Consider the following 49,073-nt stretch of genomic DNA (forward strand, 5'->3'; position numbering starts at 1 on the left):
TATTTTGCTGATTGGAATACTTGGACTTGGTTTTGGGATGATTATCTCATCTTTAGTGACCAAATACAGAGATTTTAGTCATCTCATTGGTTTTGGAGTGCAATTGCTGATGTATGTATCGGCAGTAATTTATCCAATTACATTAATACAAACAAAAATACCTGATTACGCTTGGTTGGTACAGTACAATCCTTTGGCATATATAATTGAAACGTTTCGATATATGTTGCTAGATACAGGTACAATTTCGTTTTGGGGAATTGGTTATACGATTGTTTTTACTATTATTATTTTTATTATTGGCATTTTGTTGTTTAATAAGACCGAGAAGAATTTTATTGATACGGTTTAAAGGGATAAAAGTTTTTCAACGAAATAGTTTCTAAAATTAGAAAGCTAGATTACGCTACATTCATTATTCTTTGGTATGAAAGATATTATTTTAAAAGCCGAAAATATTTCCAAGCAATATCGTTTGGGAAAAGTAGGAACAGGAACTTTAAGCCATGATTTGAACAGATGGTGGCATACTATTCGTGGGAAAGAAGATCCGTATTTGAAAATTGGAGAAACCAATGACCGTTCTAAAAAAGGAAAATCTGATTATGTTTGGGCATTGAAGGATATTAATTTTGAAGTAGAAAGAGGAGAGGTTCTAGGAATAATCGGGAAAAATGGAGCTGGGAAATCTACACTTTTAAAGATTCTTTCAAAAGTAACAGCACCAAGCACCGGAAGTATCAAATCTAAAGGGCGTATAGCTTCGTTGTTGGAAGTAGGAACAGGTTTTAACCCTGAACTGACAGGTAGAGAAAATATTTTCTTGAACGGAGCCATTTTAGGAATGACCAAAAAGGAAATTACCGCCAAGCTAGATGAAATAATTGAATTCTCAGGATGTGAACGTTATATCGATACACCTACCAAGCGTTACAGTAGCGGAATGACTGTGCGATTGGCTTTTGCCGTAGCGGCTTTTTTGGAACCCGAAATTTTGGTCGTCGATGAGGTTTTGGCCGTAGGTGATGCCGAATTCCAGAAAAAAGCTATCGGTAAAATGCAAGATATTGCTAAAGGGCAAGGCAGAACGGTTTTGTTTGTGAGTCATGATATGAATGCTGTTTCAGCTCTTACTAATAATTGTATTATTATGAAGAATGGAAAAGTTTTTTTCGAAGGGAAAACAGATGACGCTATTAATATTTATTTAAGTGATGGTTCAAAAGACTTAAATTATAGAGCTAATGCTACAAACGATAGACCAATAATAACGGGAATTGACTTAATAACAAGTTTACCAAATGGCGTTCATGAATTTGGTAATGAGTTGATGATTGATTTTACAGTTGATTTACCTTTTGATATTGAAAATTTGGCTCTTTCTTTTCAAATAATCGATGAATTTCAAAAACCAATTTTACATGCATGGCAAATCGATTCAGAGTTTAATATTAAAAGAAAAAAAGGGAGATATACCTTTGTGTGTAATTTTCCGAAATTGAGACTTTACATAGGTAATTATTCAATTAGAGCATATTTGTCTAATTCTAAAACTAAGGTAAGATTTGATTATGTGGATTCTGCTTGTCAACTAAAAGTAGAAATGATGAAAAATGTCAGAGGAGGTTATAATTGGCAAACTGGTGCATGTAAGTATATTGATGATAATAATTGGGTTGTAAATAAATTATAAAGATGGATATTGTTTTAAAAATTAAAAAACGAATAAAACACTTTTTAAAAAAAGAAAATAGTTCAAGAATTGAAAAAAAAAGTGATCTGAGTAAAAGTGATTATTCTGAATTTGAAATAAAAGTAATAGATAGTGTAAGAGAATATACGATGACATCACCAGAAAGGATAGTTTCCTTGATACGATCGCTAGAATATATGAATCAAAATAGATTAGAAGGGGATATTGTTGAATGTGGTGTTTGGAAGGGAGGAAGCGTAATAGCTTGTATTTTAACATTGAAAAGACTTAAAAGTTTAGAAAAAAAAATATGGTTGTTTGATACATTTGAAGGAATGAATCAACCTACAGAGTTTGATTTAGACCTAAAAGGGAATATCGCTGCTGAAAAAATGAAAACTGAAGATGTTGAAAGTTCTTGGTTGTGGGCAAAGGCTGAAATTGAAATTGTTAAAAATAATATTTCACAATTTGAGTATCCTCAAGATAAAGTTACGTTTGTTAAAGGCCCAGTTGAAGAAACACTATTCTCAACTGAATTGCCAGAGAAAATAGCTCTATTGCGTTTGGATACAGATTGGTATGAATCTACAAAAGTAGAATTGGAAGTTTTATACGAAAGATTAGTACCTGGAGGGGTTTTGATTATAGACGATTATGGTCATTGGAATGGGTGTAAAAAAGCAGTAGATGAGTTCTTTGATAAAATGACTTTTAAACCTTATATCCATAGAATAGATTATACCGGAAGGATTATTATAAAGCCTTAAAATTATGAATGATTTTATAAACATATCTTTTTCAATTGAGACATTAGATAAGTATTATATTAGAACGTCTATATTCAAGGCTTTAGTTGATAGATTTTCTTTTTTTAATGGAAAATTGCTAGATATTGGTTGCGGAAAAATGCCTTATAAAGAGCATATATTACGGCACAGCGGGGTAAATGAATATATTGGTTTGGATATTGAAAATGCATTGATTTATGATCAATTAGTACAGCCAGATTTTACTTGGAATGGTAAGTTGATGCCGTTTGTGAATGAGAGTTTTGATTGTGCAATTGGTACAGAAGTTTTAGAACATTGCCCAAATCCTGAAGTTGTTTTAAAGGAAACTTTTAGAGTTTTAAAAAAGGATGGTTGTTTTTTCTTTACTGTACCTTTTTTATGGAATTTACATGAAGTACCTCATGATGAATATCGTTATACTCCTTTTTCATTACAACGGCATTTAGAAAACTCTGGTTTTAAAGATATTGAAATTAAAGCATTAGGAGGTTGGCACGCTTCAATGGCCCAAATGTTAGGTTTATGGGTAAGAAGAAGTCCAATGAAAAGTGGTAAAAGAAAATTGTTTTCTAATCTTTTAAAACCAATAATTAAGTATTTAATAAAATTAGACAAACCTGACAATGTTGTTTTTAAAGAAGGTCAAATGATAACTGGATTATATGGAATTGCAAGAAAATAGGATTGCTATAGTTTCGCCTTCTCAAAATGCGTATTCAGAAACCTTTATCCAAGAGCAGAAAAAAGGATTATCAGGAAAAGTATATTACTATTTTGATGGGGCAATACCTCGTAACTTGGAAGGCTATGGCAAATTGGAGCATCGATTTCTTAGGCTGGCTCTAAGGATACAGCGAAAAATTGGAATAAAAACGCTTTCTGCTGCAGAGACTGCTTTTATGCAGTCCTTGAAGAAAAACAAGGTACAAGTAGTTTTAGCTCAGTATGGTACAGTGGCATATCAAATTTTGAAGGTTTGTAAAAAATTAAATATTCCTTTAATAACTCATTTTCACGGTTACGACGCCTCTGTCGAAGCAGTAATAAAAAAGTGTAATAACTATAAAGAGGTTTTTGAATACAGTAGTTATGTTATTGCGGTTTCTAAAGTTATGGAAACTAAATTGTTAGATTTAGGGTGCTCAAGAGAGAAACTAGTTTGTAATCCATGCGCCCCAAGTGATGTGTTTTTAGCTATAGAACCACAATTTGGTTCAGAAACCTTTATTGGGATTGGTCGTTTTGTGAATAAAAAAGCACCTTATTATACTATTTTAGCATTCAAAAAGGTACACGAACAATTTCCCGAAGCCAAACTAATTATAGGTGGTACTGGCGAATTATATGAAACTTGTTTTAATTTGGTAAAAACATTAAAACTAGAAGGAGTAGTTTTTTTGCCAGGAGTTATTGATAGAACTCAATTTGTAGATTATTTATCTAAGGGATTGGCTTTTGTACAACATTCGGTTACTGCATTGAGTGGGGACCAAGAGGGAACTCCAGTTGCAATTTTAGAAGCCAGCGCAGCAGGTTTGCCTGTGATTGCTACAATTCATGCAGGAATTCCTGATGTGATTATTGATGGAGAAACTGGTTTTTTAGTAGCAGAACATGATATAGAGGCCATGGCTGAAAAAATGATTTTACTTTTGAAAGACAATGAATTGGCTAAGCAATTAGGTAAAAACGGAAAAGAAAGAATGAAGGATAATTTTACTTTGCAAAGACATTTAACTGTTATTGATGAGTTGATTGATAAGGCTATTAAAAGATAGTAATGAACATTGCGAATATATGATTGTAGATGATGGGAGAATAATTTAATAAACCAAAAAGCAATATAAAATGACGTTGTCCGTTCTCGTCAGTTCGAGTGAAATTTTAATAGATCCAATTAGCATTTATTAAAATTTTGTATTGAGAACTACTTTGAAAAATAAAAAATGTCATTGGTAGTGTTTTTTGAGTAGTGAAACGAAGCAAAACTTCTCGATACGCTCCGCACTCGAAGTGACGTGTATCGTGATTGTCAAAATTATTAAAAACATCAATTTGAGTGTTTTTTTGAGTATTGAAACGAAGCAAAACTTCTCGATACGCTCCGTACTCGAAGTGAGGTATATCGAGGTTGTCAGAATTATTAAAAACGTCAATTCGAGTGTTTTTTATGTAGTGTAGCGAAATAAAACTTCTCGATACGCTTCGCACTCGAAGTGGCGTGTGTCGAGGTTGTCAGAATTATTAAAAACATCAATTCGAGGCTTAATTTTTTCACAAAAAAAGCAATATAAAATGACGTAAATGTCTCTCGTCTGTTCGAGTGAATTATCAGAAAATGTGATTAGCATTTTCTGATAATTTGTATCGAAAACTACTTTGAAAATAAAAAACGTCAATTCGAGTGTTTTTTATGTAGCGTAGCGAAATAAAAAATGTATCGAGAATCGTTTTTAATTCTAATTTTTTTCCCGTCCCGAAGTTTCGGGATCGAAAGAAAATCACTCGAACTGGCGAAAATTAAAATCAAAAACTAATTACACCAAAAGGGTTAAATTAGATAATTTGTATAGGTATGTTTTTAGTATCTTTATTTTATAAATAAAGTTATAATTATAATTAAAACTTTTTGTAATTTTGTGTTTAGTTTTAAATACGATTAAAACATGAGTATTATTCCTTCCAAAATAGAGCCAAGAAATACCTACATCGATAGGGTGCAACCGTTTATTGGGAAAAACCTAATTAAAGTATTGACAGGACAACGTCGTGTAGGAAAAAGTTATTTGTTGTTTCAAATCATAGAATTGATTAAAAAACAATATCCAGAGGCAATCATTATATACATCAATAAAGAAGATTTACTATTTTCGGATATAAAAAACGCCAAAGATTTACATGATTATGTGATAGCCAATCAATCAAAAACAGCCAAGACTTTTGTTTTTATTGATGAAATTCAAGATATTGAAAATTTTGAAGCAGCACTTCGTTCTTTGCTGCTAAACGAAAATTTAGATTTATATTGCACAGGTAGCAATGCTAATTTATTGTCTGGCGATATAGCCGGTCATTTGAGTGGGCGTTTTGTAGAAATTACAGTATATAGTTTATCCTATATTGAGTTCTTACAATTCCACAATTTAAATGATAGCGAAACTAGTTTAGAACTATACATGAAATATGGCGGATTACCTTACTTAAAGCATTTGCCCTTAAATGATAGTGTTGTTTTTGAGTATTTAAAAAATATTTATAGTACCATTGTATATCGCGATATTATCAATAGGTATGCCGTCCGGAATGTTGCTTTTTTAGAACAATTAGTGCAATTTTTAGCGGCAAATACGGGGAGTATGTTTTCAGCCAAAAAAATTAGTGATTTTTTAAAGTCACAACGCATTCAAATTGCTCCCAATCAAGTACAAGTGTATGTACAGCATTTAGTAAGTGCTTTTTTGATACATAAAGTGGCTCGCTATGATTTGATAGGCAAACGTTTATTTGAAATTGGCGATAAATATTATTTTGAAAATTTAGGGATTCGAAATGGTATTTGGGGTTATCGTTTAGAAGATCGCGGAAAAATCATGGAGAATATCGTTTATAATCATTTAGTTTTTAGAGGATATTCGGTTAGAGTAGGTGCATTGGGGGATAAAGAAATTGATTTCATCGCCGAAAAAAATGCCGAAAAATTATATGTTCAGGTAGCTTTGTCTATACAAGAAGAAAAAACAATGGAAAGAGAATATGGCAATCTAATGCAAATTACCGACAATTATCCTAAAATGGTAGTTACTTTAGATGAATTTACAGGAGCCAGTTACCAAGGAATAATTTCAATAAGTTTGCGTAATTTTTTGATAACCATTTAAGAAATAGTGTTGAATAATTTACTAACATCCATAATTATATTTTATAACTATTTAAAAATAAATGAAATGGTGATTTTTTTTAAGTGATTTGGTAATAAAATTTACATCTAATGAATAGAGTTAATGATAGAGTAGTTTTTAATATCCTCACAAGAACTTCAAATAGGCCGAATGGTTTTAAAAGATGTTATGATTCTATTGTTAATCAAACTTATAAAAATATTAGACATATAGTTTCTTTTGATAGTTTTGATGATTTAAATTATTTATCAACTTATTCAGGAATAGAAACTTTAGCTGTAAGGAAAAATGAGAATGTTATTGAGAATATCGATGGGCTTCAATTTGCGCCTTATAATCTTTATTGTAATGTTTTACTTGATGCAGTACAAGAAGGATGGATTATTTTTTTAGATGATGACATTAATTTTTTACATGATAAAGTTTTAGAAGGATTATATAATGAAATTTTAAATGCCAATGAAGATACCATGTTTGTTTTTCAACTGAGGTATCCAAATGGAAAATTATTGCCTTCAAATGAAATCATAAAACAGAAAGTAATTCGAATGCAAAATATAGATACTTCTTGTTATTTATTTCATTCGAAATATAAAGATGTAGCAAGATGGGACGAATGGAAAGCGGCAGATTATCGTTTTGTTAAACAATTAGAAACAACTATTCCCCAAATAAAATGGATTCATAGTGTATATATTCAAAATAATAATTTTGAAGACTTGGGGAGACGAAACGATTTAGATAAAAGTGCCCTCCCAAAATTAATTTATTATAAAGGTTGGTGGTGGTATTTTTTACCTAAATATCATTATCAATTTTTAGGATGTTATATTTTTCAGATTGAAATTTATATGAAATTTATAAAAAAACAGTTTCGAAGAGTGAAAATGAAAATTAATAAATGGGTTGGTTTATGAAATAATATGTATAATGATATGAATATAGGTCCTTTAGTCTCAATTTGTATTCCCACTTATAATGGTGAATTGTATATTGAAGAAGCATTAAACTCAATACTAAATCAGACATATTCTAATTTTGAAATTATTATTTCGGATGATAATTCAACGGATGGGACTTTGATTAAAATAAATAATTTTATTCATCACTCATCTATACCAGTTACATTATATCACCATATTCCAAATGGGATTGGTGCAAACTGGAATAATTGCATAAATAATAGTAAGGGAAAATATATAAAGTTCTTGTTTCAAGATGATATTTTATTCCCAACATGTATTGAAAAAATGGTCTATTTGGCAGAACAGGATCAAAACATTGGTTTAGTATATTGTAAACGATCTATTTTATACGATCCCACGAACTCATTTCATTTGAAATGGTTGTCAGGTTATAAAAACGTTCATAATCATTGGTTTGATATTGAGTTGAAAGATAGTTTAATATTATCAGGAGTAAAATACCTGAAAGATAAAAATATTATGCAAACTCCAAGAAATAAAATAGGTGAACCTACAGCTGTATTGATAAGTGTTAAATGTTTTGATGAAGTTGGATATTTCAATACAGAATTGAAGCAAATTCTAGATTTTGAGTTTTGGTTGCGAATAATGAAAAAATATAATCTCGGTTTTATTGATGAAGAATTGGTATGCTTTAGGTTACATTCTTCACAAGCAAGTGCTGTAAATTATGAAAGATCTATTTCTGAAAAAAACTTTTTAATGAAAGAGTTTTATGTAAATTACTTTTGGAATTTGGATTTTAAAAATAAATTCAGATTGTTAAATAAGTATGTATTTGTTTTCTCAGTTCTAAAAAGATTTTTTAAAGAGTAAAAAGATTAATGGATCCATTAGTAACTATTATTTTACCAAATTATAATCATTCAAAGTATTTAATTGAACGGTTGGATAGCGTTTTCAATCAAAGCTTTCAAGATTTTGAAGTTATAATTCTTGATGATGCTTCAACAGATAATAGCCTTGAAATATTAAATTCGTATCGAGCAAATAATAAGGTAAAACATTTTATTGTAAATGAAATTAATTCTGGATCTCCATTCAGACAATGGTTAAAAGGGTTAATGTTAGCCAAAGGAGAATATGTTTGGATAGCAGAAACAGATGATTTTTCTGAATATAATTTTCTTGAAACCCAAATTGAATTCCTTGAAAAGGCCGATTTAGTTGTAGCAAAGACAAAAATTGTTGATGAGCAAACCAAAACTAACGAGATAGTTCAGCATCCTATATTTTCAAAAATGGATAGTCAAAAATTATTTCCTTCTTTTTTTTTGACTAGTCCTATAAAAAATGTTAGCGCTATATTATTTAAAAGGCCGAAAAATTTGTTAAAAGATAAGATTGAATTTATTAATTACTCGATAATGGGAGATCAAGTTTTTTATTACGAGTTTTTTATGAATAGTGTTGTCTCGTATAATGCGAAAACTATAAGTTATTTTAGGAGAGTGTCATCGAGTGTTTCAAATTCAAATTCGTCAAAATCGATGAGATATTTTTTGACTCATTACGATGAACATCTTCGCTTTTCTAAATTATTGGAAGGTCATTTATCATATGATGATTTGAAACGATATAAAAAACGTCATTTTAATAAAATGAAAAATAATACTAGCAAATACGATAAAATCAATCTACGATATTTTTATTTTTTCATAAAAAGTTGGTTATTGTGATGATGAAATTTTTAATCAATTTATTGCTAAAAATTACGTATCGGTTTTCTTTTGGATCTAGCATTAAGTATCGTTTAAAGAAGACAGAATTTAATTTTGAAACTAAAGGATGGTCAATTGGTCTGTTTGAGTTTAAGGAGGATTGTATTAAAAAAAAATGGAAACCAAAATCAGAACTTTCAAAAGTCACCTATAAATTAAGTTTTACTAATGGTTTTGCAGATCCTTTTCTGATAAAAGAAGGAAAAAGAACATATCTTTTTATGGAATCAATAGTTGATGGTAAGGGAGAAATTTGGGTTTCCGAAATTAAAAATAAAAAAATACTCAATCCTAAGTTAGTTCTCAAGTCAAACTTTCATTTCTCATATCCTAATGTTTTTAGAGAGAAAGATGAATTTTATTTGATTCCAGAAACTAGTCAAAATAAAATGGTGACATTGTATAAGGCTGAAAAATTTCCTTATAAATGGTTGATAAAAAAAAACTTGAATGAAGGTAATAGTTTTGTAGATACCAATTTACTTGTTCTTGATGGTGTTTATTATTGGTTTACTTTCGATTTAGAACTAAAAAAAACGAGATTATTTTTTTCTGAAAGTCTTGAGGCCAATTGGAATGAACATCCTAAAAGTAAGTTTGATTGTAACCGAAACGCTGGCAATTTTATTAGAACAAAAGATAGGATTCTAAGACCTGTTCAGGTATCTGAAAAAAAATATGGTGAAGGTGTCGCTTTAATGATAGTTACTAAAATATCAAAAGATGTATTTGAAGAGAAAGTTTATGATGCTTCTTTTTTGGTGAAAAAAAGAGGGTTTAGATTAGATGGGGTGCATCATATAAGTAGTATTGAGGATGACCGTTTGGTGGTAATTGATGGGAAAAATAATAATTTTTATTCAATTAATTCGAGGTTTAAAAATGAATAATTTTTGGTTATGAAAAAATATTTGAAACTAGTTTTCTATTTATTGAATGAAAATTATAAAACTATTTACTTCAACTTTAAATATTTTACTTTTAAAGAAGCAATTTTATTTCCTATTATTATATCTAGGAATGTATATTTGAAAGAGTTAAAAGGGACAGTTGTTATTGAAGGAAAGTTGAAGTATGGTATGATACGAATTGGTTTTGGAGAGGTTGGTATTTTTGATGAGAAAAAATCAAGGGCTATTTTACAGTTATGCGGAAGTTTAATATTTAAAGGGAGTGCCCAAATAGGTCATGGTTCCAAGTTATCTATTGGTAAGAATGGTTGTTTGATTATAGGAAATAATTTTAAAATTACTGCTGAAACAGCTATTGTATCTCACGAGAAAATAGAGTTTGGTTCAAATTGCTTATTATCTTGGGATATTCTTCTAATGGATACTGATTTTCATATTATACGTGATTCAGATGATAGACAAGTGAATGTTTCTCGGGAAATTATTGTTGGCGATAATGTATGGATTGGTTGTAGATCTACAATATTAAAAGGTTCAAGAATACCAAATCATTGTGTTATTGGAGCAAATAGTGTTTTAAATTCTAATTTCAAAATTGAAAAAGCTATTTATGCAGGTATTCCTGCTCATTTGGTAAGAGACAATATAAGATGGACAAATAAATAGAAAATGAAGATACTTTATATTTACGATAAATATCCCGCAACCTATCAAAAGTATTTGTTGAATTTGTTAGTGATGCTAAGGAAGAAGTTAACTGTCTCTACAATGACTTACTCAAAAACCGATGCTTCGGATTATAGCGTTGTTTCGTATGGTTTTAGAGATAAGTTGCAAAGGATGCTTTATAAATTTAAGTTGTCCAAATATCCATCTTTAGATATACAAATAATGTCAAAGTTTGATATTGTACATCTACAACATAGTTTTCTTTGGCGTAAGCTTTCGGCTTTGGAAACGATTACGAAACTACCAAAAGTTGTGGTCACTCTTAGGGGAGGAGATACGTATATAAAACCTTGGTTAGGCTCGGATTGGCAATATTTTTATAAAGAAAAGCATTCACTTGTAGATGCCTTTATAGTTATGAGTCAACATCAAAAATACTATTTAAAAAGATGGCAGGTACCCGAAGAAAAAATTCATGTAATCCCTATTTCATTTGGTAGTCATTCGAACGCTTTGCCTAAATATCCAAATACAGAAAAATTAATATTAGTTTCCGCTTTTCGAATGACTTGGGAAAAAAATATAGAAGGGACAATAGAATTTGCTAGGTCATTAAAAGAGCAAAATATAGATTTTGAATTTGATATTTATGGAGATGGTAATGATTTGGGACAATTGTATTATTTAATTGATCGTTTTGGTTTACATGAATATGTTTTTCCAAAAGGGAAAGTAGATAATGATATATTAAAACAAAAATTACCAACCTACGATTTTTTTGTACAGTTAAGTGTGTCAGAGGCATTTCCTACTAGTGTTTTAGAAGCCCAATCTGTGGGGTTGCCATGTGTGGTTTCAGATTCAGGAGGCTTGCCTGAGGCAGTTATTAAAGATAGGACGGCTTTGGTAGCATCATATTCGGATTTTCAAAAGTTAACAAATCAAATAATTGCACTTTGGAAAGATAAAGATTTGTATTTTCAATTTTCTCAAGATTCCATCAAGTATGTAAATGAAAATTTCACGATTGAAAAAGAAGTTGATAAATTAGAAAACTTATATAAATCACTTTAATATTTAATTCAAAACATGGAAAAAGGAGAAGGAATAAATATAGAGAAAGGATTTTTGTATGTGGCTAATAGGCAAAAATTTATTGACGAAGCATTTATCTCTGCTAAATCAATCAAACAGTTTTCTAATCTACCTATTGCTATTGTCTGCACAAGTCAATTAGCAAATGAACAAGTAAAATCTTTTTTTGATATTGTTGTCATAAATGAAGAAATAAACAATCATATTTATTTATCAAAAATCATAGGGCTTCAAAACTTACCTTTTGAAAAAGCTATTTTTTTAGATTCAGATACTTTTGTTTGTGCAGATATTTCCCCTCTTTTTGAACTTTTGGATATGGTTGATATCGCTACTACTTAAGAAAATTCTTACCACACAGGAAATATTGCAGATAAATTTAAAAATATTATTCCTGAATTTAATAGCGGAGTAATTGTCATCAAAAAAAATGAATATACCGACAAGGTCCTTTCTGATTGGCTTAGTATATGTATCAAACATAATATCAAAAATGACATGCCTGGATTAAGAGAAGCTATATTTCAGAACTTCGATGATATAAAATACTTTATTCTTCCTCAGGAATATAACTCTCATGGTTATAAAAGTATGCTAATATTAAACGGAGAAGTAAAAATAATCCACGAAAGGTTAGGTACAAGATGGAATACAACTACTCCTTATTTTTTACCTTTCGAAAAAGCTAAAAAATTTGCAACTAAAATAAACAAAAAAAAATACAAGCGCTTATATGTTCCATATATTGGTGTAATCCCTTATAGTTGGAATTTTAATTCGATAGTCTATAAAACAAAAAAAATATTTGGAATAAAAAGAGTATCCAAAAATAAATGAAAAAACTCAAAATCCTTTATACTATTCCCAACTTCGATACTGCAGGAAGCGGAAAAGTACTCTATGATTTGGCTCAAAACTTAGATAAAGATAAGTTTGAAGTTCATATCGCTTTTTCTCAGATTACCGAAACTACAACTTTATGAAGCATTTATTTTTCAAAATAAGATAGTTGAAGTTGGAAGAAACATATACAAAATTGCGGAAAACAAGAATATGTTATTCTTCTAAATTTGTTTTTCTTACTTTTATAAAAAATAGAGGAAATGAATTTTATTGAAACTTATAGAAAAGATATTCTGAACTTATGTAAATCGCATAAAGTAAAATCACTCTATGCTTTTGGTTCTGTTTTGACTGATCAATTTACACCCGAAAGTGATATTGATTTAATTGTTGATTTTCAGCCATTAGATGTTCTCGATTATGGTGATAATTATTATGATTTAAAATTTTCATTAGAAAATATTTTTAAAAGAAGTGTTGATTTACTAGAAGAAAAAGCAATAAAAAATCCTTTTTTCAAAAAAACGATAAATCAAAATAAACAACTGATTTATGGATAATAACATCAAAACATGGTTGTATGATATTTTGAGTTCTATTCATGAAATAGAAAGTTATTATGTTGATATTCCAAAAATATTTGAGGTATATCAAAATGATTTAAAAACTAAAAGGGCAGTTGAACGTAATATTGAAATAATCGGTGAAGCTATGAACCGCATTTTGAAACTTGACAGTGAAATTGTAATTTCTAACTCTAGGAAAATTGTTGATGTTAGGAATAGGATTATTCACGGATATGATTCGGTCTCTGATGATGTAATTTGGGGAATTGTAATACGAAATTTACCTGTTTTACAAAAAGAAGTAGAAGAATTACTAGGTGAGGAATAAGGTATTTCTGCAAATAGATTTTGTCTAACATTCATAAATTAGGTGAAATTAGTTTTTGATTTTAATTTTCGTCAGTTCGAGTAATTTTCGTCAGAAAATTGTATCGAGAACAAGAAAATTAGAATTAAAAACGATTCTCGATACATTTTTTATTTCGCTACGCTACATAAAAAATACTCGAATTGACGTTTTTAATAATTCTGAGACTCGATACAAGTCATTTCGAGTACAGAACGTATCGAGAAGTTTTATTTCGTAAAACATTCGGATTAATGTTTTTAATAAGTTTACTCAATGGATTCAATTTATTTTTTATTTTGTTCTGTTTTTTATTCAAAAACCAAATGATAAGAGATGGTCTTCCTATTTTAAAAGAAAAATATTTAAAAAATAAATGAGTAAAAAACTAAAAATCCTTTATACCATTCCCAATTTTGATACTGCCGGAAGTGGAAAAGTACTCTATGATTTAGCTCAAAACTTAGATAAAGATAAGTTTGAAGTTCATATCGCTTGTTCGCACAATAAAGGAGCATTTTTTGCAGCAGTCGAAAATTTAGGGTTGCCTATTCATTTAATAGAAACAACAACTAAATTAAAACCGTATTGGTCTTTGTACAAAAGGTTACAACCCTATGTAGCATTTATAAAAAAGCATCAGTTCGATATTATTCACTCTTGGCATTGGAGCAGTGATTGGTCTGAAGTATTGGCCACTAAGTTAGGCGGAGCTAAATTTATTTACACCAAAAAAGCCATGAGCTGGGGCAATGTACATTGGAAGATAAGAAGTTTTCTTGCCGATTTTATTATAACTATAAACGAAGAAATGCGGGAGTATTTTCCGTACAAGAAAAATCAAAAGTTAATTCCTTTGGGTTTAGATACAGATTATTACAACTCTAGTTTGTTTCAGAATAAACAAGAAACAACTGTGTTTAAAGTTATAACTGTTGCTAATTTGGTTCCAGTGAAAGGCATTGAGGTCTTGATAAAAGCAATTCAGTTATTGAATAATCCACTTATTCAGTTAGATATTTTGGGTGACGACCGTGGCGATTATGCTACGAAATTAAAACAATTTGTAGTTGATTTGAATTTACAAAATCAAATTACTTTTTTAGGAAAGCATACCGATGTACGTCCATTTCTTGCAGGTGCCGATTTGTATGTGATTCCTAGTTTGAAAGAAGGAATGCCAATGGCTCTAGTGGAAGCAATGACAATGGGAGTGCCTGTATTAGGGTCGAATATTAGTGGGATTAATTTTGTGTTGAAAGATTTTCCGGAATTACTATTTGAAGTTTCTAATGCCAAAGATTTAAGCAGAAAGATAGATTCCTTTTATCATAAATCGGAAAATGAAAGAAGACAGATAGGGAAAAAACTTAGGGGTTTTTGTGTAGAACACTTTTCAGTACAGAAATTTATAAAAGAACATGAAGATTTGTATGTTAGTATTATGTGAGTTTGTGTTCATTTGACGATAGATTTAAAAATGACAAATATTCAAATATAAATTTTAGATTCACATTTGGTTTAGCTGTCAAAATTTTAATTGCTGATGATTTTACTTTGAATAGAAAATCCACAAACTTTACATCCATTGTAAAATCTTCGAAAATAATACGTTGCCCCTTATCATAAATACCATATTCTTCATCGGTATATCCCAATACAAAAGCTTTATTTGCGGTTAGAACTGGAATTAAGGAAATATCAGATGAATAATCTGTATTTGTCATCAAATATTTAGTTGGCTATTCATAGTTTAAAGTATCCTTAACTTGAACCAATTCATTTTCTTGATTAAGAATTTGTTCATAGAGTTGATAGCGAATCGTATTTACATAGGAAATTAAATCCTTAATCATGCCGTTATCGGCAAAAATAAATTAATATATAGTTGTTATTTGTTGTATTTTTGCCGATAACGGCATCTATAATCAAAAGCTATGAATTATATTTCAGTAAGTGAGTTTGCAAAAAAGTGGAATGTTCCAGAACGAACTGTCCGGAATTATTGTGCTACAGGAAGAATTAAGGGAGCTTTTTTAACCGGTAAAACATGGAATGTTCCCGATGATGCAATATTACCTGAGAAAGCAAATAAGAAGAAATTTAGTGATAATCCATTACTCAATCATCTCAAAGAACAAAAAGAAATGAAGCTCAAAGGTGGTATTTATCACCGTACGCAAATCGATCTGACTTATAATTCAAACCGCATAGAAGGAAGCAAGTTGACTCATGATCAAACCCGATATATTTTTGAAACGAATACTATCGGAGCTTCTAAAGAAAGTATTAATGTAGATGACATCATAGAAACAACCAACCACTTTCGATGTATTGATTTAATCATTGATAAGGCAAAATCTAAATTATCAGAATCATTTATAAAGGAATTACATTATCTACTGAAATCAGGAACATCTGATAGTCGAAAAGACTGGTTTAATGTTGGCGAATACAAAAGACTTCCTAACGAAGTAGGTGGTAATAAAACTTGTCCACCTGCAGCCGTGACGTCAAAAATGAAAGATTTACTTTCTGGTTATCACAGTATTGAACAGAAAACTTTTGAAGATATTATAGACTTTCACTACCAGTTTGAAATCATTCACCCTTTTCAGGACGGAAACGGACGTGTTGGTCGGCTAATCATGTTTAAAGAATGTCTTGACAATAATATTGTGCCCTTCATTATCGATGAAGATATTAAACTGTTTTACTATAGAGGTTTACAGGAGTGGATTAATATAAGAGAATATTTGTTAGATACCTGTCTTACAGCTCAGGATAATTACAAAGCTATTCTTCAATATTTTGAAATAGAGTTTGATTAGATTTGAGATATTATTTCACACAGTAAAGGGCTAAGGGAAAGGCTATTTTCTCAAGAGACCAGATTCAGGGAATTTAAGGATGAATGGAAACTGAAGGGCTTAAGAGAGATAAGAGAAACTTTTAATGGGCTTTCAGAAAAACTAAAGACAATTTTGGAATAGGTAAACCATCTATTCAGTACAAGCAAGCTGTCGCATTTTTGTAAAAATCTACTCGAACTGACGGTAGGGATAAGTTTTATTAGAACGTCTCTTCGAGTGTTTTGACGTAGAGAAACGAAGTCAAAACGTATCGAGAATCGAGTGTTTTTAGTCAAGGGGAACGGTTTTGGGTTAGTAGAATTTTGTTAGCTAAAAAACGTATCGTATCGTCACTTCGAGTGTTTTTAGCCCAAACGAATGGTTTTGATTTAGTTGAGATTTTATTGGCTAAAAACGTATCGAGAAGTGGTTCTCGATACATTAAATAAAAAGCTATCGCATTTTATTTAATTACTCGAACTGACTGACGGTAGGGACAAGTTTTATTAGAGCGTCACTTCGAGTATTTTGACGTAGAGAAACGAAGTCAAAATGACCCGAGGCTTTAGCCGAACGGAGCGAAGCTAATCGAGAAGTGAGTGTTTTTTAGCTAAAACGGGTTTGGTTTTAGAAAAATTTTATTAGCTAAAAAACGTATCTAGAAGTGTTGTTCTCGATACAATTTCAAAAAAAAGCTGTCGCATTTTTATAAAAATCACTCGAACTGACCCTTCGGTAAAACTCAGTACGTCACTTCGAGTATTTTGACGTAGAGAAACGAAGTCAAAATGTATCGAGAAGTGAGTGTTTTTAGCCAAGTAGAATGGTTTTGATTTAACAGAATTTTATTGGCTAAAAAACGTATCGAGAAGGATTATTTTTTAAAATTTAAGTTTATAAATTAACTCGTTTTAATTTTAAAAAGAGCATTTTTGCATTCAAAGAATAGGTAATGAAAAAAATAAAGACCCAAATAATTCCAAGTAAATCTTTTTTTATTGGCACATCAACCGATTTAGATTACAAGGCGATTTGCGTTTTTGCAGCTACGGGTTTTTTTCTGGATGATGATACTTATTATGAAAAGCAAAAGGTGCTCAAACCAGCTCATGACTATCAAATAGAAAAAGGCAAAATAATTTCTGAAAAACCCTATTTCCAATGGCATTATTCGCCAGTAGAGCGACCCTTGGAACAAATTGTTCAAGAATTTGCCCAATTGTTCGAAACCATTATTACCGAACAAGTAGGCGACAAAAAAGTGATACTACCACTTTCGGGCGGTTTAGACAGCCGTACACAGGCGGCGGCTTTATTTCATTTAGGGAAAAAAGTAAACAGCTACAGTTATTCTTTTGAAGGCGGACACGATGAAACGTATTATGGTAAAAAAATAGCCAAAGCCTGTAATTTTTCCTTTCAAGAGTGGAAAGTTCAAAAAGGTTATTTATGGTCAAAAATAGAACGATTAGCAGCAATTAATGGTTGCTATTCCGAGTTTACCCATCCCAGACAAATGGCATTTGTAGAAAAATTTGCTGAGTTAGGCGATGTTTTTTCACTAGGACATTGGGGCGATGTGCTGTTTGATGATATGGGAGTACCTGAAAATTTTCCCGAAAATCAAATGGTGGATTTACTGATGAAAAAGATTGCCAAAAAAGGCGGTATGGAACTAGCCAATGCATTATGGAAATCGTGGCAGTTAGAAAATGATTTTGAAGACTATCTTCGAGACAGAATTCAAAAATTATTAGATAGGATTCCGATAAACAATAGTGCCAATGCCAAAATCCGTGCTTTCAAAAGTTTGTATTGGGCACCACGTTGGACGAGTGTAAATTTGTCTGTTTTTGAGTCGGTTTGCCCAATAAGTGTTCCGTATTACGACAATCGTATGTGCGAATTCATTTGCACTGTTCCCGAGAAATATTTGGCTGGAAGACAAATCCAAATAGAATATTTAAAGATGCGTATGCCTGCTTTGGCCAAAATCACTTGGCAAGATCATCGTCCCTTTAATTTGTACCATTATCATTGGGATAAACGACCATGGAATTTGCCGTATAAAATAGTGGATAAAATTCGAAGAACCTTGCAACCAAAAACTTTAATTCAACGCAACTGGGAATTACAGTTTGTAGGAGACTCCAATGAAAAGGAACTCCAAAAATGGCTGTTTGAAAATCCTGATTTTTCGGAACTTTTAAACAAAGATCTTGTTTCGGAATTTTTCACTAAGTTTGTTAACCAAAATCAGGTATGTTATTCGCATCCGATAAGTATATTACTCACCCTTTCTTTATTTACTAAAATGAATAGATTGTTGGTTAGTAAATTAATATAAATAAAAAAATAAATGAAAATTCTAATTACGGGAGTGGCTGGGTTTATTGGCTCACACACAGCAGAGAGACTACATTCACAAGGGCACACAATTGTTGGTATAGACAATTACTCACCTTATTATGATGTTAATCTCAAAAAGCATACTGCTGCTGTATTAGATAGTAAAGGAATTACAATTTTCTCTTTCGACTTGAGATCCAAAGAAAACTATGCTGCATTACCAACGGATTTTGAATATATTTTTCATTTTGCTGCTCAACCTGGTATTGCCGATACTTGCAGTTTTGAAGATTATCTAACTAATAATTTTATTGGGACAAATCATTTATTGGAGTTCGCATTACAAAATTCCAAACTTCAGCAATTTGTTAACATTGCCACATCGTCCGTTTATGGTATCGATGCTTCATATGACGAGACGACGGTTCCTAAGCCTGTTTCTAATTATGGTGTAACAAAGTTAGCGGCAGAGCAATTGGTTTTGTCTTTTGCTAGAGATAATAAACTGAAAGCTTGTTCTCTCCGATTGTATTCGGTTTATGGACCAAGAGAGAGACCAGATAAATTGTATCCTAAATTGATTATTTCGGCACTCTCGGGAAATGCTTTTACCTTGTATGAAGGTAGCGAAAAACATTTGCGTAGTTTTACTTTTATCGATGATATTGTAGATGGAATTGTAAGTGTAATTGGAAAAGAATCTGTAACAAATGGTGAGATATTTAATTTAGGAACGGATGCAGAAAATTCGACCCAAGACGGGATTAGTATCGTTGAAGAATTGCTAGATACTAAAATTAAAGTTAGTGTCATTGCCAAAAGGGCTGGAGATCAATTGCGAACTAGTGCTGTAATCGGAAAAGCTAGAGCTTTATTAAATTATAACCCTTCAACCTCGTTGAAAGAGGGGATTTCAAAACATATTGAGTGGTATAAAAGTAATCCTGAGCTTCTGAAATAATTGTTAGCAAATGGGCACTCAAAAAATTGCCATCTATTCGGGAGAAATTCCTTCGACTACTTTTATCGAGCGATTAGTAGAAGGTCTGGCTGATTCTGGAAAAAAGGTTTTTCTTTTTGGGACTTTAAAAAAAAGAAAGAAATACAGTAAGAATGTGATTGTGGTGGCTTATGAAAATCGTCTTCAAAAGGCATTTCAGTTGTTGTATTATGGCTTGTTGTTGATGCTTTTTAAAAATAATGACAAGAAAAAATTAGATAATTTATTACTGCAACAAGGTAGATTTTCTTATCAGTCAAAAGCAAAATACTACCCTGTTTTGTACCATCAACCTGATATTTTTCATTTGCAATGGGCTAAAGGAGTTGAAGATTGGATGTGGGTTCAGGAATTTGGAATCAAGTTCGTTTTGAGTCTTCGAGGGACACATATTACGATTTCCCCCGTTGCAGATAAACAACTCTCGGCGGAATATCTTTCTTATTTTCCTAAATTAGATGGGTTTCATGCGGTTTCGCAATCTATTGCTCAAGAAGCAGTTTCTTATGGAGCTGATGCATCAAAAATAAAAGTGGTTTACAGCGGATTAGATTTGACTAAGTTTCCATTTTCAGGTGAAAAGAAAACGGGAAATAAGTTAAAAATTATTTCTGTTGGCAGAGATCATTGGGTAAAAGGATATTCGTATGCGCTTGATGCAATGGCATTATTACAACAAGAAAATTTCGACTTTCATTATACCATTATTGGCGTTCAAAATGATGAAGAGTTATTGTTTCAAAGAGCTCAACTAGAATTGCAGGGAAAAGTTTTTTTTAGAGATAATCTTCCATTTGAAACTGTTGTAAGCGAAATCAAATCGGCCGATATTTTGCTGTTGCCAAGTGTAGAGGAAGGAATTGCAAATGTGGTTTTGGAGGCCATGGCTTTGGGAACTTTGGTTGTTTCTACCGATTGTGGGGGTATGTCTGAAGTGATCAGTGATGGAGAGAACGGGTTTTTGGTTCCGATTCGCAATCCTGAAGCTATGGCAGCAACTATTAAAAGAGCAGCTCTGCTATCGGATGAATCTCGCTTGGCGATTACTCAAAGAGCAAGACAAACTATCGAAAAACAACATAACGAATCTTTGATGGTTGCTGATATGATGACATTGTACGAATCGGTTTTAAACGGAAAGCGATGAAAATAGGAATAGTGTTACCAGCAGCTCCAGGATATTCGGAAACTTTTTTCACTAACAAAATAAAAGGGTTACAAGCGAATGGTCATGAAGTAGTTTTGTTTGTAAATACTTCAAAAGGACAAAGTGATTTTATTTGTGAAATAAAAAAAGCGCCTAGTTTGTCTGGGAATGCTCTGAACGTTTTTTGGGTTAGTTTATTCTGTTTAATAAAAACGTGGTTGTTGCATTTTGGGGCGACTTATAGATTATTTAAAAACAATAAAAAGGATGGCCTTTCTTTTGGTTCTTGCTTGAAAAACAGTATAACAAATAGTCATATTCTCTCGGAATCCTTGGATTGGCTTCATTTTGGCTTTGGAACGATGGCAATCGGCCGCGAAAATGTGGCTAAATCAATTGGAGCTAAAATGGCAGTGAGTTTCAGAGGTTTTGATATTGGGATTTATCCCGTTAAAAATCCAAATTGTTACCGATTACTTTGGCAAAAAGTAGATAAAATTCATGTCATTTCCGATGATATTAAAGAATTAGTATATAAACATGGTTTTTCAGGTGAAGCTCCAATTGTTAAGATTACGCCAGCAATAAATACTGATTATTTTAAATCGGATACTATAGATTCTAATAATGATAGTCTTCAATTGATGACTGTAGCTCGACTCAATTGGAAGAAAGGTTTGGAATATACTTTTGAAGCTTTGGCTATTTTGAAGCAACAAAAAATAGCATTCCATTACACCATCATCGGGGACGGAAATGAAAAAGAAAGATTAGTCTTTGCAGTTCATCAATTGGGATTGAAAGAAAATGTTACTTTCGCTGGAAAGTTGTCTCCAGAAGAAGTTAAAGCACAACTACAATCTGCCGATTTGTATTTGCAATACAGTATTCAGGAAGGTTTTTGCAATGCGGTACTCGAAGCTCAGGCTATGGGGAAAATTTGTGTTGTGAGCGATGCCGAAGGATTGAGAGAAAATGTTGTCGATGGAATTACCGGTTTTGTAGTACCCAAACGAAAACCATTATCTTTAGCCAATAAGATTGTCGAAGTTGTTCGTTTGTCTGAAACAGAAAAAAATAAACTGAGGCAAAAAGCTATTGAACGGATGAAAACACATTTCACAATTGAAAAACAAATAGAAGAGTTTAATGATTTTTATGAAATTATTTAATAAGATTAGTTTAAGATATAATCAGTTGAAAAAACATCCAGTTACAAATGGAGATGAATTGTCTGGTATTTTAAGATATATAATTTTTAATATTAAAAATAGAATTGTTTTAGAGCAAACATTTGATTGGATAGAGGGAATGAAATTCTATGCTAAAAAAGGAGATGCTGGGATTGTAGGCAATATTTATTATGGTTTATATGAATTTGTTGAATCAATTTTTTTGATTCATCTACTTGAAAAAGATGATGTTTTTCTTGATGTTGGAGCTAACGTTGGTCATTATTCATTATTAATGTCTGGTATTAAGAAGTGTAGGTCTATTGCATTAGAGCCTGTTCCAAAAACATTTCAACAGTTAGTTCGACAAATCGAGTTAAATAAGTTAAGTGGAAAAGTATACCTTATAAATAAGGGTGTGTCTAATAAAGAATCAGAATTGTTTTTTTCGACTGATAGAGGAACTATGGATGGTGTTGTAAATAAAGAATATAAAAATGCTGTCCGAATTCCTGTTTCAACAATAGATAATATGCTAAATGCGAGTGTTCCATTGGCAATTAAAATTGATGTAGAAGGTTATGAAAAATATGCTTTATTAGGAGCACAAAAGACTTTAGAAAATCAAAATCTAAAAGTGATTATTGTTGAATTAAATGATTCAGGTAGAAAGTATGGAGTTGAAGATAATGAGGTGTATTCGGAGTTATTAAAATTTGGATTTAAACCTTTTGATTATGATTTTATAAATAGGAAATTAGTTTCGTTGAATCATTATAATAAACATAAGTTTAATACAATTTTTGTTAGAGATTCTAATTTTGTTAGTGCTAGATTGGTATCGTCGAAGAAAATAAAAATTAGAAATAAGTTTTTTTAAAAGAAACAATTGAAAATCCATATTCCCCATACCGATATTGTAGTAAATAACAAAAAGAAGTTATTCGTTTTGACGCGTCCATTTTTTATTGATGGGAAATGGTCAGAAACGATTTGTTCTATTTCGGAAGCTGAAGTTGTTTTATTGCCATTTTCAATCAATTATTATTTTGACAATAAAAAAGAGAAGCTTCTAAAAATAATTAATGCCCAGTGTTTGCAATACCGAATTAAAGTCTATGGTTATATTGCTGGTGATTTTGGACAGGCTTATCCCGAGTTTTCAAACATCATCTATTTTCGAATGGGTGGTTTTAAAAAACAATTGTCAGATAAGAATAAAGGATTTCCAGTGTCACTTTCAGATCATTTTCAGCGATTGTATCAAATAGAAAATCCTATTCCTAAAGAGAAATCGCAATTGCCTATTGTTGGGTTTTGTGGACATGCTACTTTGGGACAAGCAAAAAGAGCGAAAGAGACTGTGAAGTTTGTTATAGAAAATGCCAAGCGTTTTTTTAAAAATCCCTTTCGTAACGATTGGGAACCCTTATTTGCTTCGGCTTATGAAAGAGCCAAATTGCTTTCTTCTTTAGAAAAAAGTTCCCTGATAGCAACCAACTTTATTTACAGAAAAAACTATCGAGCAGGAGCGCAAACCGAAGTAGAACGTGAAAAAACAACCTTGGAATATTATGATAATATTGCCAATTCGGATTATGTGGTTTGTGTTCGCGGTGCAGGAAATTTTTCGGTTCGATTGTATGAAACCTTAATGATGGGGAAAATCCCCGTTTTTGTAGATACCGATTGTTTGTTGCCTTTTGAAGATGAAATTGATTGGAAGAAACATTTAGTTTGGATAGAATGGAAAAACCGAAAACAAATAGCCCAAAAGATTATCGATTTCCATAATTCGATTTCTAATCAAGAATTTATAGATTTACAAATTTCTAACCGAAAATTATGGAAAGAAACACTTTCTGTAAACGGAATGTTATCGATGATAAAATGTAAATTGTAAGTTGAATAACTTGAATTTGAGAAAGATGCGGACTCTAGTGATAATAAACAGGTAAAGCAAACAAGCTTAACTAATTGTCATGCCGAATTTATTTCGGCATCTAAATAATTTGCGTATCTATGGTTTATAGAACATACCATAATTATTGGGTTTATATTCTAACTAATAAACCAAATGGGACTCTATATATTGGGGTTACAGGAGGTATTGATAACCGTATGGAACACCATATTGCTGGTAATGGAAGTGTGTTTACTGCAAAGTATAAATTGAAGATGTTGGTTTATTTTGAAGAATTTCAGTACGTAGCGGATGCAATATCCAGAGAAAAGCAATTAAAAAATTGGCATAGACAATGGAAAATTAATTTAATTGAAGCAGATAATCCCAATTGGGAAGATTTGTGGTCGAAACAGAAGCTGAAATGACCTTCTGTCATTCCGACTTCCTCTGTCATTCTGAACTTGTTTCAGAATCTTAATGAGGCAGGATTATAGAAGCTGAAACGAGTTCAGCTTGACAAAATAGAACTTGATGAAATGGAATTCGATAGAGTTTGGTTATTCCAATTTCTTTTGTCATTCCGAACTTGCTTTGTCATTCCGAACTCGTTTCGGAATCTTAAAGAAGTTAGGATTATCCGAACACGTTTGGGTTAACAGCGCCTTTGTCATTCCGACTACCTCTGTCATTCCGAACTTGTTTCGGAATCTTAATGAAATAGGATTGTAGAAGCTGAAATAAATTCAGCTTGACAGTAAAAAATAATAATAAACAATAGTACTATTTACTAAATGATATTTAACTATTTAAAATATTTAAAACCAATTTGGTATTTCAATCTAAAGCCAAGTCAGGATTATGGTTATTTCCCAACCGAAGCTCAGTTGATGGAATCTGGATATGCTGTATCGAAAGATGAAAGATACTGTAGTGATGAAGCGCGAAGTAGAGACTTGTCGTGGACTGCTTTTCAACAAGGATTTATTAGTAAAAAGAAGCAAGAGGGAATGAATGTTTGGCAAAAAGTAAATTTGCCAGTTCACGATGAATATTTTTTCTTGCGGAAAAATTTTCATTGGACTTGGGTAACTTATGTTCTCGTTATACGTCTTTTTACTTTTCATAATCCGTTTAAAGAAATACGAGGCTTTATAAAAACCAGAAAAGTAGATCGTTACGATTTTGCTCAAAATCATTTTGTCTATTCGAATTATGATACATTTGAAAGTCATTTGATTCAAAAAAATCCGTTGGTATCAGTGGTGATTCCTACCCTTAATAGGTACCAGTATTTACAGGATGTTTTAAGAGATTTGGAAAAGCAAACCTATCAAAATTTTGAGGTGATTGTGGTGGATCAAACCGATGATTTCAAGGAAGATTTTTATAAAGGTTGGAATTTAGATTTAAAATATTGGTATCAGGAAGAAAAAGCATTATGGAGAGCCAGAAACGAAGCTATTCAATCTGCAAAAGGGAATTATATTTTGTTGTATGATGATGATTCTCTCGTAGAGGAGAATTGGATTGAGGAACATTTAAAAACACTTGATTTTTTTGATGCCGATTTGTCCTCTGGAGTTTCGATAAGTAAAGTAGGGGATAAAGTTCCACCTCATTACAGCTATTTTAGATGGAGCGATCAGTTGGATACTGGAAATGTACTTTTGAAGAAATCCATATTTGATGCAATTGGATTGTTTGACCGCCAGTTCGAAAAACAACGAATGGGCGATGGGGAATTTGGTTTAAGAGCGTATTTAAATGGGTATAAAAACATATCCAATCCAAGGGCTAAACGAATTCACTTAAAAGTGAGTGAAGGTGGGCTAAGGCAAATGGGCAGTTGGGATGGTTGGCGCCCTAAAAAGTTATTGGGTCCTCGTCCTGTTCCAAGTGTGTTGTATTTGAGCAGAAAGTATTTTGGGAATTCGCTGAGTCGTTATATGATTTTGCATTCCATTTTACCCTCTTTGGTTCCGTATCAGTTTAAAGGGAATAAAGTTTTAAAAGTAATGTCCTTTTTATTGATTCCGTTTGTATTACCATTGGTTTGTTTTCAAGTTGGAAAATCATGGAATTTAGCTACTGAAAAATTAAAAAAAGGGAGTAAAATAGAAAGTTTATGAAACAAAATATTCTTCTTATTACTTCCGAATTCCCTCCACTTCCAGGAGGTATAGGAAACCATGCTTTTTTTCTTGCAAAATATTTACAAAAAAATAGTTTTGATGTTTTGGTTGTTTCGGATTTTAGAGATGAAAAAGCAGATGCAAAGTTTGATGAACAGCAAAATTTCAGAATTTTTAGAGTTAAAAGGAATTCTTTTACCCAAATTAACAGAATAAAAAACTGTTTTTCTCTTGCTAAAGAAAATGAAATTATAATTTGTTCCGGAAAGTTTTCGTTATGGACTGGAGCTTTTTTAAAATCATTTTTTAAATCCAAAAAAATAATAGCAGTGCTTCATGGTTCGGAACTCAAAGCAGGAAATTCCGTTTTGCAAAAGCTAACCAAATATAGTTTGAGTAAATTTGATAAACTGATAGCGGTTTCTAATTTTACTAAAAATTACGCTTTGCAAATCAATCCAGATTTAAAAATTGATGTCATCAATAACGGAATTGAAATCAACCCTAAAATCGAAAAACCAGAAAAACCAGAGCAACTGAATTTAGTGACAGTCGGAAATTTAACTTTTAGAAAAGGACAACAGAATATGATAAAGGCACTTCCTTTGCTTAAAGAAACTTTTCCCAATATTCATTATAATAGTATCGGAATTCCAACCGAAAAAGAAAAATTTTCTAAGTTAGCAAAGTCCTTAAACGTATTAGAAAATGTTACTTTTTATGGCGCTTTATCTGAAAATGAAAAAAATGAAATTTTACGAAAAAGCACTGTTTTTGTAATGCTAAGTGATATTGTAAAAAATGATTTTGAAGGCTTTGGAATTGCTATTTTAGAAGCTAATGTATTAGGTATTCCTGCAATTGGTTCTCAAAATAGTGGAATTGCTGATGCTATTCAAGACGGGTATTCTGGTAAGTTAGTAAATCCTCATAGCCCAGAGGAAATAAAGTTGGCTTTGGAAGATATCATAACGAATTATGAGCAATACAAACTACAGGCAAAAGAGTGGAGTAGTCAATTTGATTGGTCAAAAGTGATTCAGAAATATATAGCGGTATTAGAATCATGAAAAGGAAAAAGTTAGTCATCATTTCGCATACCGAACATTATCGCAATGCTGATGGAATTATAAAAGGTTGGGGAGCCACAGTAAACGAGATTGATTATTTGTCCCAATATTGGGATGAGGTTTGTCACGTGGCTTGTCTTTACGATACCTCACCTCCGGCTAGTTCTTTACCATATTTGAGTAATAATATTGAGTTTGTTCCCATTCCATCATACGGTGGTAAGAGAATTATCGATAAGATATTTATTCTATTCAAAATTCCTAAAATTATCTATCAGACGATAAAAACAATTAAAGGCGCTACAGAAGTGCAACTACGATTGCCGACCAGTATGGGATTATTTTTGTTGCCTTTGTTTTCATTTTTTATTCCCAGAAAGTTTACTTTTTGGGTGAAGTATGCTGGAAATTGGAAACAGGAAAAAGCACCTTTGTCCTACCGATTGCAGCGTTGGTGGTTGCAAAAAAATATTGCTAAATGTGCAGTTACTATCAATGGATTTTGGGAAGATCAACCCAAACATTGCCATTCATTTGAAAATCCTTGTTTGGCCGATTTGGATATTCAAAACGGGAAAGAAGTGGCATTATCTAAAACATTTCAAGTACCCTTTGTTTTCTCGTTTGTGGGGCGTTTGGAAAAAGCAAAAGGAATGGATCGAATTGTAGAGGCTCTAAAAGAAATGGAGATAGATACAATTGCCAAAGTACATTTTGTAGGTAATGGGCCTCTTGAAAAAGAATACAAAGAAATGATGTCTTTTCTAGGAGATAAGGCTGTTTTTCATGGCTTTCTTGGAAAAGAAAAGGTTCATGAAATTTTAAAAACATCTCATTTTTTTCTTTTGCCTTCTGATTCTGAGGGATTTCCTAAAGTTGTTGCCGAAGCGGCTTGTTATGGCGTAATTCCAATTGTTTCTAATGTAGGCAGTATTCCTCATTATGTCAATGAATCAAATGGGTTTTTATGGGATATTAAAAATGAAATCTCGTATAGTAGTGTACTACAAAATACTATTGCTGTTTCCAGTGAGAGCTTAAATATGAAATCGAACAATATTCTTAAATTGGCCGAAAAGTTTACTTTTGCTAATTATAAAAATAAATTACTGCAAATTTTACCTTATCAGAATTAAGGTTTAAAATTTTAAAATTGTTTAAATGAAAAAGGACGAGTTATCCTATATCTATTTGATTTTATTCCATGCATTTATTGGTGGGATTATTTATTTAGTTCCTTTTTTTTCAAAAATATATGCATTATTAATAGTAGCTTTTGGTATTTACTATATTGTAAAAAACAAGAACAAGGATAATGAAGTCCTTATAATGGCAGCATACGTAGTAAGTGTTGAGGTTTTTCTTAGGATGACACACGGAACATTGTTGCATGAATTTGGGAAATATTCCGTTCTAATCTTTATGTTTTTAGGAATGTTTTATTCGGGATTTTCCAAAAATGGGTTAATTTACTGGGTATTTCTATTGTTGTTGATTCCTGGAATTGTAATAACAACCAACACTTTAGATTTGGATGTTGATATTAGAAAAGCCATTGCTTTTAATATTAGTGGGCCTATTTGTTTGGCTATAAGTGCTATATATTGTTATCAAAGGCAAATAAGTTTCGATAGATTTTTGGGAGTGATTACTGCCTTTTCATTGCCCCTAATAACTATAGCAGTTTATCTGTTTTTATACACCCCAAGTGTAAAAGATGTAGTGACGGGAACGGCTTCAAATTTTGCTACTTCTGGAGGATTTGGTCCTAATCAGGTTTCGACAATTTTGGGTTTAGCTGTTTTTATTTTTTTTGTTCAGTTGTTATTTAATTCTAAAAGTAAATTATTACAAATGATTAACGCTTTTTTTGTAATGTTTTTTGCTTTTAGAGGAATTGTGACTTTTTCCAGAGGAGGAACTTATACGGCAATTATGATGGTTTTTGTTTTGATAATGATAATGTATTTTAAAGCGAAAGGAAACATAAAGCCTAAACTGGGATTAATTGTTTTAATGTCGTTTATCATCGGTTTAGGGGTTTGGGGTTATAGTTCTTTGCAAACCAACGGACTTATTAATAAACGTTATGCGAATCAGGATGCCTTAGGGCGAGAAAAACAGAGTCAGTTGTCAGGAAGGGAAGTGCTAATGGCTTCAGAAATTCAAATGTTTTTAGATAACCCAATCTCAGGAGTAGGCGTTGGGATGAATAAAAGTATTAGAGAAAAAGAAACTGGAATAGAATCAGCATCGCACAATGAAATTACCAGAATGCTTGCTGAGCATGGTCTGATTGGAATAATTGCATTGATGATTTTACTTTGCACTCCTTTGATTCTATTTGCATTGGACAGAGGAAACATATTGGCGCTTTCCTTTTTTATATTTTGGCTTTTAACAATCAATCATGCCGCTATGCGATTAGCAGCTCCTGCTTTTGTGTATGCTCTATCATTATTAAAAGTCAATTTAGCGAGTCAAGTAGATAGCAAAGGCATAGATAAAGCATGGATAAGGCATGGATAGTGTATGAAAAGGGCATGCGAAAAAACAGTTCTTAGAAACAATTAATAACCGTATAGTTGTACTACCATTGAAAAATTTGTTATACATCGGGAATAAGTTATCCAGGCATGGAGTAACCCCAACAACTATAGAAACTCTTGGGCCATTATTAGAGTTTGAGGGCTTTAATGTGGTATATAGTTCTAGTCAAAAGAATCAAATACTAAGATTAGTAGCGATGTTGTTTTGTGTATTGAAAAATAGTAAAGTTGATGCGGTGTTAATTGATACCTATAGCACTACAAATTTTTGGTATGCCTTTCTGGTTTCTCAATTATGTCGGCTATTAAGACTTAAATATATCCCTATTTTGCATGGGGGAAATTTATCTTCAAGATTGAGAACTAATCCAAAATTATGTGGTATGGTTTTTAATAATTCTTATCAAAATGTAGCTCCATCTTTATTTTTGATGGAAAAGTTTACAGACATGGGATATCAAAATCTGATTCATATTTCTAATTCAATTGAATTACAGAATTATCCTTTTTTAGAGCGGAATGAAGCAAAATGCAATTTATTGTGGGTTCGGTCTTTTGCTCAAATTTACAATCCTATAATGGCAGTTGAGGTTTTTTCATTATTAAAAAAGAAATATCCTAATGCAACACTATGTATGGTTGGACCTGATAAAGACGGAAGTTTATATGAAGCTAAAACTAGGGCAAAAGAATTAAATGTTGAGGTTGAATTTCCTGGAAAATTATCCAAAAAAGACTGGATTACTATGTCTAAGGAGTATTCTATTTTTATAAACACCACTCATTTTGATAACATGCCCGTTAGTGTTATGGAAGCTATGTCTTTAGGTTTAGCAATTGTTTCTACTAATGTTGGAGGTGTCCCTTTTTTATTAAAAGATGAAAAAAATGCATTGCTCGTCCCTGATGGGAATGTTAATGAAATGGCATATGCAATTTTTCGACTAATTGAAGATCCTGATTTTTTTAAGAGTATTGTTAAAAATGCAAGAGATAAAGCAAAAGAGTTTGAATGGGATGAGGTTAAATTAAAATGGATTGCTATTTTAAAATAGGATAAGATTTGTCTAATAACTATAACTAACTAACTTTGTAACAAATTGTAATCCCAAATCATACAATGAACAGCTCCAAAAAAATGCATTTCGAAATATCCGAACGCAAATTGCTTTTGCGTTTATTTGATGTGCTTTTTGTATTATTTGGATTGTATTGTTTGAGTTTTGTTTCTGGATTTGATTACTTTAAATTTTCACTAAACAATAGTTATTGGATTATTCTTTTGGCTATTTATATCAATGCCTTTGGAGCCATTTTCGAAATGTATAATCTTCAGGTAGCCAGTAATCATTTTCAAGTGTTGCGAAGTACCATACTTACGACTACCTCTACAGTTGTTTGTTATTTATTGACACCAATATTATCTCCTCAATTGCCCGAAAATCGTTTACAGATTTTACTTTTTTATGTGGTTTTTTTTATTGCACTCTATCTTTGGCGAATGATTTATGTGCGTTTTTTGGCATCGAATAGGTTTGTTCAAAATGTACTTTTGGTATGTGATAAAGGACAAGTAGAGGAACTTGTTTTAGGGTTAGAAAGCGTGGATCCACATTATAAAATAGTTGGATATATCAGTTTGAATGATGATTCTTTATCTGATTTTGGAAATCAATATGTGCAAAATGTAAAAGCAAACGACTTGACAGCCTTTGTTACCAAAAATGGAATTTTTGAAATCGTTGTGGCTACACAACATACAGAAGGAATTACAGCCGATTTATATCATCAACTGCTAGTATTATTAGAGTCTGGTAAAAGTATAAGAGAATATACTCAAGTATTTGAGAGTAAAGCGCAACGTATTCCAGTTCAGTTTATTTCTAGAGACTTTTATCGTTTTTTTCCGTTTAGTCGCAGTAATCAAAATAAATTGTATTTGACTATTGTACGATTAGCTGAAATTGTTTTGTCATTAGTAGGAATAAGCATCGGGCTTTTATTAATTCCAATTTTACTGATTGGGAATGTTTTTTGGAATAAAGGAAGTCTGTTTTATACTCAAGAAAGAGTAGGTAAGGATGGTGTTGTTTTCAAAATATACAAATTTAGAACCATGGTGAAAAGTTCCGAAAAGACAACTGAAGCTGTTTTTGAAAAATTTGATAGTGCTCGTGTAACTAAATTTGGTAAGTTTTTGAGGAAAACCAGAATAGATGAATTTCCCCAGTTTATCAATGTTTTAAAAGGCGATATGGCTGTGATTGGCCCGAGACCAGAACAACCTGCATTTGTAAAAGAAATTGCTCAAGTAATGCCTTTTTATGAAACCAGACACGTCATAAAACCTGGACTTACTGGATGGGCTCAAGTCAATTATTCTTATGGTGAAAGTGTCGAAGAAAGTTTGATAAAGTTGCAGTACGACTTATACTACATCAAACACAGAAGTATTTATCTTGATTTAAGTATCGCCTTCAAAACTATTTCTACTGTTTTGTTCTATAGAGGACAATAAGACAAGTTGAGTTTTTTTAATTTTTTCTATTAAATAATTATTGGAATTGGTTTTTTGTGTCTGTTTGCCATTCTAAACAGAACAAACAAGTTGGTTATAATTACTGGTAGAACGATAAAAAAATGAACTTTAGTAATTATAAAACAAGAATACATTATCGTTAAAACTATACAAAAAGAGGATAGTTTGTAAGTCCATTTTGAATTTTTTGTCAGCACAAAATACATTAAAACCAAAAGAATAGGATTGAATAAAAGAATATTATAATTGTATCCTAATTCGAGATGTAAAGAATAAAACCCTAAAAAAACAAATGCAAAACCCAACGTTCCAATGATAGCCAAATATATTGAATCAATACTTTTCTTATTAGCTAATGTCACTAATACTAAAACGAATAGGTAAGTATAATAGTTGTTCCACCATGAAGTTGGTGCTTGCTCTTCAAAATTTAAAATAGTTTGGTTTGGTTTGGTTAATGGTTGGTTTTGATATTGAATCAGTTCTAGACTTTTTTGTAATTCAAATGGCAAAAATATTTTAGTTCCCATCTGGTCCACTTTGGTTCCAAACAAAATGCTAGTTCCTAGTTTTTCATAAAAGTGATTGTTAAAATAAGGAAATAAAATAGATCTGTAGCTTTGATTAGTATCTACCTTTTTCGCAATTACATTCGTTTTTAAAGTTTTATTGATGATATCTACAACTTTTGTAGTACAATTGTTGTCAATGAATTTGTATTGATACAAACGTTCGTCAGATACCATTGATTTTGCTAAATTTTCAAACAATTCTTGTTTTTGAGCCAATGGGATATTCAATTCTTGCTCATAAACATCCCTTTTTTCATAATTGTATTGATTGATAAAATCGACGTAACGATTATTTGTAATAAAATAATCCAAATCACCTTTGCTAAATCGCAAGGCAAAATTGGGAGTGTCAAAGTCAAAAGCACCATAGTTATACACAACATCGAGATTGTTCTCTGTGTCCGAAACCCTTATGGCTGTATGCCCAAACAGAGAATAAAGTTCGTTTCCAGTACCACAAGTCATCACACTTACAGTTGCTTTATCGGATAATTTAACATCTTGGGCAAATGAATTAAAAATAGAACTTAATAAAAGAATACAAGTCAATGTTTTTTTAAGAAGAGTTGTTTTCATTTTGCTGCTTTTTGATGATATTTTTTTTTTTTTAAATGTCAAAGTTAGTTCCTAAAAAGGGATAAATCAACTTTAAGTGAAAACACATTAGAATACATAGCTGTACTTTGGTTTCCTAATGCAGTCAAAGAATAATCAATCGCAATTCCTTTGTATTTGAAACCAAGACCAATATTGGGCTGAAATCCTATTGTTTCCGAATTGTCTATTTGAGTGATATGCTGAAAATTACCAATTCCTGCTCTTAGGAAAGCTAGATTGATATAGCCAAATTCTAAACCAACTGCAGGATCAATACTGATGAATTTGCTCGAAATTAAATCATTGGTTTGAGTAAACTGCATATTCAAATTTGTGGTAGCCAAAAGACTGTAGTCCTCATGGAAAATAAATTTTTTAGCGATACCTAGTTGTGCTTTTGGGAGTGTGATTTCGGTACTTTCAGGTGGTTCTTGGTTTTCTCCAGGGATAGCATCGGCAATTTTTTGGTATTCTTCTTCGTTGATGTTCCAAATGTTATAAGTCGTTGTTATATCCCGAAGCATTAATCCATACTGCCAATCATTTTTTTCAAATTGAAATCCAACATCAAATCCAAATCCCCATGAAGTGGCAAAATCACCAATGATTCGCCTGATTATTTTTGCATTTACACCAAATTGAAAACCTTGCACAGGTAATTCTTGCGCATACGAAAAAGTAAAACCATAATCAGCAGTAGAAAAAAGACTAATTCTGTTGTAATCTATATTTCCTTCACTGTCTATTAAATCAGTGGTATTCATAATATCATCGACCCCAAAGCGTATCATCGAAATTCCCCACGCGCTTCTCTCGTCTATAACACTCGCATAGGCTATATAATCGTATTTGGCAATATTGGCGAAATAGTTAGAATGCATTAAGGAGATTTGATTGTCCTCTAGATGCATTAATCCAGCTGGATTCCAATACCCAGCATTTACATCCGAAGTAGAGGCCGTAACAGCATTTGACATACCTAAAGCAGCTGCATCTACACCAATATTCATAAACTCATTTGAGTATTTTCGAACAGTTTGAGAGTAAATATTGTTTACAATGAAAAGAAGTAAAATGAGCTGTGTTTTTTTCAAAAGATATAATTTCTAAAATGAGAAATAGTTTAATTTTCATCAAAAATAAAGTTTTTTAATGATGTAAATGCTTCAATTCAATTAAATACTATTTTTTGTTGGCGACTAATCAAAATCTCTCTTCAAAAAAAGTATCGCTTTCACATATTGTATTAAATTTGCTGAGCTTATTTTTCAAATAAAAACACCATGAATATAAAAAAACACATTCCAAATACAATTACGTTGCTTAACCTATTTTGCGGTTGTATCGCCCTAGTATTTGTAAGTAAGGATGATTTCGAATTGGCTTTCTATTTTGTTTGTTTTGGAATTTTTCTGGATTTTTTTGATGGTTTTTTTGCTCGTTTGTTCAAGGTTTGTGGCCCATTGGGATTGCAATTGGACTCGTTGGCCGATATGGTTACCAGTGGTGTTGTGCCAGGATTTGTAATGTACAAAATGATGCTTTCGAGTAGTGTTGCTATGAATGAAGGTCTTTTGCAATATTTTCCTTATTTAGGTTTTATAATAGCATTGGGATCTTGCATGCGTTTGGCAAAATTTAATATCGATACTCGCCAAACCGATTCGTTTATAGGGTTGCCAACTCCAGCGAACTCACTTTTTGTAATGAGTCTTCCGTTGGTGCTAAAATATTCAGATTCATTACTGATTTTTGAAGTTTTGACCGAAAAATGGGTGTTGTTGCTGATAACATTGTTTAGTGCTTATATTCTAAATGCCGAAATCCCTTTGTTTTCTCTGAAAATAAAAAAGTTTAATTTTAAGGATAATGCATTGCAAATTATCTTTTTAGCTATTTCAGTTTTGTTGTTGCTAACTCTGAATTATTTAGCAGTCCCTTTAGTGATTCTTTTGTATGTTTTGCTTTCAGTACTAAACAATACATTTTTTAAGCGCTAATTTTTGAATGAAAAAAAATAATAGGACGGTTCCAAGACGCAAGCCCAGAAAGAAAAAAAGCTTCTTTTCAGGGAAGTTAATTGATTTCTTTTTTATCGGAATCGGATTCTTGGCACTCTTTTTAGTTGCTTATCACTATCGTTCTGGTTTAGCACGTTATTTTGGGTTTAAATCGCATTATGCAACCACCAAAACGGATGTTTTTTCGGAAGCTCGAAATTTAAAAGTACTAGAAAAGAACGAAGGGAAAGTCGTGGGTATTGACGTTTCGGAATACCAAGGAAAAATCCGTTGGTCTTATGTGGATACCATTGAAGAAAAATATCCTTTACGGTATGTTTTTATCCGAGCTACAGTTGGGAAAGATAGACCTGATCGTCAGTTTAAAAGAAATTGGATTGGTGCAAAAGACAATAAAATGATTCGAGGGGCTTATCATTATTATCGTCCAAACGAAAATTCATTAGAGCAAGCAGATCTTTTTATAAAAACCGTTAAGCTAGAAAAAGGGGATTTTCCGCCTGTTTTGGATATTGAAAAACTCCCTAAAAATCAATCTATAGAACGTTTGAAATTAGGTTTAAGACGTTGGTTAAATGCTGTCGAAAAACATTATGGAGTGCGACCTATTATTTACACAGGGGAGAAGTATTATGATGATTTCCTGAAAGATGAATTTAGTGATTACCTTTTTTGGATTGCTAATTATAATTTTTACCGAGAAGAAATCCAAGAAGGTTGGCTCTTTTGGCAATTTACAGAAAAAGCAAGTGTGCCAGGAATCGATACCAATGTTGACGTCAATATTTACAACGGCGATTTACAACAGTTGGAGTTTATTACGGTAGAATAACTTTTTAAATATTTTTGTTTAAAATCATAAAGATTACAGTCCCAAAAAAAGCAAATGCTATAAGCAAGGCTAATTTTGATTTTGGATTGGCAAAATTGAGAGTTATTCCCATCCATTCCACTCTTTTTGGGACAAAAAGACGTTTGTCTTCTTTGTTGTAATAAAAAAGCCCCCTACATTTCCAGTTATTGGAATCGTTTTTCCATTTTTCGGCAGTTTCTTTGTCGGGGTCGTTGTCTTTCCAGTCTTTGACTGCGCTTTTGTTTTGACTCATTTTGAACCGTTTTTATTGTGTATTAAATGAGTATTTTGTGAAAAATTAGAATTCCAATTTCTTTTTTCTCAATTCGAAATTCTGACCAAGGTAAACACGACGTACCATTTCGTCTTCTACTAATTCTTCTGGGACACCCGCTTTTAAAATCCCACCCTCAAACATAAGGTAAGTTTTGTCGGTGATAGCAAGGGTTTCCTGTACATTGTGGTCGGTTATCAAGATTCCGATATTTTTGTTTTTCAATTGCGCTACAATTCTCTGAATGTCTTCTACAGCAACTGGGTCAACTCCAGCAAATGGTTCGTCAAGCAAAATAAATTTTGGATCGGTAGCCAAGCAACGAGCAATTTCGGTACGACGACGTTCTCCTCCAGAAAGTAAGTCCCCTCTGTTGGTGCGGATGTGTTCTAAACTGAATTCGGCAATCAAACTTTCCATCTTTGCGATTTGTTCTTCCTTAGATAATTTTGTTAGTTGTAAAACGCTCAAAATATTATCTTCAATACTCAGTTTTCTAAAAACAGAGGCTTCCTGAGCTAGATACCCAATACCTTGTTGTGCTCTTTTGTACATAGGATAATCGGTAATATTCAAATCGTCTAGATAAATATTCCCAGCATTTGGTTTTACCAATCCTACAATCATATAGAAAGAAGTCGTTTTTCCAGCACCATTTGGTCCCAAAAGACCTACAATTTCTCCTTGGTTAACTTCTACCGAAATACCTTTTACAACACTTCGTCCTTTGTATGTTTTTATTAAATTATCTGCTCTTAATTTCATTTTTTTAAAGTTGCTAAGTACTAAAGTTGCTGAGTAACTAAGTTCTTAATTGTTGCAAAGAAACAAATTTTGTCTATTTGATTTATAGGTTTTAACTTCAAATTTAGCTTTTCTTTTGTCAGCCTGATTTTGAATTGTGATCTTATTTTTGATAACTGATTTCTATTTTTTCTCTTCCAATGCTTCCCAAAATTCGTAGGCTCTACGCAAATGCGGAATTACAATTGTTCCTCCAACCAGAGTTGCAATTCCCATTGCTTCCATCATTTCTTCTTTGGTAACACCTTCCTTGTAGCTGGTTTCGAGATGGTATTTTACACAATCATCACATCTTAAAACCGTTGAGGCTACTAAGCCAAGAAGTTCTTTGGTTTTTACATCCAATGCACCTTCTGCATAAGCATTGGTGTCTAGATTAAAAATACGTTTGACTATTTTATTATTGTCTGCCAATAATTTTTCGTTCATTTTAGAACGATAGCCGTTAAATTCTTCTACAATATCAGACATTTTCTTTCTGTTTATTAATCATTACAATTTTTGAAATAAATATACTTACTTCGTAAATAAGTAACATTGGGATAGCAACAATTGTTTGGCTTACTACATCTGGAGGGGTTACAATTGCTGCAACAATCAAGATGATAATAACGGCATATTTCCAGTATTTTCTTAAGAATGTTGGTGTTACCAAATCTAATTTTGTTAGGAAATAAATAATTACTGGCAGTTCAAAAAACAATCCGCTGGCCAAAATACTGGTTTTTACCATTCCCATATAAGAGTCTAGTGTAAATTGATTTTTTACGACATCACTAATAGTAAAAGTCGCTACGAAATTTACTGACATTGGAATTACAACAAAATAACCAAAAATGACTCCTAAAAAGAATAATAATGACGAAAAAAAGATGAATGTTTTAGCTCCTTTCTTTTCGTTGTCGTACAAAGCGGGACTTATAAATTTCCAAATTTCCCATAAGATGTATGGAAAACTCAAAATGAATCCCGCCAAAATACACATCCAAATAAAAACATTAACCTGTCCTTCCATTTGTGTATTTTGAATGATAAAAGGCATTTCGGTTATACAGATACTATCTGCAAATCCGAGTTGATGAGATAGTTGACAAAAGTATTGGTAGGTAAAAAAAGTTGGTCTTGTCGGGCCAAATATAACTGTGTCAAATAGCCAATCACTAATAAAATACGTAACGCAAGCCATTACAAGCACGGCTGTTGTACTTCTAACTAAAAGCCATCTTAATTCTTCAAGATGGTCCAAAAATGACATTTCGCCTAGATTCTTCTTTGCCATTATACAATTCCTTCTTTTAAAATATCATGTAAATGAAGCACACCTTTGTATTCTCCATTGTCAACCACTATTAATTGTGTAATCGAAAAATCTTCCATAATGTTAAAGGCATCTACCACCATCGCATTCGATTGAATGGTTTTAGGGCTTTTGGTCATAATGTCTTTTGCTGTTAAATCGGCAAAAGTATCTCGGTCGTTCAGCATTCTTCTAATATCCCCATCAGTAATGATGCCTACGACTTTGTCATTCTCTACAACAGCTGTCACTCCTAAACGTTTTTCTGAAATTTCGAAAATTGCTTTTTTAACTGAAGTATCGGGAGTTACCGCTGGTTTTAAGGTGTGTTCTAGCATGTCTTTTACGCGGAGTAATAGTTTTTTGCCTAAAGCACCTCCTGGATGATAAACGGCAAAATCTTCCGCTTTAAAATCTCTCATTTGCATCAAGCAAACCACTATGGCATCTCCCATTACCAATTGGGCAGTTGTACTATTGGTAGGAGCCAGATTGAGCGGACAAGCCTCTGCTTCAACAGTCGTATTCAAAACATAATGAGAACCTTTGGCTAGAAAGGAAGTCATATTACCTGTCATTCCAATAAGGGTATTACCAAAACGGGTTAATAGCGGAACTAATGCTTTTATTTCTGGACTATTGCCGCTTTTTGAAATGCAAATCACTACATCCTCTTTTTGTAACATTCCTAGATCTCCATGTATGGCTTCGGAAGCATGTAGGAATAAAGAAGGTGTTCCAGTAGAGTTAAATGAAGCGACCATTTTTTGAGCGATAATGGCACTTTTTCCAATTCCAGTAACCACTAATCTTCCTTTGGAATTATAGATGCATTGTACCGCTTCTGCGAACGTATCATCAATAAAATCAAGTAGTTTGGCTATAGATTGGCTTTCGGATTCAATTGTTTTTTTAGCGGTAGCTAATATGTTTTTTGTAGTAATCAAATCGGATAATTTAAAATTTGTAAGTGTAAAAGAAAGTTGTATCTTTATGTGCCACAAATTTATATAAAATACCACATATTAAAGAATGAATTCAAACGAAATTGAAATAGACAAAGAATTAAAAAAGTATTTTGGCTTTAGCAAGTTCAAGGGATTGCAAGAAAATGTAATAAAAAGCCTACTAAACAAACAGAATACTTTTGTAATTATGCCTACAGGTGGGGGGAAATCATTGTGTTACCAATTACCCGCTTTGGTTCAAGAAGGAACCGCCATTGTTGTCTCTCCCTTGATAGCGCTGATGAAAAATCAAGTAGATGCTATCCGAAGTCTCTCTTCCGAAAATGGAATTGCTCACGTTTTAAACTCTTCACTTACTAAAACAGAAATCGCTCAGGTTAAATCCGATATTTCTGAAGGAATCACTAAATTATTGTATGTTGCTCCAGAATCTTTAACCAAAGAGGAGTACGTTGCCTTTCTTCAAACAGTACCCATTTCATTTGTTGCTATTGATGAAGCGCATTGTATCTCGGAGTGGGGTCATGATTTTAGACCCGAATATCGAAATCTAAAAAATATAATTAAACAATTAGGAAAAGTACCAATCATTGGTCTTACCGCTACCGCTACTCCAAAAGTGCAAGAAGATATCTTGAAAAATCTTGATATGGCCGATGCTGTTACTTTTAAAGCTTCATTTAATAGAGCCAATTTATTTTATGAAGTTCGTACCAAAACAAAAAATGTCGAATCGGATATTATTCGATACATAAAGCAACACAAAGGAAAATCAGGAATTATTTATTGTTTGAGCCGTAAAAAGGTGGAATCAATTGCCGAAGTGTTGCAAGTAAACGGGATAAGTGCTGTTCCGTATCATGCAGGTTTAGATGCCAAAACAAGAGCCAAACATCAAGATATGTTTTTGATGGAAGATGTTGAAGTCGTTGTAGCGACCATCGCATTTGGTATGGGAATAGATAAACCCGATGTGCGTTTTGTGATTCATCATGATATTCCAAAATCGTTAGAAAGTTATTATCAAGAAACGGGTAGAGCTGGTCGCGATGGAGGAGAAGGTCATTGCTTAGCCTATTATTCTTATAAAGACGTAGAAAAATTAGAAAAGTTCCTTTCAGGAAAGCCAGTAGCCGAACAAGAAATTGGATTTGCTTTATTGCAAGAAGTAGTTGCTTATGCAGAAACTTCGATGTCAAGACGAAAATTTTTATTGCATTATTTTGGTGAAGAATTTGATAGTGAAAATGGAGAAGGAGCCGACATGGATGACAATGTACGCAATCCAAAAACAAAAGTAGAGGCTAAAGACGAAGTACTGAAACTATTAGAAGTCGTTAAGAAAACCAAACATATTTATAAGTCCAAAGAGATCGTTTTTACTTTAATTGGTCGTGTAAATGCGGTTATCAATGCTCATAAAACAGATTCTCAGTCGTTTTTCGGCTCAGGAAAGGACCACGATGAAAAGTTTTGGATGGCTTTATTGAGACAAGTTTTAGTAGCTGGATTGTTAAAAAAAGATATAGAGACTTACGGTATTATTGAGATTACCCAAGAAGGATCTGCATTTTTAAAAAATCCTCAGTCTTTTATGATGTCTGAAGATCATGAGTACAGTGAGGCAGATGATGAAGCTATAGTAACAGCAGGAAAATCTTCTGGTACTGCCGACGAGTTATTGATGTCGATGTTGCGTGAATTGCGTAAAAAAGTTGCTAAGAAGTTAGGTGTTCCTCCATTTGTGGTTTTTCAAGATCCTTCGTTAGAAGATATGGCTTTGAAATATCCTATAACACAAACTGAATTGACAAATATTCACGGTGTTGGTGAAGGTAAAGCAAAGAAATACGGTAAAGAGTTTGTAGAATTAATTAGCCGTTACGTTGAGGATAATGATATTGTCCGTCCAGATGATTTGGTTGTAAAATCTACAGGAGTAAACTCTGTTAATAAATTATACATTATCCAAAATATAGATAGAAAATTAGCTTTGACAGATATTGCTTCTGCAAAAGGATTAAAGATGGACGATTTGATTAAAGAAATGGAACAAATCGTTTATTCTGGAACTAAACTAAATATCAAATATTGGTTGGATGAGATGTTAGATGAAGATCAACAGGAAGAAATCCATGATTATTTTATGGAGTCAGAATCCGATAGTATCGAAAAAGCGCTCAAAGAATTTGATGGCGATTATGATATTGATGAATTGCGGTTGATGCGTATTAAATTCATCAGCGAAGTAGCAAATTAAAAGAATAGTAATCAGTGTTCAGTTATTTAGTGTTCAGATTTTCATATGGACACAAAACTGAACACTGATTTACTTTTTACTGATCACTATAAACTTCACCCCGATGTGGTTTCAAGGCATCTCTTACTTGGATCATATTTTCTTCCATTACTACCATATATGCAATGGCGTACATTTCATCCAGAATTTGAAATCCTGTAATATTTATTGGTAATTTTTCAATTGCGATGTATTCCTTTAGATGAATTTCGTGATGTTCTGCTGTTTTTGCAGAAGCAGGCCCACGGAAATCCCAGATTAATTTTATTTTTCTAGACATTATATATTAGGTGTAAAGTTTCTCACTAGCAAAGTTACAAAGTCTATCTTGAAAATGGATTTTATAATAAATAACTAATTTCACATCAAAATACTACCTTTGCAACTTCTTTTCATAGAAAGAAAAGCTAATTTATTATAATATGCCACAAGAACTCCTATTACAAGTTACTCCCGAAATTGCTGCAAACGATTCGCTACTTAAGGACCATTTGTCTAAACAAATTAAAGTTTCGATAAATGAGATTCAGCATGTCATTATTTTAAAAAGATCAATTGACGCACGTCAAAAAGCTATCAAAATCAATTTGAAGGTTTCGATTTATTTAAAAGGAGAACCTTTTCAAGAACAAAAAATAGAACTCCCTGATTATAAAAATGTTTCAACAGCCCAAGAAGTTATTGTTGTTGGAGCTGGACCTGCTGGGCTTTTTGCAGCTTTACAATTGATAGAGTTGGGATTGAAACCTATAGTTGTCGAGAGAGGTAAAGACGTTCGTGGTCGTCGTCGTGATTTGAAAGCAATTAATAGAGACCATATTGTTGATGAGGATTCCAATTATTGTTTTGGCGAAGGCGGAGCAGGAACCTATTCGGATGGGAAATTATATACCCGCTCCAAAAAGCGTGGCGATGTTACCCGAATATTGGAATTGTTGGTTGCTTTTGGTGCTACTGGAGATATTTTAGTTGATGCTCATCCGCATATCGGAACAAATAAATTACCTCAAATTATTCAAGATATTCGAGAGAGAATTATAGAATGTGGCGGTCAAGTTTTATTCGAAACTCGTTTGATAGATATTTTGATAAAAAGTAGCGAAGTACAAGGCATTGTAACGCAAAATGGAGAAACAATTTTAGCCAATAGAATAATTCTGGCAACAGGACATTCGGCTCGAGATATCTTTGAATTATTGGATAAAAAGAAGATTTTGATAGAAGCAAAACCGTTTGCTTTAGGTGTTAGAGCCGAGCATCCGCAATCGTTAATAGACAGCATTCAGTACAGCTGTGATTTTCGTGGCGAACATTTGCCACCTGCACCATATTCAATCGTAAAACAGGTTAACGGTCGCGGAATGTACTCTTTTTGTATGTGCCCAGGAGGGGTAATTGCCCCTTGTGCGACAAGTCCAGGCGAAGTAGTAACCAATGGTTGGTCGCCTTCGAAACGAGATCAAGTTACGGCTAATTCTGGAATTGTAGTCGAATTGAAGTTGGAAGATTTTAAGCCTTTTGCCAAATTTGGGGCTTTGGCTGGAATGGAATTTCAAAAGAGTATCGAGCAAAAAGCTTGGCATTTGGCAGGTGGCTCGAGCGTAAGCGAACAGGCGAAGCAAACACAAAAAGTTCCTGCGCAGCGTATGATTGATTTTACTCAAAATAAAGTGTCGTCCGAGATTCCAAAAACGTCTTATGTCCCTGGAACCACTTCTGTAGAAATGGGACAAGTTTTTCCAGGTTTTTTATCGCAAATTATGCGCGAGGGCTTTAAGGAATTTGGCAAATCGATGAGGGGTTATTTGACAAATGAAGCGATTTTGCACGCTCCTGAAAGTAGGACTTCATCTCCAGTTCGTATTCCACGTGATCCATTGACTTTGGAGCATTTACAAATAAAAGGATTGTATCCTTGCGGAGAAGGAGCTGGTTATGCTGGTGGAATTATTTCTGCGGCTATCGATGGCGAAAAATGTGCCCTTATGATTGCAGAATCTTTAAAGTAAATTGTTCTTAAATTTAATTAGTATTTAGTAAAGAAAATAATTTGGTTTGATCAAATTCTAAATTGGCATTAAAAAAATAATCTAATTGCCACTTTTGAGTTTTTTGAGCTTGTTTGCTACTTGTTGTATCCCAAGGAGGATAAACACGAATACCTCGTTTTCCTTCTTTTTTGTCGGATATTATTTCCTTGGAAATTAAAATGTTTTTTGGAAAAATAAATAGCCCAAATTGATTGTCTTTTCTAACACTGATGAAAAAGAAATCAATAACATCTGAACTGTCAAATGGTTGTATTGTTCCTTGATTTATCCTTTTCCAGAGTGTCACAAATTGACCAGTTTTGGTTGGTGTGATTTTAGCGCTTCGAAACAAAATGTTTAAATCATTTAAAACAAATGAACAAGCCCCATATTCGGAACTTTCCGATTCAATTATTGGTTCACTGATTTTGAAAGAATTAATTTTAGAAAATATTTCTTTTAAATGAATGAATTCTTTTGGAATTGAAATGTTCATGTTATGTAAAAAGCGAATTTAAATCGGTTTTATTAATGATTTTTTGTTTTTAATTTATCTTTAAAAACCTTTTCGAATTTTTCCAACTTTGGTTGAATGACCATTTGACAATACGGCTGATTTTTGTTATTCGCATAATAATTTTGGTGGTAATCTTCGGCTTTGTAAAATTTTGTAAAAGGTTCTAAAGTCGTAACAATTGGATTATCATAAACTTTGGCTTTTTGCAAAGCTGCAATAATAGATTGGGCTTCTTTTTTTTGTTTTTCATTAGCATACAAAATTACAGATCGATATTGTGTTCCTCTATCTGCACCTTGTCTGTTAAGGGTTGTTGGATCATGGACTGTAAAAAACACTTTGAAAATTTCATCCAAATTTGTCACGTTTTTATCAAATGTAATCTGAACTACTTCGGCATGCCCAGTCGTTCCTGAACAAACTTCTTCGTAACTTGGATTTGGGATTTTTCCGCCAGAAAATCCAGAAACAACAGATTTTACCCCTTTTAAATTTTCGTAAACGGCTTCTACACACCAGTAGCAACCTCCACCAAGAGTTATAGTTTCAAAATTAGATTGTGTCATTTTTTTTGTTGAATTATTATTTTGAGAAAAAAGTACAATGGTAAACAGAGAGCAAATCAAAAATACTATTTTTGTTTTCATCATGATTGATTTTAAATTTTATTTATTGTCTGCTACAAAATCAAGTGCGATAGAATTCATGCAATATCTTTTTCCAGTCGGTTCGGGGCCATCATCAAATAAATGACCTAGATGACCTTCGCATCTGCCACAAATCGCTTCTATTCTTTCCATTCCTAGCGAATTATCTTCTTTAAAAACGATGCTATTTTTGTTTTCTTGTTCAAAAAAACTGGGCCAACCACAACTACTAGCAAATTTTGAACTAGATCGGAAAAGCAAATTGCCACAAGCCGCACAATAATAAGTTCCTTTTATATCGGTGTTCCAATATTTTCCTGTAAAAGCTCTTTCGGTATCTGCTTTACGAGAAACTAGATAAAGATCTTCTGGAAGAATTTTTTTCCACTGTGCATCAGTCAAATGTAGTTTTGTTGTGTCTGTATGGGAATAATACGGGTTTGAAGGTTTTTTTAGTGTATTCTCTATAGGAGCAGTCGTGGTGTTTTTAGCTTTTTTATTTTGGCCACAAGCTTGAAAAACAATCAGAGATAGTACGAGTAAAATAGTAAAGGGAGATGTTGTTTTCATGTGGGTGATTTTTATATCAAATGTAAGTTAAGAATACGAAATGGGATATATGTATTTTTGAGATAAGTGTCTATTTGTGTAATTTTTAACTATTTGTCTAAAAAAGACAATTCATTTTGTGAACTATTAAATGGAGAATTGCAAAAAGGGATAAAGTGTGATTTCTAATGCAGAAAGGGAGTTTTAATCTTTTATAAAGATATCTTTTAGTATTTTTGCTCTATTAAAATTGAATATGGAAGAAGAAAAAGTAATATTAGTTAATGAATTTGACGAACAAATCGGTTTAATGCCAAAACTGGAAGCGCATGAAAAAGCAATTTTGCATCGTGCTTTTTCGGTTTTTGTTTTGAATAATCAAAATGAAATAATGCTTCAGCAAAGAGCACATCATAAATACCATTCTCCTTTATTATGGACAAATACCTGCTGTAGCCACCAACGTGAAGGGGAAACCAATATTCAAGCTGGAAACCGTAGATTGTTTGAAGAAATGGGATTCAATACTGATCTTAAAGAACTTTTTCATTTTATTTATAAAGCCCCTTTTGATAACGGATTGACTGAGCATGAGCTGGATCATGTAATGATTGGATATTACAATGGTGTGCCAGAGATAAATGCAGATGAGGTTGAAGCATGGAAATGGATGAAAATTGAAGATGTAAAAGAGGATATGCTTTTAAATCCAGATGATTATACGGTTTGGTTTAAAATTATTTTTGATGAGTTTTATCATTTTTTAGAAGAACACGCTTTAGAGCAAAATAGTTAATCCTTTTATTTTTTCAATTCTACCCCATGAGAGTAACAATATCAAGAAAAGCCCATTTTAATGCAGCACATCGTTTGTATCGTAAAGATTGGACTTTTGAACAAAATGATGCTGTTTTTGGTAAATGCAATAATCCTAATTTTCACGGACACAATTATGAGTTAATCGTGAGCGTAACTGGCGAAATAGACAAAGAAACGGGGTATGTTATGGATGTGAAATTTTTAACAGATATTATTAAAGAAGAAGTAGAAGATCAATTTGACCATAAAAACTTAAATCTAGATGTACCCGAATTTCAAGATTTGAATCCTACAGCCGAGAATATTGTTGTTGTAATTTGGAATAAAATTAGAAAAAAGGTGAAGTCTGAGCTAGATTTAGAAGTTGTTCTATATGAAACCCCTCGAAATTTTGTTACCTATAAAGGAGAATAATGGAGTTGAAAGTAGGAGATAAAATACCAAATTTTACAGCTAAAAACTCTGAAGGAAATGATTTTGCAATACAAGATTGGATTGGGAAAAAGGTATTAGTTGTCTATTTTTATCCCAAAGATAATACGCCAGGTTGTACTACTCAAGCTTGTACGTTTAGAGATCAATATGAAGATTTTAAAGAACTCGGAGCTGAAGTAATCGGGATTAGCAGTGATAGTATCTCTTCCCATCAAAAATTTGCTCAACAATTTAAATTGCCTTTTATTCTTTTATCCGATACTGATAAGAACCTTAGAAAACTTTTTGGTGTTCCTTCAGATTTATTTGGAATTTTACCTGGTAGAGTTACTTATGTTGTAGATAAAGAAGGAATTATTGCGATGGTGTTTGATAGTATGAATGCTAAAAAGCATATCCCAAAAGCTATAGAAGCGATTAGAAAATTACAACAATAAAAAGACAAAATAATATTATAATATCACTGTTAAAGTGTAGAAATTTGTAATTAAAAGAAAATCATGAGTTCGAAAAATTATCCATTGCAATTTGATGCCATCCTAAAAGAAAGAATTTGGGGAGGCGAAAAACTAAAAACAATTTTAAATAAACCTATAACTTCAAGTATAACAGGTGAAAGTTGGGAGTTATCTACAGTCGAAGGAGATGTAAGTGTTGTTGCCAACGGTGAGTATAAAGGGAAGTCCTTGACCGAGTTGATTGATGCTTATCCAAATGAAATTCTAGGAACTGTCGTTTATACCAGATTTGGCAAACAATTTCCATTGCTATTTAAATATCTAGATGCAAGAGAAGATTTGTCTATACAAGTGCATCCAAATGACAAATTGGCCAAAGAGCGCCATAATTCTTTTGGAAAAACAGAAATGTGGTACGTAATGCAAGCAGATAAAGATGCTAGAATTATTGTTGGTTTTAAAGAAGATTCAAGTGCTGAAGAATATGTGGAGCATTTGAATAATAAAGCATTGACCAATATACTTGATGATGTAAAAGCAAAACCAGGGGATGTTTTTTTTCTAGAAACAGGTACAGTTCATGCTATTGGAGCAGGTTTAGTGGTTGCCGAAATCCAGCAAACATCAGATATAACCTATCGTTTGTATGATTTTGATCGAAAAGATGCGCAAGGAAATACAAGAGAGTTGCATATTGATTTGGCTTTAGATGCTATCAATTACAAGAAAGTTAATACCTATAAAGAATATTCTAAAGAAGTGAATCAATCTAATGTTGTGGTAGATTGTCCTTATTTTACAACTAATTTTATTCCGTTGGAGAATAAAAAAAAGGTAGAAAACTCAGGTTTGTCTTTTACAGTATATATGTGTATCGAAGGAACCTTTGAATTGTCTTATGAAGGAGAAACGTATTCTTACAAAAAAGGAGACACAGTCTTGATTCCTGCTGCAATGCAATCGTATAATCTTGACGGAAAGGCTTCGATTTTAGAAGTTTATATTTCGTAAATCCTTATAGAAGATTATATTGTTGCTTTTGGTGTAGTTATGCCAAAATTATTATAATACTGATTTCATAGTTGTGAATAGAAAGATAATGTGTACTTTTGCAATCGCAAATTAAATATAAAATAAAATGGCAAACGTTAAGAATTTAAAGAAAGACATCAACTACGTATTAGGAGATATTATTGAGGCAGTTTACTTGTTTGAGATTTCTACAACAGGAAAACCAACAGATGAAACGAATGCATTAATTGATGAAGCTATCACAGCTTTTGATAATTTGATTGCTAAAGTAAACGCAAAAAACGTTGAAAATAAGAAAGCTCATTTCAAACAAATAAATGTAGAGTTGGAACAAACTGCTAATCAATTGATTGCTAAAATCAACGATTTGTAGTAAAAAAAAGGGCAAAAAAAGTTGGTTTTTATTTTGGAAAAACGAAATACCGACTTATATTTGCACCCGTAATGAGAGGCCGATGTAGCTCAGCTGGCTAGAGCAGCTGATTTGTAATCAGCAGGTCGTGGGTTCGAGTCCCTCTATCGGCTCAAAAACCATCTAAATTTAGATGGTTTTTTATTGAAAAAATTACTCATTACAAAATATATTGAGAGGCCGATGTAGCTCAGCTGGCTAGAGCAGCTGATTTGTAATCAGCAGGTCGTGGGTTCGAGTCCCTCTATCG

Annotated in this window: 55 protein-coding genes and 2 tRNA genes; 44 read left to right on the forward strand and 13 right to left on the reverse strand. The window is 32.3% G+C overall.

What is annotated here, in order from left to right; translation table 11 throughout:
* The 5 genes from ABEB18_RS11615 to ABEB18_RS11635 all read left to right on the forward strand — a co-directional run.
* Positions 1-352 (forward strand): ABC transporter permease (locus tag ABEB18_RS11615; RefSeq protein WP_348799469.1); only part of this gene is annotated, 352 nt, incomplete at its 5' end.
* A 75-nt stretch (positions 353-427) separates the two neighbouring features.
* Positions 428-1,693 (forward strand): ABC transporter ATP-binding protein, encoded by a 1,266-nt coding sequence (locus ABEB18_RS11620; protein WP_348799470.1) that lies wholly within the window; start codon positions 428-430, stop codon positions 1,691-1,693.
* Positions 1,694-1,695: 2 nt separating this feature from the next.
* The gene (locus ABEB18_RS11625; protein ID WP_348799471.1) at positions 1,696-2,463 is read left to right on the forward strand and encodes a TylF/MycF/NovP-related O-methyltransferase; all 768 of its coding nucleotides are present in this window, start codon (positions 1,696-1,698) and stop codon (positions 2,461-2,463) included.
* A 4-nt stretch (positions 2,464-2,467) separates the two neighbouring features.
* The gene (locus ABEB18_RS11630; protein WP_348799472.1) at positions 2,468-3,169 is read left to right on the forward strand and encodes a class I SAM-dependent methyltransferase; all 702 of its coding nucleotides are present in this window, start codon (positions 2,468-2,470) and stop codon (positions 3,167-3,169) included.
* Positions 3,150-4,265 (forward strand): glycosyltransferase, encoded by a 1,116-nt coding sequence (locus tag ABEB18_RS11635; protein WP_348799473.1) that lies wholly within the window; start codon positions 3,150-3,152, stop codon positions 4,263-4,265. The genes ABEB18_RS11630 and ABEB18_RS11635 overlap by 20 nt, the downstream gene beginning before the upstream one ends.
* Before the next feature lie 106 nt (positions 4,266-4,371).
* Here the strand turns inward: ABEB18_RS11635 and ABEB18_RS11640 are convergent, their stop codons facing one another.
* On the reverse strand, positions 4,372-4,698 hold the full coding sequence (locus ABEB18_RS11640; protein WP_348799474.1) for a hypothetical protein: 327 nt from the start codon (positions 4,696-4,698) through the stop codon (positions 4,372-4,374).
* Positions 4,699-5,153: 455 nt separating this feature from the next.
* On the opposite strand from ABEB18_RS11640, the gene ABEB18_RS11645 reads away from it, so the two are divergent.
* The 13 genes from ABEB18_RS11645 (at position 5,154) to ABEB18_RS11705 (ending at position 14,973) form a co-directional block, all read left to right on the forward strand.
* The gene (locus tag ABEB18_RS11645; protein ID WP_348799475.1) at positions 5,154-6,365 is read left to right on the forward strand and encodes an ATP-binding protein; all 1,212 of its coding nucleotides are present in this window, start codon (positions 5,154-5,156) and stop codon (positions 6,363-6,365) included.
* A gap of 110 nt (positions 6,366-6,475) precedes the next feature.
* Positions 6,476-7,303, forward strand: coding sequence for a glycosyltransferase family A protein (locus ABEB18_RS11650; RefSeq protein ID WP_348799476.1), 828 nt, complete (start codon positions 6,476-6,478; stop codon positions 7,301-7,303).
* An 18-nt stretch (positions 7,304-7,321) separates the two neighbouring features.
* The gene (locus ABEB18_RS11655; protein ID WP_348799477.1) at positions 7,322-8,188 is read left to right on the forward strand and encodes a glycosyltransferase family 2 protein; all 867 of its coding nucleotides are present in this window, start codon (positions 7,322-7,324) and stop codon (positions 8,186-8,188) included.
* 8 nt (positions 8,189-8,196) lie between these two features.
* Positions 8,197-9,051 carry a glycosyltransferase family 2 protein gene (locus tag ABEB18_RS11660; protein ID WP_348799478.1) on the forward strand — a complete coding sequence of 285 codons (855 nt, stop codon included), beginning with the start codon at positions 8,197-8,199 and terminating at the stop codon, positions 9,049-9,051.
* Positions 9,051-9,983: a glucosamine inositolphosphorylceramide transferase family protein gene (locus tag ABEB18_RS11665; RefSeq protein WP_348799479.1), complete on the forward strand. Its 933-nt coding sequence runs from the start codon at positions 9,051-9,053 to the stop codon at positions 9,981-9,983. The genes ABEB18_RS11660 and ABEB18_RS11665 overlap by 1 nt, the downstream gene beginning before the upstream one ends.
* A 9-nt stretch (positions 9,984-9,992) precedes the next feature.
* On the forward strand, positions 9,993-10,670 hold the full coding sequence (locus ABEB18_RS11670) for an acyltransferase (protein ID WP_348799480.1): 678 nt from the start codon (positions 9,993-9,995) through the stop codon (positions 10,668-10,670).
* A gap of 3 nt (positions 10,671-10,673) precedes the next feature.
* Positions 10,674-11,747 carry a glycosyltransferase family 4 protein gene (locus tag ABEB18_RS11675; protein ID WP_348799481.1) on the forward strand — a complete coding sequence of 358 codons (1,074 nt, stop codon included), beginning with the start codon at positions 10,674-10,676 and terminating at the stop codon, positions 11,745-11,747.
* Positions 11,748-11,762: 15 nt separating this feature from the next.
* The gene (locus tag ABEB18_RS11680) at positions 11,763-12,110 is read left to right on the forward strand and encodes a glycosyltransferase family protein (RefSeq protein ID WP_348799482.1); all 348 of its coding nucleotides are present in this window, start codon (positions 11,763-11,765) and stop codon (positions 12,108-12,110) included.
* A 156-nt stretch (positions 12,111-12,266) separates the two neighbouring features.
* Positions 12,267-12,605 carry a hypothetical protein gene (locus ABEB18_RS11685; RefSeq protein ID WP_348799483.1) on the forward strand — a complete coding sequence of 113 codons (339 nt, stop codon included), beginning with the start codon at positions 12,267-12,269 and terminating at the stop codon, positions 12,603-12,605.
* Positions 12,602-12,751 (forward strand): hypothetical protein, encoded by a 150-nt coding sequence (locus tag ABEB18_RS11690; RefSeq protein ID WP_348799484.1) that lies wholly within the window; start codon positions 12,602-12,604, stop codon positions 12,749-12,751. Before ABEB18_RS11685 ends, ABEB18_RS11690 begins: the two co-directional genes overlap by 4 nt.
* Before the next feature lie 120 nt (positions 12,752-12,871).
* Entirely contained in the window at positions 12,872-13,171 is a 300-nt protein-coding gene (locus ABEB18_RS11695) for a nucleotidyltransferase family protein (RefSeq protein WP_348799485.1), read from the forward strand.
* Complete coding sequence (locus ABEB18_RS11700; RefSeq protein ID WP_348799486.1) at positions 13,164-13,505, forward strand: HepT-like ribonuclease domain-containing protein; 342 nt, start codon at positions 13,164-13,166, stop codon at positions 13,503-13,505. Before ABEB18_RS11695 ends, ABEB18_RS11700 begins: the two co-directional genes overlap by 8 nt.
* A gap of 394 nt (positions 13,506-13,899) precedes the next feature.
* Entirely contained in the window at positions 13,900-14,973 is a 1,074-nt protein-coding gene (locus ABEB18_RS11705; RefSeq protein ID WP_348799487.1) for a glycosyltransferase family 4 protein, read from the forward strand.
* Here ABEB18_RS11705 and ABEB18_RS11710 read toward each other — a convergent pair.
* A complete protein-coding gene (locus ABEB18_RS11710; protein ID WP_348799488.1) occupies positions 14,966-15,250 on the reverse strand; it encodes a restriction endonuclease subunit S domain-containing protein in 285 nt (94 codons plus the stop codon). The two genes, ABEB18_RS11705 and ABEB18_RS11710, sit on opposite strands and share 8 nt — an antisense overlap.
* Before the next feature lie 420 nt (positions 15,251-15,670).
* Here ABEB18_RS11710 and ABEB18_RS11715 point away from each other — a divergent pair, with 420 nt between their 5' ends.
* From ABEB18_RS11715 to ABEB18_RS11785, 15 genes are all read left to right on the forward strand, one after another.
* Positions 15,671-16,354 carry a Fic family protein gene (locus tag ABEB18_RS11715; RefSeq protein ID WP_348799489.1) on the forward strand — a complete coding sequence of 228 codons (684 nt, stop codon included), beginning with the start codon at positions 15,671-15,673 and terminating at the stop codon, positions 16,352-16,354.
* A gap of 973 nt (positions 16,355-17,327) precedes the next feature.
* Positions 17,328-18,722, forward strand: a complete 1,395-nt coding sequence (locus ABEB18_RS11720) for an asparagine synthase-related protein (RefSeq protein ID WP_348799490.1) — start codon at positions 17,328-17,330, stop codon at positions 18,720-18,722.
* Between the two features lie 12 nt (positions 18,723-18,734).
* A complete protein-coding gene (locus ABEB18_RS11725; RefSeq protein WP_348799491.1) occupies positions 18,735-19,685 on the forward strand; it encodes an NAD-dependent epimerase/dehydratase family protein in 951 nt (316 codons plus the stop codon).
* A gap of 10 nt (positions 19,686-19,695) precedes the next feature.
* Positions 19,696-20,871 carry a glycosyltransferase family 4 protein gene (locus ABEB18_RS11730; RefSeq protein ID WP_348799492.1) on the forward strand — a complete coding sequence of 392 codons (1,176 nt, stop codon included), beginning with the start codon at positions 19,696-19,698 and terminating at the stop codon, positions 20,869-20,871.
* Positions 20,868-22,043 carry a glycosyltransferase family 4 protein gene (locus tag ABEB18_RS11735; protein ID WP_348799493.1) on the forward strand — a complete coding sequence of 392 codons (1,176 nt, stop codon included), beginning with the start codon at positions 20,868-20,870 and terminating at the stop codon, positions 22,041-22,043. The genes ABEB18_RS11730 and ABEB18_RS11735 overlap by 4 nt, the downstream gene beginning before the upstream one ends.
* Positions 22,044-22,068: 25 nt before the next feature.
* Complete coding sequence (locus ABEB18_RS11740) at positions 22,069-22,923, forward strand: FkbM family methyltransferase (protein WP_348799494.1); 855 nt, start codon at positions 22,069-22,071, stop codon at positions 22,921-22,923.
* 9 nt (positions 22,924-22,932) lie between these two features.
* Positions 22,933-23,946, forward strand: a complete 1,014-nt coding sequence (locus ABEB18_RS11745) for an exostosin domain-containing protein (protein WP_348799495.1) — start codon at positions 22,933-22,935, stop codon at positions 23,944-23,946.
* A 119-nt stretch (positions 23,947-24,065) separates the two neighbouring features.
* On the forward strand, positions 24,066-24,374 hold the full coding sequence (locus ABEB18_RS11750; protein ID WP_348799496.1) for a GIY-YIG nuclease family protein: 309 nt from the start codon (positions 24,066-24,068) through the stop codon (positions 24,372-24,374).
* A 106-nt stretch (positions 24,375-24,480) separates the two neighbouring features.
* A complete protein-coding gene (locus ABEB18_RS11755; protein ID WP_348799497.1) occupies positions 24,481-24,678 on the forward strand; it encodes a hypothetical protein in 198 nt (65 codons plus the stop codon).
* Between the two features lie 62 nt (positions 24,679-24,740).
* The gene (locus ABEB18_RS11760) at positions 24,741-26,078 is read left to right on the forward strand and encodes a glycosyltransferase family 2 protein (protein ID WP_348799498.1); all 1,338 of its coding nucleotides are present in this window, start codon (positions 24,741-24,743) and stop codon (positions 26,076-26,078) included.
* Complete coding sequence (locus ABEB18_RS11765; protein WP_348799499.1) at positions 26,075-27,151, forward strand: glycosyltransferase family 4 protein; 1,077 nt, start codon at positions 26,075-26,077, stop codon at positions 27,149-27,151. The genes ABEB18_RS11760 and ABEB18_RS11765 overlap by 4 nt, the downstream gene beginning before the upstream one ends.
* A complete protein-coding gene (locus ABEB18_RS11770) occupies positions 27,148-28,287 on the forward strand; it encodes a glycosyltransferase family 4 protein (RefSeq protein ID WP_348799500.1) in 1,140 nt (379 codons plus the stop codon). The genes ABEB18_RS11765 and ABEB18_RS11770 overlap by 4 nt, the downstream gene beginning before the upstream one ends.
* Before the next feature lie 25 nt (positions 28,288-28,312).
* Positions 28,313-29,680: an O-antigen ligase family protein gene (locus ABEB18_RS11775; RefSeq protein WP_348799501.1), complete on the forward strand. Its 1,368-nt coding sequence runs from the start codon at positions 28,313-28,315 to the stop codon at positions 29,678-29,680.
* A gap of 67 nt (positions 29,681-29,747) precedes the next feature.
* Positions 29,748-30,755, forward strand: coding sequence for a glycosyltransferase family 4 protein (locus tag ABEB18_RS11780; RefSeq protein ID WP_348799502.1), 1,008 nt, complete (start codon positions 29,748-29,750; stop codon positions 30,753-30,755).
* 65 nt (positions 30,756-30,820) lie between these two features.
* A complete protein-coding gene (locus ABEB18_RS11785) occupies positions 30,821-32,218 on the forward strand; it encodes an exopolysaccharide biosynthesis polyprenyl glycosylphosphotransferase (protein ID WP_348799503.1) in 1,398 nt (465 codons plus the stop codon).
* Between the two features lie 29 nt (positions 32,219-32,247).
* Here ABEB18_RS11785 and ABEB18_RS11790 read toward each other — a convergent pair whose 3' ends face one another.
* Together ABEB18_RS11790 and ABEB18_RS11795 are read right to left on the reverse strand one after the other, a co-directional pair.
* Positions 32,248-33,387 (reverse strand): Lnb N-terminal periplasmic domain-containing protein, encoded by a 1,140-nt coding sequence (locus tag ABEB18_RS11790; protein WP_348799504.1) that lies wholly within the window; start codon positions 33,385-33,387, stop codon positions 32,248-32,250.
* Between the two features lie 44 nt (positions 33,388-33,431).
* Complete coding sequence (locus ABEB18_RS11795; protein ID WP_498371372.1) at positions 33,432-34,502, reverse strand: putative type IX sorting system protein PorV2; 1,071 nt, start codon at positions 34,500-34,502, stop codon at positions 33,432-33,434.
* A 189-nt stretch (positions 34,503-34,691) separates the two neighbouring features.
* On the opposite strand from ABEB18_RS11795, the gene ABEB18_RS11800 reads away from it, so the two are divergent.
* The gene (locus ABEB18_RS11800; RefSeq protein ID WP_348799506.1) at positions 34,692-35,408 is read left to right on the forward strand and encodes a CDP-alcohol phosphatidyltransferase family protein; all 717 of its coding nucleotides are present in this window, start codon (positions 34,692-34,694) and stop codon (positions 35,406-35,408) included.
* 7 nt (positions 35,409-35,415) lie between these two features.
* Entirely contained in the window at positions 35,416-36,261 is an 846-nt protein-coding gene (locus ABEB18_RS11805; RefSeq protein ID WP_348799507.1) for a glycoside hydrolase family 25 protein, read from the forward strand.
* Between the two features lie 4 nt (positions 36,262-36,265).
* Here ABEB18_RS11805 and ABEB18_RS11810 read toward each other — a convergent pair whose 3' ends face one another.
* The 5 genes from ABEB18_RS11810 to ABEB18_RS11830 form a co-directional block, all read right to left on the reverse strand.
* On the reverse strand, positions 36,266-36,535 hold the full coding sequence (locus tag ABEB18_RS11810; RefSeq protein WP_348799508.1) for a DUF5808 domain-containing protein: 270 nt from the start codon (positions 36,533-36,535) through the stop codon (positions 36,266-36,268).
* 45 nt (positions 36,536-36,580) lie between these two features.
* The gene (lptB, locus tag ABEB18_RS11815) at positions 36,581-37,321 is read right to left on the reverse strand and encodes an LPS export ABC transporter ATP-binding protein (protein ID WP_348799509.1); all 741 of its coding nucleotides are present in this window, start codon (positions 37,319-37,321) and stop codon (positions 36,581-36,583) included.
* Between the two features lie 162 nt (positions 37,322-37,483).
* Positions 37,484-37,831, reverse strand: a complete 348-nt coding sequence (locus ABEB18_RS11820) for a carboxymuconolactone decarboxylase family protein (RefSeq protein WP_348799510.1) — start codon at positions 37,829-37,831, stop codon at positions 37,484-37,486.
* Positions 37,824-38,639 carry a twin-arginine translocase subunit TatC gene (gene tatC, locus ABEB18_RS11825; protein WP_348799511.1) on the reverse strand — a complete coding sequence of 272 codons (816 nt, stop codon included), beginning with the start codon at positions 38,637-38,639 and terminating at the stop codon, positions 37,824-37,826. Before tatC ends, ABEB18_RS11820 begins: the two co-directional genes overlap by 8 nt.
* A complete protein-coding gene (locus ABEB18_RS11830) occupies positions 38,639-39,604 on the reverse strand; it encodes a KpsF/GutQ family sugar-phosphate isomerase (RefSeq protein WP_348799512.1) in 966 nt (321 codons plus the stop codon). Before ABEB18_RS11830 ends, tatC begins: the two co-directional genes overlap by 1 nt.
* 85 nt (positions 39,605-39,689) lie before the next feature.
* Between ABEB18_RS11830 and recQ the strand changes: the two genes are divergently transcribed.
* Positions 39,690-41,885 (forward strand): DNA helicase RecQ, encoded by a 2,196-nt coding sequence (gene recQ, locus ABEB18_RS11835; protein WP_348799513.1) that lies wholly within the window; start codon positions 39,690-39,692, stop codon positions 41,883-41,885.
* A 76-nt stretch (positions 41,886-41,961) separates the two neighbouring features.
* Here the strand turns inward: recQ and ABEB18_RS11840 are convergent, their stop codons facing one another.
* Entirely contained in the window at positions 41,962-42,204 is a 243-nt protein-coding gene (locus ABEB18_RS11840; protein WP_348799514.1) for a hypothetical protein, read from the reverse strand.
* 142 nt (positions 42,205-42,346) lie between these two features.
* Between ABEB18_RS11840 and ABEB18_RS11845 the strand changes: the two genes are divergently transcribed.
* Complete coding sequence (locus ABEB18_RS11845; RefSeq protein ID WP_348799515.1) at positions 42,347-43,933, forward strand: NAD(P)/FAD-dependent oxidoreductase; 1,587 nt, start codon at positions 42,347-42,349, stop codon at positions 43,931-43,933.
* 13 nt (positions 43,934-43,946) lie between these two features.
* Here ABEB18_RS11845 and ABEB18_RS11850 read toward each other — a convergent pair whose 3' ends face one another.
* The 3 genes from ABEB18_RS11850 to msrB all read right to left on the reverse strand — a co-directional run bounded on the left by ABEB18_RS11850 (position 43,947) and on the right by msrB (position 45,688).
* The gene (locus tag ABEB18_RS11850; RefSeq protein ID WP_348799516.1) at positions 43,947-44,450 is read right to left on the reverse strand and encodes a MepB family protein; all 504 of its coding nucleotides are present in this window, start codon (positions 44,448-44,450) and stop codon (positions 43,947-43,949) included.
* A 32-nt stretch (positions 44,451-44,482) separates the two neighbouring features.
* Positions 44,483-45,037, reverse strand: a complete 555-nt coding sequence (msrA, locus tag ABEB18_RS11855) for a peptide-methionine (S)-S-oxide reductase MsrA (protein WP_438861445.1) — start codon at positions 45,035-45,037, stop codon at positions 44,483-44,485.
* Between the two features lie 99 nt (positions 45,038-45,136).
* The gene (gene msrB, locus ABEB18_RS11860; RefSeq protein WP_348799518.1) at positions 45,137-45,688 is read right to left on the reverse strand and encodes a peptide-methionine (R)-S-oxide reductase MsrB; all 552 of its coding nucleotides are present in this window, start codon (positions 45,686-45,688) and stop codon (positions 45,137-45,139) included.
* Between the two features lie 235 nt (positions 45,689-45,923).
* Here msrB and idi point away from each other — a divergent pair, with 235 nt between their 5' ends.
* From idi to ABEB18_RS11895, 7 genes are all read left to right on the forward strand, one after another.
* On the forward strand, positions 45,924-46,463 hold the full coding sequence (gene idi, locus ABEB18_RS11865) for an isopentenyl-diphosphate Delta-isomerase (protein WP_348799519.1): 540 nt from the start codon (positions 45,924-45,926) through the stop codon (positions 46,461-46,463).
* A gap of 26 nt (positions 46,464-46,489) precedes the next feature.
* Entirely contained in the window at positions 46,490-46,900 is a 411-nt protein-coding gene (locus ABEB18_RS11870) for a 6-pyruvoyl trahydropterin synthase family protein (RefSeq protein ID WP_348799520.1), read from the forward strand.
* Positions 46,900-47,358 (forward strand): peroxiredoxin, encoded by a 459-nt coding sequence (locus tag ABEB18_RS11875; protein ID WP_348799521.1) that lies wholly within the window; start codon positions 46,900-46,902, stop codon positions 47,356-47,358. Before ABEB18_RS11870 ends, ABEB18_RS11875 begins: the two co-directional genes overlap by 1 nt.
* A 63-nt stretch (positions 47,359-47,421) precedes the next feature.
* Positions 47,422-48,390, forward strand: coding sequence for a type I phosphomannose isomerase catalytic subunit (locus tag ABEB18_RS11880; RefSeq protein ID WP_348799522.1), 969 nt, complete (start codon positions 47,422-47,424; stop codon positions 48,388-48,390).
* A gap of 127 nt (positions 48,391-48,517) precedes the next feature.
* Complete coding sequence (locus ABEB18_RS11885) at positions 48,518-48,784, forward strand: hypothetical protein (RefSeq protein ID WP_348799523.1); 267 nt, start codon at positions 48,518-48,520, stop codon at positions 48,782-48,784.
* Between the two features lie 78 nt (positions 48,785-48,862).
* A tRNA-Thr gene (locus ABEB18_RS11890) sits at positions 48,863-48,936 on the forward strand.
* A 66-nt stretch (positions 48,937-49,002) separates the two neighbouring features.
* Positions 49,003-49,073: transfer RNA gene (locus ABEB18_RS11895), tRNA-Thr, on the forward strand.

The organism is Flavobacterium adhaerens (assembly GCF_040045115.1).
GTDB classification, from domain to species: domain Bacteria; phylum Bacteroidota; class Bacteroidia; order Flavobacteriales; family Flavobacteriaceae; genus Flavobacterium; species Flavobacterium adhaerens.

Coding starts and splice junctions, on each gene's coding strand:
- ABEB18_RS11625 (WP_348799471.1), top strand. CDS start 1,696: ATGGATATTGTTTTAAAAATTAAAAAACGAATAAAACACTTTTTAAAA.
- ABEB18_RS11870 (WP_348799520.1), top strand. CDS start 46,490: ATGAGAGTAACAATATCAAGAAAAGCCCATTTTAATGCAGCACATCGT.
- ABEB18_RS11620 (WP_348799470.1), top strand. CDS start 428: ATGAAAGATATTATTTTAAAAGCCGAAAATATTTCCAAGCAATATCGT.
- ABEB18_RS11840 (WP_348799514.1), bottom strand. CDS start 42,204: ATGTCTAGAAAAATAAAATTAATCTGGGATTTCCGTGGGCCTGCTTCT.
- ABEB18_RS11710 (WP_348799488.1), bottom strand. CDS start 15,250: ATGACAAATACAGATTATTCATCTGATATTTCCTTAATTCCAGTTCTA.
- msrA (WP_438861445.1), bottom strand. CDS start 45,037: ATGACACAATCTAATTTTGAAACTATAACTCTTGGTGGAGGTTGCTAC.
- ABEB18_RS11790 (WP_348799504.1), bottom strand. CDS start 33,387: ATGAAAACAACTCTTCTTAAAAAAACATTGACTTGTATTCTTTTATTA.
- ABEB18_RS11755 (WP_348799497.1), top strand. CDS start 24,481: ATGAAATGGAATTCGATAGAGTTTGGTTATTCCAATTTCTTTTGTCAT.
- ABEB18_RS11880 (WP_348799522.1), top strand. CDS start 47,422: ATGAGTTCGAAAAATTATCCATTGCAATTTGATGCCATCCTAAAAGAA.
- recQ (WP_348799513.1), top strand. CDS start 39,690: ATGAATTCAAACGAAATTGAAATAGACAAAGAATTAAAAAAGTATTTT.
- ABEB18_RS11690 (WP_348799484.1), top strand. CDS start 12,602: ATGAAAAAACTCAAAATCCTTTATACTATTCCCAACTTCGATACTGCA.
- ABEB18_RS11850 (WP_348799516.1), bottom strand. CDS start 44,450: ATGAACATTTCAATTCCAAAAGAATTCATTCATTTAAAAGAAATATTT.
- ABEB18_RS11675 (WP_348799481.1), top strand. CDS start 10,674: ATGAAGATACTTTATATTTACGATAAATATCCCGCAACCTATCAAAAG.
- ABEB18_RS11645 (WP_348799475.1), top strand. CDS start 5,154: ATGAGTATTATTCCTTCCAAAATAGAGCCAAGAAATACCTACATCGAT.
- ABEB18_RS11665 (WP_348799479.1), top strand. CDS start 9,051: ATGATGAAATTTTTAATCAATTTATTGCTAAAAATTACGTATCGGTTT.
- ABEB18_RS11685 (WP_348799483.1), top strand. CDS start 12,267: ATGCCTGGATTAAGAGAAGCTATATTTCAGAACTTCGATGATATAAAA.
- ABEB18_RS11655 (WP_348799477.1), top strand. CDS start 7,322: ATGAATATAGGTCCTTTAGTCTCAATTTGTATTCCCACTTATAATGGT.
- ABEB18_RS11705 (WP_348799487.1), top strand. CDS start 13,900: ATGAGTAAAAAACTAAAAATCCTTTATACCATTCCCAATTTTGATACT.
- ABEB18_RS11820 (WP_348799510.1), bottom strand. CDS start 37,831: ATGTCTGATATTGTAGAAGAATTTAACGGCTATCGTTCTAAAATGAAC.
- ABEB18_RS11885 (WP_348799523.1), top strand. CDS start 48,518: ATGGCAAACGTTAAGAATTTAAAGAAAGACATCAACTACGTATTAGGA.
- ABEB18_RS11725 (WP_348799491.1), top strand. CDS start 18,735: ATGAAAATTCTAATTACGGGAGTGGCTGGGTTTATTGGCTCACACACA.
- ABEB18_RS11845 (WP_348799515.1), top strand. CDS start 42,347: ATGCCACAAGAACTCCTATTACAAGTTACTCCCGAAATTGCTGCAAAC.
- ABEB18_RS11715 (WP_348799489.1), top strand. CDS start 15,671: ATGAAGCTCAAAGGTGGTATTTATCACCGTACGCAAATCGATCTGACT.
- ABEB18_RS11770 (WP_348799500.1), top strand. CDS start 27,148: ATGAAAAGGAAAAAGTTAGTCATCATTTCGCATACCGAACATTATCGC.
- ABEB18_RS11695 (WP_348799485.1), top strand. CDS start 12,872: ATGAATTTTATTGAAACTTATAGAAAAGATATTCTGAACTTATGTAAA.
- ABEB18_RS11635 (WP_348799473.1), top strand. CDS start 3,150: ATGGAATTGCAAGAAAATAGGATTGCTATAGTTTCGCCTTCTCAAAAT.
- ABEB18_RS11805 (WP_348799507.1), top strand. CDS start 35,416: ATGAAAAAAAATAATAGGACGGTTCCAAGACGCAAGCCCAGAAAGAAA.
- ABEB18_RS11775 (WP_348799501.1), top strand. CDS start 28,313: ATGAAAAAGGACGAGTTATCCTATATCTATTTGATTTTATTCCATGCA.
- ABEB18_RS11765 (WP_348799499.1), top strand. CDS start 26,075: ATGAAACAAAATATTCTTCTTATTACTTCCGAATTCCCTCCACTTCCA.
- ABEB18_RS11800 (WP_348799506.1), top strand. CDS start 34,692: ATGAATATAAAAAAACACATTCCAAATACAATTACGTTGCTTAACCTA.
- ABEB18_RS11650 (WP_348799476.1), top strand. CDS start 6,476: ATGAATAGAGTTAATGATAGAGTAGTTTTTAATATCCTCACAAGAACT.
- msrB (WP_348799518.1), bottom strand. CDS start 45,688: ATGAAAACAACATCTCCCTTTACTATTTTACTCGTACTATCTCTGATT.
- ABEB18_RS11720 (WP_348799490.1), top strand. CDS start 17,328: ATGAAAAAAATAAAGACCCAAATAATTCCAAGTAAATCTTTTTTTATT.
- lptB (WP_348799509.1), bottom strand. CDS start 37,321: ATGAAATTAAGAGCAGATAATTTAATAAAAACATACAAAGGACGAAGT.
- idi (WP_348799519.1), top strand. CDS start 45,924: ATGGAAGAAGAAAAAGTAATATTAGTTAATGAATTTGACGAACAAATC.
- ABEB18_RS11750 (WP_348799496.1), top strand. CDS start 24,066: ATGGTTTATAGAACATACCATAATTATTGGGTTTATATTCTAACTAAT.
- ABEB18_RS11660 (WP_348799478.1), top strand. CDS start 8,197: ATGGATCCATTAGTAACTATTATTTTACCAAATTATAATCATTCAAAG.
- ABEB18_RS11785 (WP_348799503.1), top strand. CDS start 30,821: ATGAACAGCTCCAAAAAAATGCATTTCGAAATATCCGAACGCAAATTG.
- ABEB18_RS11670 (WP_348799480.1), top strand. CDS start 9,993: ATGAAAAAATATTTGAAACTAGTTTTCTATTTATTGAATGAAAATTAT.
- ABEB18_RS11680 (WP_348799482.1), top strand. CDS start 11,763: ATGGAAAAAGGAGAAGGAATAAATATAGAGAAAGGATTTTTGTATGTG.
- ABEB18_RS11630 (WP_348799472.1), top strand. CDS start 2,468: ATGAATGATTTTATAAACATATCTTTTTCAATTGAGACATTAGATAAG.
- ABEB18_RS11875 (WP_348799521.1), top strand. CDS start 46,900: ATGGAGTTGAAAGTAGGAGATAAAATACCAAATTTTACAGCTAAAAAC.
- ABEB18_RS11730 (WP_348799492.1), top strand. CDS start 19,696: ATGGGCACTCAAAAAATTGCCATCTATTCGGGAGAAATTCCTTCGACT.
- ABEB18_RS11735 (WP_348799493.1), top strand. CDS start 20,868: ATGAAAATAGGAATAGTGTTACCAGCAGCTCCAGGATATTCGGAAACT.
- ABEB18_RS11760 (WP_348799498.1), top strand. CDS start 24,741: ATGATATTTAACTATTTAAAATATTTAAAACCAATTTGGTATTTCAAT.
- ABEB18_RS11810 (WP_348799508.1), bottom strand. CDS start 36,535: ATGAGTCAAAACAAAAGCGCAGTCAAAGACTGGAAAGACAACGACCCC.
- tatC (WP_348799511.1), bottom strand. CDS start 38,639: ATGGCAAAGAAGAATCTAGGCGAAATGTCATTTTTGGACCATCTTGAA.
- ABEB18_RS11700 (WP_348799486.1), top strand. CDS start 13,164: ATGGATAATAACATCAAAACATGGTTGTATGATATTTTGAGTTCTATT.